Origin of the sequence: Pseudomonas sp. NPDC089428, from assembly GCF_044749325.1 — a bacterium.
Taxonomy (GTDB): Bacteria; Pseudomonadota; Gammaproteobacteria; order Pseudomonadales; family Pseudomonadaceae; genus Aquipseudomonas.
Window position 1 is genome coordinate 1 of record NZ_JBIVHT010000023.1, and the last position, 57,102, is coordinate 57,102.

The window sequence follows — 57,102 nt, forward strand, 5'->3', positions numbered from 1 at the left end:
CAACCATGGCGTAACAGGTTCGGCACGTTGCAACAAATGTAGGAGCGGATTTATCCGCGATGCGCCGCGCGGGCGGCGCTCGATCTCACAGGCGCTGCAAATCCCAAGACATGCCAACCTCACAGGCGCCGCCTATCCAAAGGCAGGCCCATCAAGCGTAGTAATCGACAGCGCTGTCACCAATGACCACCTGCTGCTCGACAGCCCGGGCGCCTTCGCCCAGCCCACCCTGCTCCCCCTCACCACCCTGGGCCCTGCGCGCAGCCACCCCGGACAGCTGCGAGCCGTCCTGCTGCGCCTGCTGCTGTTGCTGGCGCGACTGGTCTGCGACGTTGACGTCCGGCTGCGCCAGCCCCTGCTGGGCAAACAGTTCGCGCAGACGATACACCTGGCTGTCCAGCGCATCACGCACGCCAGCATGGCCACTGACGAAGGTGATCTGGGTGGATTGGTCAGTCGCGACATTGACGCGGATATCGAGGCGCCCGAGCTCAGCCGGCTCCAGCTGGATATCCGCCGACTTCAGGTTCTGACTGGACAGATACATGACCCGGTTTACCAGGCCCTCGGCCCAGGCGCCTTGGTTCATCTGCAAAGGCTGATGCAACGGGTTGGCGTTTACCGGCAGCGCATTGGCAGTCTTGGCGGTAACCGCCTGGGTCAGGCTGGCCAGGCGGTTGGCAAAGTCGTCGACGCGGGTATCGCTGCTGGCGCTCTTGGTGTCCTTGAGGCCATCTTCGAGCAAGGCGCCGAAGGCCTTGTCGCCGGTCTCGGACTTACCTGCTTCACCCTCGACCTTGTCGATCAGGGTCGCCAACGGATTGACGGCCGCTTGCCCATCACCGGATTGAGCCTTGGTTGTGTCAGTTGCATGGGCCGATGTCGTGCCCTTGGCCTGGGCAGTCTGCTCCAATGCCAGGCGCAAGGTCGGCAGGTTGGCCAAGGGGTCGGCATCCGGGTCGAAGGCATCGGCCTCGGACGCTACTGGCAATGGCTCGGTTGGCTCGGTAACCTCGGCCACCGGCGCCTGTTGGATAGCGGCCTGCAAGACGGGCGCCACGGCTTCGGCCTGGGCCTGCAACAATTGCGCGCCGGGCTGCGCATCAGTCACCTGGCCCGCGACCAGGCTGGCATCGAGCGAACCCGAGTCGCTGGCGGTGGCAGCATCGGCAGCAGGCTGCGAGGCATCGTCTGCTGGCAATTTGTTGCCGTCATCGGCAACCGCCGGCTTGTCGGCGACCTGCTGCTTGCCGCCCTGGGCAACATCGGGCTTGTCCTTGGGGCTGGGCTGAGCCACCTTGTCATTACGCGCGGGCGCCTTGTCACGCCCCTGCCCGGCCATGACCTGATCGAAGCCACCACCCTGCCCGCCCGCCGCCTGCAGCGGCTTGTCCACCCGCGAGGAACCCGCGTTCGACGGCTTGCTCAGGGTGTTGGCTTGCAACAAAGGATTGGGTGCGACAGGCATTGAACGGTCTCCGCGCCAGAAACTGAAATATCATCTGGCTACAGATACGCAAGAGTCGCGCCAACTTGCCATCAGCTAGTCGAAACGCGCTCATGTTCGCCGCGATAGAAGCACTTCACTTCCAGGTATTCCTGGTCGATCTTGTTGATCAGGTCTTCGATGCCATACAACTGCCGCACCTTTACCCGCTCTTCAAGCTGCTGGCACAACTGGGCAAGGCCAACAGCACCCATGTTGCTGCTGCTGCCCTTGAAGCTGTGCGCAGCCATGCCGAGTTCATCGACGCTCTTGGCCTCATGCAGCTGGCTCAAGCGCCGCTCTGAATCTTCCAGAAAGGTTTCCAGCAACTGCAGGTAGCCATCTTCCATGACCTCCTGCAAGTCGCTGAGTACCTTATGGTCAATATGCTTGTCAGTCACTTGTTCACTCCTTGATCAAGCTGGATTATGCCCGAGCCACGCCGCGGCGCTCCAGACGCATCACCAATCGAACTGAACGCGGGCGCAGCGGCCGCCTTCGCTCCACTCTGCACGGCTGCCAAGCCGCTTTACCAGGTTCAGCCCGCGCCCGCTCAAGTCCTGTTCCAGGGACGGGCGCGACAATACACCGCACACATCGAACCCCGCGCCACTGTCGCGAACCTCGATGGTAAGACGCCCACCCGCCCCTGACGGTTCCACCTTCAGGTCGATGCGCACGAAACCTTCGGCCAACGCGACCAAGCGCCGGGCCCGCTCCTGATAATAGTCGGCAAACCCCTGCACATCACGCTTGAGCTGTGAATCCAGGCCCAGCACCCCATGCTCCAGGGCATTGGAATAAAGCTCGCTGAGCACACTGTGCAAGGCACCGGTGCGCGGCCGCAGCCCATGGATTTCCTGCAACAACTGCACCAGATAGGGCACGGGATTGAAACGCTTGAGGCTTTCGCCCCGCAACTCGAAGCCCAGCGACCAGTCCAGCGGGCTGGAGCGGCCACTGTCGGAATACAAGGTTGGCGCAGGCACCCGCTCTTCGCCACTGAACATGCGAATATCACACAGGCTGATGTCATCCCGGGGGCGCCCACCGAAACGCTCCAGGGCCTGCATCACTTCGTCGAACAGCTGCGCCGGGTCGCGATTGGCCCCCAGCACCTCGCGCAAGCGCTCGACGCCGAACAGGCGCTCCTGTTCGTCTGCGGTATCGACCACGCCATCGGACAGCAGCAGCAGCCGCTCACCCGCCGCCAGCGGCAATACCTCGGTACTGTCGTCGAAGCGCTCCGGCGCCAGGATACCCAGTGGCAAGTGCCGCGAACCCAGGCAGCCGAGCACTGCGCCATCGGCGGAAAGCCGATAGCCATCCGGCATGCCGCCATTCCACACCTCCACGGCACCGCGCTGCACACTGATCTTGAGCAGCAGCGCGCAGCAGAACATGTCCACTGGCAGGATGCGCTTGAGCTTGGCGTTCATCTCGCGCAGCATCTGTGCCAAGCCGTAACCCTTGGCAGTCATGCCATAGAACACTTCCGCCAGCGGCATCGCGCCGACTGCGGCGGGCAGACCATGGCCGGTGAAGTCGCCGAGCAACACATGCATGTCACCCGCCGGGGTGAACGCCGCCAGCAACAGGTCGCCATTGAACAGGGCGTAAGGCGACTGCAGGTAACGAATGTTCGGTGCGGTGATGCAGCCGGAGTGGGCGACCTTGTCGAACACCGCCTTGGCCACCCGTTGCTCGTTGAGCAGGTGGTGATGGTGGCGGGTGATCTGGTCACGCTGCTCGAGCACGGTCGCCTGCAAGCGGCGCAGGCGGTCCATGGCGCGGATCTTGGCACCAAGGATCACCGCACTGTAGGGCTTGGCCATGAAGTCGTCGCCCCCGGCCTCCAGGCAACGCACCAAGGCATCCTCCTCATTCAGCGAGGTCAGAAAGATGATCGGCACCAGCGCCTCGCCGGCCAGCGCCTTGATCTGCCGCGCGGCCTCGAAACCATCCATCACCGGCATCAAGGCGTCGAGCAACACCAGCTGCGGGCGCTTCTCGACAAACAACGCAACGGCTTGTTCGCCATTTTCCGCGGTGAACACGTGGTGACCCTGGCGACGGACGATCTGCGCCAGCAGCAGGCGGTCGACCGCCCCGTCCTCAGCCACCAGCACGGTCAACGCCTGTTCGGCCGGCATCTGGGCGCTCAACTGATATCGAACAGTTTTTCGAAATTGGAAATCGCCAGGATCTTGCGCACGTCGGAGCTGGCATGCACCACGCGCACGTCCGAGTCGTCACCGCCGGCATGGTCACGTAGCAACAGCAGCATGCCCAGCGCGGAGCTGTCCAGATAGGTGGCGTCCTTCAGGTCGACCACCACCGAGTCGGGTCTTTTAGGCTGGCGTTCGTAGGCATCACGAAATTCCTGATGCTTGCCAAAATCGAAGCGCCCCTTGACCTTGATCGTGAGCTTTTTGCCGTCCTGCGAAAAGTCTGTCTCGACTGCCATGCTAGCGATTCCTTCGATGATGGCGAATGCAACTGTTCAAGGTTTAGCAGCCAGTGGCCGGACTATCAAGGCAAGCCTGTGCCGGCCTCTTCGCGGGTCAAGCCCGCTCCCACAGTGATCACCACAATCTCAAGCATTGCGTGGTCCCTGTGGGAGCGGGCTTGCCCCGCGAAGAGGCCGGCACAGGTTACAAATGGCCTTGCCGCGGCAAGCGCTGCGACAGCTCGTCCAGCAAACGCTGCTCGCGCTTGTCTTCGGCCCGCCGCGCCTCCTCCATGTACCGCTGCACCAGCTTGCGCAGCCCTTCCACCCGGGCATAGGCCTGCTGCCAGGTGCCACGGGCATTCTTCAGGTTGTTCTCATGCCAGGCCAGGCTCTGGCGCTGCTGGGTCATGGCCGTTTCCAGCTGGGCCAAAAAGCGCTGGTAGTTGAGCAGCCAGCTGCCGTTCACGCCCTGCCCGCCGCGGTTGATCCACTGCGCCTGATACCCTTCGCGGAACGACTCCAGCTCTGCCAGCTTGGCCTGGGCCTGAACCACTTGCTGCTGGAAGTGCCCCACGCGCTGGGCGGCCTTGCGCTCAGCCTCTTCGGCCATGTCGACCACAGGGGCCAGGCGGGCAGCGCGACCGGGCAGGCTCATGACCTATCAGCCTTTCGCCGGCGGCGTGAAGATCGCCCCAAGCTCGGTGCGGCTCTGGCCCATGCCGACATTTTCGTCCAGCCCCTGGCGCAGGAAGTCCACCAGCCGCGGCTGCAAGGCAATCGCCAGGTCGGTTTCCGGGTCGCCACCGGCCACATAGGCGCCCACGCTGATCAGGTCACGGCTCTGCGACAGCCTTGACCACAGTTGCTTGAATTTCTGTGCCTGGCGCAAGTGGTCGGCATCCACCACCTGCGGCATGACCCGGCTGATCGAAGCTTCGATGTCGATCGCCGGATAATGCCCCTCCTCGGCCAGGCGCCGGGACAGCACGAAGTGGCCGTCGAGCACACCCCGCGCCGAGTCGGCGATCGGGTCCTGCTGGTCGTCACCCTCGGACAGCACGGTGTAAAAGGCTGTAATCGAACCACCACCGGGCTCGCCGTTACCAGCGCGCTCCACCAGCTTGGGCAGCTTGGCGAACACCGATGGCGGGTAGCCGCGGGTGGCCGGTGGCTCACCGATGGCCAGGGCGATTTCGCGCTGGGCCTGGGCAAAACGGGTCAGCGAATCCATCAGCAGCAGGACGTTCTTGCCCTTGTCGCGGAAGTATTCGGCAATGCGCGTGCAGTACATGGCCGCGCGCAAACGCATCAGCGGCGCATCGTCAGCGGGCGATGCCACGACCACCGAGCGCTTGAGCCCCTCCTCGCCGAGGATGTGCTCGATGAATTCCTTGACCTCGCGGCCCCGCTCGCCAATCAGGCCGACGACGATGATGTCCGCTTCGGTGAAGCGGGTCATCATGCCCAGCAACACCGATTTACCGACGCCAGTGCCGGCGAACAGGCCCAGGCGCTGGCCGCGGCCGACGGTGAGCAGACCATTGATGCTGCGAATACCGACGTCCAGCGGCTTGCTGATCGGATCACGGTTGAGCGGGTTGATGATCGGCCCGTCCATCGGCACCCAGTCTTCTGCGCGCATGCCGCCCTTGCCGTCGAGGGCGCGCCCGGCACCGTCGAGCACCCGGCCAAGCATGCTCATGCCCATGGGCAGGCGCCCACTGTCGTCCAGCGGCACCACGCGCGCGCCCGGCGCGATGCCGGCGATGCTGCCCACCGGCATCAGGAACACCTTGTTGCCGGCAAAGCCCATCACCTCGGCCTCGACCTGCACCGGGTGGTAGCTGTCGTCGTTGATCACCAGGCAACGCCCGCCTACCGCGGCGCGCAGGCCTTCGGCTTCGAGGGTAAGGCCGACCATGCGCAGCAGGCGGCCTTCGACCACCGGCTGCACCGGCAGCGCGATTGCCTCGGCGTAACCGCCCAGGCGCTTGCCGAAGCTGGTGCGGTCAAGGCGCATCGCTGGTGTCCAGTTCCACCGACATGTCCGCAGCCGCCGGGTGCAGGGCTTGGTCATGCAACTGGTCGAACAATTGCGCCACGGCTTTTTCGATGCGAGTTTCCATGGTCGCATCGATGCGGCTGTGGAGAGTCTCGATCCGGCAGCCACCTGGCAGCAGGGCTTCGTCTTCGAGCAGTTTCCAGCTCTCCTCATGGCGTTCGCGCAGGGCCTTGGCCAGCTCGAAATCCTGCGGGTTGAGGTGGATGCGGATGTTGTCGGCGCCCATCGGCAGCAGCTTCAGCGCCTCGCGCAGCACCTGGGTGATCTGGCTGGAATCACTGCGCAGTTCGCGGCCGATGACCTGGCGCGCCATGTGCGCAACCAGATGCACCACACTGCGTTCGATCTGCGTGTCCTGCTCGGCGATCGGCTCGAGCAGGTGGCCCATCAGTTGCTCCAGGCTGGCCAGCTTGATGGCCAGTGCCTCCTCGGCCTCCTGGCGCACCTTCAGCTGGGTACTGTGGAAGCCCTCGCGCTCGCCAGTGGCGAAGCCTTCGTTGTAGGCCTCCTGGCGGATCGCCTCGAGTTCTTCGAGGGTCAACGGCTGGACTTCCTCCAGCGGCACTTCCTCGACCTCTTCCTCGACGACTTCCGGTTCCGGCTCGGGTTCCGGCTCTGGCTCCGGGTCGAAGCTGGGCAGCGCCCAGACGTCGACGCCCTCGAGGTCGCGGGCGCGGATCAGGTCACTGGGATGGGATTCTTTGGTGGGCATGTTCTCAGCTACTCAACAACGACCGATGCAGTCCCGTGGGAGCGGGCTTGCCCGCGAAGCAGGCACCGCGGTGAATGGCACCGGCTTCGCCGGTGTTCGCGGGCAAGCCCGCTCCCACAGTGGGTTCGTGTCGCCTGTGGATCAGATCATTTCCTCGGCACCCTTGCCGCCGAGCACGATCTCGCCGGCCTCTGCCATGCGGCGGGCGATGGTGAGGATTTCCTTCTGCGCCGTTTCCACGTCGCTGACGCGCACCGGGCCCTTGGCCTCGAGGTCGTCGCGCAGCAACTCGGAGGCACGCTTGGACATGTTCTTGAAGATCTTGTCCTTGACCCGCTCGTCGGCGCCCTTGAGCGACACCACCAGCACGTCGGACGACACTTCGCGCAGCAGCGCCTGGATACCGCGATCGTCGACGTCGGCCAGGTTGTTGAAGACGAACATCAGGTCTTCGATCTGCTCCGACAGGTCGCTGTCGATCTCGCGGATCGCGTCCATCAGCGCACCCTCCACGGAACTGTCGAGGAAGTTCATGATGTCGGCAGCGCGCTTGATGCCGCCCAGGGTGGTGCGCGCAGCATTGGAGTTGCCCGAGAACTGCTTCTCGAGGATCTGGTTCAGCTCCTTGAGCGCCGCCGGTTGCACGGTGTTGAGCGACGACACGCGCAGGACGATGTCCAGGCGCACCTTGTGGTCGAAGTTGCTCAGTACCTCACCCGCCTGGTCGGGGTCGAGGTAGGCCACCACGATGGCCTGGATCTGCGGGTGCTCGTAGCGGATCACATCGGCCACGGCGCGCGGCTCCATCCACTTGAGGCTGTCCAGGCCGCTGGTGTTGCCACCCAGCAGGATGCGGTCGACCAGGCCGTTGGCCTTGTCCTCGCCCAGGGCCTGGTTGAGCATCTTGCGGATGTAGGCATCAGAGCCCACGCCCAGGCTGGTCTGGTCGCCGACGATCTCGACGAACTCGCTCATCACCTGCTCGACCTGCTCGCGGTGCACGGTCCCCATCTGCGCCATGGCCACACCGACCCGCTGCACCTCTTTCGGGCCCATGTGCCGCAGTACTTGCGCAGCATCGGTCTCACCGAGCGACAGCAGCAGGATCGCGGCCTTGTCGACACGGCTCAGCTTGGCGGTAATGGCTCGATTGTCACTCATCGGCGTTGATCCACTCTTTGACGACCTGGGCTACGCGGCCCGGGTCTTCGGCCACCAGGCCTTTGATTGCGTTGAGCTGTGCTTCGTAACCCTCGGTAGGGCTCGGCAACAGAATGCTTGACGGGCCACCGAGGCTGACACGGTCGTTGGCCAGCTCGCCATCCAGACCGATCATCCCGCCCAGTTCCATGTCGCTGTCCGCAGCAGCCTGCTTGCCACCACCGGTGATGTTGTTGAGCACTGGACGCAGCACGCCGAACACCAGCACCAGGATGAACAGCACGCCCAGCACCTGCTTGACGATGTCCCAGAACCACGGCTGCTGGTAGAACGCGATATCGGCGATCTCTTCACCACGGTCGGCGGCGAACGGCACGTTGATCACCGTCACGCTGTCGCCACGGCTGGCATCGAAGCCCACCGCGTCCTGCACCAGGCGCGTGAAGCGGGCCAGGTCTTCAGCCCCCCAAGGGGCACGGGTGGTTTCGCCATTGGCATCGACCTTGACCTGGTCGTCGACCACCACCGCCACCGACAGGCGGGTCAGGCGACCCTGCTGCTGGCGGGTATGGCTGATCGAACGGTCCAGCTCGAAGTTCTTGGTGGTCTGCTCACGCTTGTCCGATGGATACGGCGCAAGCATTGGCTGGCCGGTGGCCGGGTCCATGATCTGCTGGCCGTTGGCATCCACCAGCGGCTGGCCTGGCTGGATCGCAGCGGCCGACCCGGCAGCACCACCGGTGGTTTGCGGCGCCGACGCCGGGCCAGGCGGCTGGTTGCTCAGCGCACCCGGAACGCCCTGCGGGCCCTGGCTGCTGGCACGTTGTTCATTGACCGCCTGCTCGCTGCGCAGCGCCGGTTGGTCCGGGTTGAACTGTTCGGAGGTCGACTCGACCGCACTGAAGTCCAGGTCGGCGGACACCTCTGCCTTGTAGCGGTCATTACCCAGCACCGGCTGCAGGATGTTGTGCACACGCTGGGTGAGCATGCCTTCCATGCGGCGGCTGTAGTCGAACTGCTTGCCGGCCATGGTCAGCGCAGTGTCCTGCACCTGCTCGGAGAGCAGGTTGCCGCGCTGGTCGACCACGGTGACTTGCGACTTGTCCAGCTCGGGCACACTGGTCGCCACCAGGTTGACGATGGCCATTACCTGACCGGCTTCCAGCGAACGGCCCGGGTACAGCTCGACCAGCACCGAAGCGCTTGGCTTGCGCTCATCACGCACGAACACCGAGCTTTTCGGGATCGCCAGGTGCACGCGGGCAGCCTTGACGTTGTTCAGGCTGGAAACGGTACGCGCCAGCTCACCTTCCAGGCCACGACGATAGCGGGTGGCCTCCATGAACTGGCTGGTGCCCAGCCCTTGCTCTTTATCGAGCAGCTCGAAGCCGACATTGCCATCGCTCGGCGCCACGCCAGCGGCCGCCAGCTTCAGGCGCGCACGGGAGAGGTCGTCGGCCTTGACCAGCAGAGCACCGGAGTTGGGCTCGACATGATAGGGAATGTCTGCGGAGGCCAGGGTATCCATGACCTGCTTGGTGTCCATGCCGGCCAGGCTGCCGTACAGCGGCCGGTAATCGGGCTGCTGCGACCACAGCACCACGGCGAAGCCAATCGCCACGCTCGCTGCCAGCCCGACCAGCAGGCCGACCTGACGCAGCATGGGCATCTGCGAGATGTTTTCCAGGAACGCCATGTTCAACAGCGGCGGCTTGGAAGCTGGCGCTCCGCTCTTGGCGGGGGCGTTATCGACGACTGCATCAGCCATGACTTACTTCCGTCCTCAAACCGGCATCTGCATGATGTCCTGATACGCCTGGACCAGCTTGTTGCGCACCTGGGTCAACGCCTGCATGGACACGCTGGCTTTCTGCGAGGCGATCATCACGTCAGTCAGGTCGACGCCGCTCTTGCCGATCTCGAAGGCATTGGCCAGCTGGGTCGACGCCTGCTGGGTCTCGTTGACCTTGCCGATGGCCTGGCCGAGCATGTCGGCAAAGGTGCTTTGGCCAGGCGCCAGCTCGGGGGCGACAGTGGCTTTGGGCAGCGACATGGCATCGGCCTGCATGGCCCGCATGTCCAACATCAGACGATTGAATTCAACACCTTGGCTCATGACCTTCTCTCTCCGGCGGCCGCATTTTTTTGACACTCATGCGGCGGATAGCCCTGAACTAGCAACACGTGTGCCAGCCCGCACCGCAAACATATAAATGAGTGCTTCAGCCGAACAGGCTGGCTTCCACGTCGAGCCCGGCATCACGCATCTGCGCCAGTTTGTAGCGCAATGTACGCGGGCTGATGCCCAGCTTTTCGGCAGCTTCCTTGCGCCGCCCACGCTCGGCACGCAAGGTGTCGATGATCATCTGGAATTCATGACGACGCATATCGTCGCCCAGGCCACCCGAATCAACTACCACTCCCGCAGATGATGGCGATATAGTGGCAATCGCCCCGGCCGACAATGGAATGGCGCCAGCCAGACAAAAATCCGCCGCCTCGATCACCCCGCCCTGCTGCAAGATCAACGCCCGCTGCAAGGCATTGTCCAGCTCGCGCACATTGCCCGGCCAGGCATGCGCCTGCAGGCACGCGCGCGCGTCGGCAGACAAGCGCACCGGCGCATGCTTCATCTTCGCCACGTGGCGCGCCAGCAGGCGCTCGGCCAGCGGCAGGATATCGCCACTGCGCTCGCGCAGCGGTTGCCAGGCCAGCGGGAAAACCGAAAGGCGGTAGTACAGGTCTTCACGAAAGCGCCCCGCCGCCACTTCACCTGCCATGTCGCGGTTGCTGGTGGCCAGCACCCGGATATCCAGGGCGATCGGCTTGCGCCCGCCGACCCGTTCCACCTCGCGCTCCTGCAACACGCGCAGCAGCTTGGCCTGCAGGCCAAGGGGCATCTCGGAAATCTCGTCGAGCAGCAAGGTGCCACCCTCGGCCTGCTCGAACTTGCCGGCCTGGGCGGCAATGGCGCCAGTGAAGGCCCCCTTCTCATGGCCGAACAGCGTGGCTTCGAGCATGTTGTCCGGGATCGCCGCGCAGTTGATCGCAACGAAAGGCTGCGCCGCCCGCGGCGACTGCTGGTGGATGTAGCGCGCCAGCACTTCCTTGCCAGTACCCGACTCACCGGAAATGAGCACGGTCGAGTCGCTGCGCGCCACCCGTGCAGCCAGCTCCAGCAACTGTCGACTGGCGGGCTCGCAGGCCACCGGCCCCTCATTGTCGGTCGCCGTCAGGCGCCCGGCGGCATGGCGTTCGACCAGGCTCAGCAAGGCCTTGGGCTCGAATGGCTTGACCAGATAATCCGCAGCCCCCTGGCGCATGGCCTCCACGGCACGCTCGACGGCCGCGTGGGCAGTCATCAGCAACACCGGCAACTGGGGCTGAAGACGGCGCAATTGCGCCAGCAACTGGTGCCCATCCATACCCGGCATGTTCACGTCGCTGACCACCAGGCTGTAAGACTCGCCCTCCACTGCCTGCAGCGCCTCCTCGGCGCTACCGACCGCATCAAAGGCAAAGCCACCGATCTCCAGGGTATCGCCCAGCGCCTGGCGCAATACGCGGTCATCCTCGACCAGCAGCACCTTGATTGCCATCACACGACCTCCGTTGCCTGCCCGTCGATCAACGGCAGCTCAACCTTTACACAGGTGCCACGCCCGACCTTCGAGCGCAGCTGCAGCTTGCCCTGGTGCGCACGCACCACGGCCTTGACCACCGCCAGCCCAAGCCCGGTGCCGGTGGCCTTGGTGGTCAGGAACGGTTCACCCAGGCGCCCCAGCAGCTCGGCATCGATGCCACTGCCGGCATCGCTGATGTTCAGGTACAAGGTGCGCTCACGGCGGAACAGGTGCACCTTGAGCCGGGCCGGGCTGTCACTGGCCTGCAAGGCGTTCTCGATCAGGTTGAGCAAGGCGCCGACCAGGGTGTCGCGGTTGCACAGCAACTCGCCCAGGTGGCTGTCGAGCTGCCAGCGCACGGCATGCCCTTGCACATGGGGCTGAGCCGCTTGCTGCAAGGCCTGGAACAAGGCCTTCGGGGTCAGTCGATCACCCAGTGGCAGCTCGCCTCGGGCAAACACCAGCATGTCACGTACCTGGTGCTCCAGCTCGTGCAGGCGCTCCTTGAGGCTGCCAGCGAAGCGCTGGCGGGTTTCTGGCGCGAGCTCGCGCTCGCCATCGGCCAGGTGGCTGGCATAGAGCATGGCCGCCGACAGCGGCGTCCGAATCTGGTGCGCCAGCGAGGCAACCATGCGCCCCAGTGAAGACAGGCGCTCATGCCGGGCCAACTGGTCCTGCAGGCGGCGGGTTTCAGTCAGGTCGTTGAGCAGCACCAGCTGGCCGGGCTCGGCATCCAGCGAGCGGGTGGCGATGGACAGACGGCGGCCATCACGCAGCGAGACCTCATGGCCATCGTCCTTGCGCGGGGCGAAGCTGCGCGCGATCACCTGGCGCCACAGCTGGCCGACCACAGGCTCGCCGAGCATTTCGCAGGCCGCCGGATTGGCCTCGCGCACCAGGCCTTGGTCATCGATCACGATCACCCCGCCCGGCAGCAGGTCGAGCAGGTTCTGCAGGCGATTGGCCAGGCGTTCCTTTTCGTTCAGTTCGGCCATGCGCTGCGCGCCGACCACCGCCAGCTCGCCCTTGAGCTCGCTGACGCGGGCTTCGAGCATGCTGTAGGACTGGTTGAGCTGGCTGGAAACCTGATTGAACAGGGCGAACGCCTGCTCCAGCCCCTGTCGACTCTCCTGTTCGACCGGGGTACGCCCCTGCAGATCAGGGACTCGGGAAAAGTGGGCGGCCTGGGGCATCGTGCTCTCTCGCGTGGCTGACCGTCATAAAAACGGTGTGGTGCCAGCGGTGTAGCAATAGCCGTGCCGGGGATGGGGGTTTGCTGGAGAGTGAACCGTTTGGGGGCTGTAGATAGGCAGAAATCGAGCGCCGCGCGGGCGGCGCTCGATCTACGCCCTAACATCAAACCCAAGACATGCCCCCAAAAGCGGAATCAGTCTTCTGCCTGGTCCTCGCCGCCCTGGCGACTCATGCCGTACTTGCGCATCTTCTCGACCAGGGTGGTACGGCGAATACGCAAACGTTCAGCCGCCCGCGCAACGATACCGTTGGCATCATCCAGCGCCTGCTGGATCAGGCCCTGCTCAAGGCTACCGAGGTAGTCCTTCAGGTCCAGGCCTTCCGGCGGCAACATCGCATGGTTGCTGAAGTTCGGCGTGTGACCATTGATCGCCACGCGCTCTTCGAGGTCGCTGCGCAAGCTGTCGACCAGCTGCTCATCCTCGTCATCGATATAACGGAACTTCTTCGGCAGCTCCGACACCCCGATCACCCCATACGGGTGCATGATCGCCATGCGCTCGACCAGGTTGGCCAGCTCGCGGACGTTGCCCGGCCAGCCGTGGCGGCAGAGCGACATGATCGCCGCCGAATTGAAGCGGATCGAGCCGCGCTTCTCGTGCTCCATGCGCGAGATCAGCTCGTTCATCAACAGCGGGATGTCCTCCACGCGCTCGCGCAGTGGCGCCATCTCGATCGGGAACACATTGAGCCGGTAATACAGGTCTTCGCGGAACGTCCCATCCTCGATCATGGTTTCGAGGTTCTTGTGGGTCGCAGCAATGATGCGTACGTCGATGCTCTGGGTCTTGTTGCTGCCCACGCGCTCGAAGGTGCGCTCCTGCAGCACGCGCAGCAGCTTGACCTGCATCGGCAGCGGCATGTCGCCGATTTCGTCGAGGAACAGGGTTCCGCCGTTGGCCAGCTCGAAGCGCCCGGCACGGCTGGTGATGGCACCCGTGAACGCGCCTTTCTCGTGGCCGAACAGCTCGCTTTCGAGCAACTCGGCCGGGATCGCCCCGCAGTTGACCGGCACGAACGGCGCTTCGCGGCGCTTGGAATGGTAGTGCAGGTTGCGCGCCACCACTTCCTTGCCGGTGCCGGACTCACCGAGGATCAGCACGCTGGCGTCGGTATCGGCCACCTGCTGCATCATCTGCCGCACATGCTGGATGGCACGGCTGGTGCCGACCAGGCTGCGGAACAGGTTCGGCTCGCGTTGACGACCGCGCTCGCGGGCCTGGTCGTACATCTCGCGGTAGACCTGGGCACGGTGCAGCGAATCGAGCAGCTGGCTGTAGCTCGGCGGCATCTCGAGGTTGGACAGCACCCGACGACGCAACTCTTCCGGGAAGTCCGCCGAAGAAATTTCACCAATCAGCAGAACCGGAAGGAACTCATCCCACGCAGCCACTGTCTTAAGCAACCCAAGCACACTGCCTGGAGCATTGACAGTACCGATCAGCACGCATAGCACTTCGCGACTCGAAGACAGGCCCCCTACGACTTGCTGCCAGTCCTGGCTGGAGCATGGGAGGTTTTCTTCGCCGAGAAAGTTCAGGACCACCGCCAGATCGCGGCGGCGGGCGCTGTCGTCATCGATCAGGAGAATCTTGGTTTCACGCCACATGCAATAGCAACTTCCCTAGTCATATCGGCGCCCCTCTCAGGGCATGCTCGACATCTCCGACTGAATGGTCAGTGTTCGGACGTCTGAAATTCGAAAACAGCCACTAGTAAAGTCAAAAAAACCCATGCAGTCAAATTAATGGCGCACGGCTTTTTGCGAATCTGTGGTCAAGTGAACAGATGGTATACCTTGGCAGCGTTTTTCGCCTGACGGATTTGCGTCATCTCGTCGACTATTGATTGACGCTCGCCACTTGCAACGTCAATCAACTGCCCGTAAACCACCAGCAACTCCTCAAGACTGCTACGCACAGCAGCCTCATTGCTGAGCGCTTCAGCCAGCACATCCTCGACACAGACACGGCACGCAAGATCAAGCTCACCGACCGCCTGCCAGTCGCGGCTGGCCAACGCCGCCAGCAACTCGTCACGGGTCTGCTCGATACGCTCGATCACCTTGCTCATATCCCCTCCTACTGTGCGCCGATTGCGTCCCAGCCTTCCTTGACAGTGATCAACAGATCCCTGACTTCATCGAGGATTGCCGGATCGTTCTTCATGTTGGCCTCGCTCAGGCGACGGGTCATGTACAAGTACAGGCTGTCGAGACGATTGAGCTCTTCGGTCATGTTGTCGCGGTCCAGGCCGTCACGCAGCCCGCCGATGATGCCGATGGCCTTGCCGATGGCGATACCCTTGCCAGCAATATCCTTGCGCTGCATCGCACCGCTCGCCTGGGCAATGCGGTCCAGGCCACCCTCCATCAGCAGTTGCACCAGACGATGCGGGCTCGCCTCGGAGGTCTGCGCCTGGGCGCCAATCTTCTGGTACTGCCGAAGGGCTAACATTGGATTCATGGGTACCTCGTCACCACGGGGGTTGCTGTATGACCGGGCTATCGGCGCGGCGTCAAAAAACTTTAGCGAGCATACAAAAAGCCCGACGGAGCGTCACGCTTCGTCGGGCTTTTGGCGTTGGCCTTTCAACCTCGAGCAGCACTCGGGCGATGCCGGGCCGATCAGGCCCTATGCCGGTCAGGAGTTCTTCTGCTGGGCCGCCATTGCCTCGAAAATGGACGTCACGGTGTCGCGCTGGGAGTTCAGCTGGCCGACCAGGGTGTCCATGTTGTTGTACTTCTTGGTCAACGAAGCCTCGAGGTCCTTGATGCGCGCATCGAGGGAGGACTGCTCCAACTCCAGCGACTTCTTCGCCGACTCCAGCGACTTGCTGCGGGTATCCAGAACACCGCCACTCGCCGAATACGGCTCCATGGCCTTGGTCAGGCGATCCAGCATGCCGCCATCACCATTGAACAGGTTCTGCACCTCGCCACCGAGCTTCTGGTCGGTAATGGCCTTGGTGAACTTGGTGGCGTCGAACTCCAGCATACCGCTGGCCTGGGAGGTATTGATACCCAGCTGCGACATCACGGTCAGCTGCCCGGAACCTGACGTCGACGGCACCACCAGCTCATTGCGCAGCGCAGTCAACATGCCGCTCACTGCAGAGTCACCCGCCAGCGCCGGGGTGGACCAGGTACCATCGGTGTTCTGCACGGCCTTGCTGACGCTGTTGATGTTCAGGACCAGCGCGTTGTAGGCATCGACGAAAGACTGCACGGAGGTCTTCAGGCCATCGGTGTTGGCGGTCACGCCAATCGATACCGACGAGTTGGTGTCTGTCTTGGCCAGCAGTTCGAAGGTCATGCCGCTGATCGCGTTGTCGACCTTGTTCGACTTGCTGGTAAGCGCCATGCCATCGATGTTGAACTCGGCGTCCTTGGCCAGCTCGCCAATGCGACCGGCGCCACCGGCAGCGGTCATTTCGGCAGCCGGACTGATGGTCATCACGCCAGACACGGAGATGTCCGAATCCTTGCCCATGGTGTCGGAGCTCAACACCAGGCGCGAGCCCTGCCCATCGTTGACGATGTTGGCAGTGAAGCCCTTGGCAGTGGCCTGGGCGTTGATGGCATCACGGGTCTGCTGCAGCGTGGCACCGGCCGGAATGGTGACATCGACGCTGGCGCCGTTCTGGGTCAGGGTCAGGGTACCGCCACTGGCGGATACCACCGAACTGCTGTCGGTGTAACGATCACTGGCCACCCGCGAGGCGGTAGCCAGTTGCGATACCTGCACCGAATAGCTGCCATTGACCGCCGAGCTGCCAGCCGTGGCCTTGACCGTCTTGTCGTTGGAGCTGGTAGCCACCGACCCCAGGAAAGCCGGGTTGTCGCTGCTGTTGAGCTTGTCCAGCGCAGACTTGAAAGCCGCCAATGCGCTCTTGATACCACCCACCGCCGAAATCGACGCCGTGTTGGCCGAGGTACGACGGTCAAGCTGACTCTGCTTGGGGGTTTTCTCGGCATCAACCAGGGCCTTCACAATGGCCGTAGTATCGAGACCGGAACCCAGCCCCAAACTCGGTAGAATTGGACTTGCCATTACAAACTCCTTATCTGGTAAACACCAACAAGCTCAACCGCCCCTGCACCAGAGAGGGCGAATCGGTCGGCCAGCCGTCAGGCCTTGATATCGAAAAGCACGCTGTTGGCATCCTGCAGGCTGCGGGCCAGCTCCAGCGCGGTTTCCGAGGGGATCTGGCGAATCACTTCACCGCTGTCGCGGGCGACCACCTTGACGACCCAAGTGCCGGTGGAATCATCCACCGAAAATTCCAGGTTGCGCTGCAACGACTGGACGAAATCCTGTATTTCCTTCACGGCCGAATGTAGCTCGGCCTCGTTACCGGGGACTGTAGCGTCTTGTAGCTGCGATGCATCGCGGACCTGCCCGAATGCCTTAAGTGCCGCATCATCCTTGTGCACGTTGCCGGCTACCGACGACAACGGATACGACGGGCTCGACTTTACGCTTATGTCCATCGTGCATCACCTCTGAAAGTAAAAAGCGAGAGAGTGCGCAGGCACCCTCTCGCTGATTGCATCACGCTATTACTGAAGCAGTTTCAGTACGGCGGATGGCAGTTGGTTGGCCTGGGCCAGAACTGCGGTCGAAGCTTGCTGCAGGGTTTGCTGCTTGGTCAGCTGAGCGGTTTCTGCGGCGAAGTCGGTGTCTTGAACACGGCCCATGGCGGCAGCCGAGTTCTCGTTCATGCTTTGCAGGTTGTTGATGGTCGACTGGAAGCGGTTCTGGATGGCACCCAGGTCCGACTTGGTGTCGTTCACGGTCTGCAGAGCGGTGTCGATTGCGTCGATAGCAGCGTCAGCCGAGGTGTGGACGGCGGCATCGGTAGTACCCGAGATCGCCAGGGTACCGGTGCCAACACCCAGGGTCGAAGCTGCGAACGAGGTGCTCAGGGAAACGGTCAGGGTCTGGCTGGAGCCAGTCATCGCGCCAACCTGGAACTCCATGTCGCCAGCCGAACCGTCCAGCAGTTGCTTGCTGGTGCCGTAGGTGGTGGACGAAGCGATACGGGTGATTTCGTCGGACTTGGCAGCGAACTCTTTGTTCAGAGCAGCACGTTCAGTGGTGCCGTTCGAGTCGTTTCGAGCTTGCAGAGCCAGCTCACGCATACGCTGCAGGATGTTGGTGATTTCCGACAGAGCGCCTTCAGCGGTCTGGGTGATCGAGTTACCGTCGTTGGCGTTCTTGATGGCAACGGTGGTACCGGTGACCATGGTCTGCAGCTTGGTGGCGATCTGCTGGCCGGCGGCGTCGTCCTTGGCGCTGTTGATGCGCAGGCCCGAGGACAGACGGGTCATCGAAGTGCCCAGAGCGTCGGAAGCTTTGTTCAGGTTCTTCTGCACGCCCAGCGAAGTGGTGTTGGTGTTTACGGTTAATGCCATGACGAATTCCTCGTTGGATGGATACTACGGCTTCCGGCCCTGGCATCCGCCGGGTGTGGCCTAGAGAACCTTCGTAATGGTTATCGTCGGGTTTGCAAGTTGCTTTAGGGGTTTTCCAAAAAAAAATGCCATCACGGCGCCACCCCTTGCAATCCGGGCCTTGCAGCCCAGCCCTGCGGTGGGGCGACCGCAGGAAGAATGTGACGCAGGTCACATTTCAGTGCGAGGGGGCCTGCTCGATCAGGTGGCGCAGTTCGTATTCGAGGTAGTCGGCCAGCGCCAGCCAGTCCTGGCGTTGCTGCGCATCGAACATGGCCTGCACAACCACCGCACCCGCCCGGGAATCGAACAAAGGCAGTACCTGATCGAACAGATCAACCATACGCAGCGCCCCCTCCACATCCCGTCCAAGTCGGAACAGCGCGGCGCATTCACGGGCAGCGGTACAGTAACTGGCGGCATTCATGGGCAGAAATCCGGGTCGTAGGCGGTACCGGCTATCAGTGCGCCGGCCCGACTGGTGTTGTAGAACCTCACCTGGGGATGCTGCGCGATGAACCGCTCCAGCTCGACCAGGTAGCCGCGGAAGTTCAGCTGGGTACGCACCCGCTGGCCATGGCCATCCAGCACCCAGTGACGGGACGCCGAAATGGCCGGGCCGAGCACACCATCGCCCCAGCCGGTATGGGTGCGGTCGCCAGGGAAGGCGAAATCTGCGCCGAACAAGGTAATGCTGCTCGCCCCCATCTTCACCGCCAGGTCCGTGGCCGGGTGAATCACACTGCCGCCCACGAACAGTTCGGCGCGCGGTATCGCTTCACGCACCCGGGCATACAGCGCACTGCTGGAGTAGGCGCTGTAGCGCGGTCCGCGCCAGTTGCCGAGCAGCTCGACATCCAGCATCGGCATGTACACCAGGGTGGTTGCCGCCGAGTCGTCCGGCGGCAAGTGATGGATGCGGATCTTGTGGTCGACGCTGACCACGATGTCCGGCTGGATGCCGGCGCGCAGCAGTGGCAGGTATGCGGTATCGACGCAGATGAACAGCGGCCGCTCGGCCTGCGCACGCACCCTTGCCAGGGCCGGCAGGTGCGCGGCCAGGCTCGGCCCTGTGGCGATCACGTAGCAGTCACGCCCCGCCTGGGTCGCGAACAGCGCTGCCACATCAGGGTCCTGACGCAGCAGCGGCAAGCTGTCTTCAAGCAGTTGCTGAAGGCGCGGATCAGCCACATCGAAGGCGCGGTTGTTGTCTGCCAGGTGCGCCTCGCTGATCAGCCGATCGCGAATCTTCGCATTGTAGTCATCGGCCAGCACCAACTCGGAGGGCAAGGCGAAGAACGGCAGGGCAATTTCCAGGCTGTCACCCGCGTAGGTCAACTCGACCCGGGGGTCGGCCAGCCAGTCGGACTGATCGAGCAATTGCAGCACCAGGTGAAACAAGGCGCCATTTAGCAGGTGCAGCTGCAGCCGGTCGAGCTCTGGCCGCTCCAGCAGTACGCGCTGCAGATCACCCAGGCCAGCGCCATAGAGATGCACGGTGGAACTGCCTGCCGGCAGGCTTTGCGCCTGCAGGCGCGCTTCTGCCAACCGGTCGTGACGGCTGGTGAGCTGGATGCCGGATACGCTCAGGGTAGACCCCAGGCCCTCCACCAGCTCGACCTCGAGGGCCTCGCCTGCCTCAACCAGCAGGCGCTCCAGCAGCGCCGGCCAGCGGCGCTGCAGTACTTCAGCGTTACGCTGGAAAAACTCGCTCATGGGTTGAGCTTCCCTTACCTGCGAAACACCGAAGGGTAACCTAATGGCGGCGGTTATTCAGCCTTGTACAGAATCGCCGAACCCCACGACAGGCCGACCCCGAAGCCGCTGATGGCCACACGCTTCCAGTTACCGTCGAACATATGCTTCTGCAACAGCAGCGGAACGCTGGAGGATACGGTGTTACCAGTCTCCAGCATGTCCTTGACGAATTTGTCGGCCTGGGACTTTTCCGGGTCTTCCTCGAAGCGCCGGGCCACGGCATCGACGATCGCCGCACTACCCTGGTGGATGCAGAAAGCGTCGATATCCTTGTTCTCCAGGCCCGACTCGCCCAGCAGCTCGTGCAGGTGAGCCGGCACCTTGATCAGGGCGAAGTTGAACACCTGACGACCGTTCATGTAGAACTCGCCATCGGTCACTTTCAGGTGCGGTGCACCGGCGCCGTCGGTGCCGAACTTCGACTTGCCCAGCTGCCAGGTGGCATCCTCACCCATCCAGGTGGCGGTAGCGGCGTCGCCGAACAGCATGGTGGTATTGCGGTCTTCCGGGTTGACGATCTTCGAATACGGGTCGGCGGTCACCAGCAGGCCGTTCTTCAGGCCCGTGGCCTCCATGAAGCCCTTGAGCGCATAGATGCCATAGACGTAGCCGGAGCAACCCAGGGAAATGTCGAAGGCCGCAACATGGGTCGGCAGGCCGAGCTTGTGCTGGACGATGGCAGCGGTGTGCGGCAAGCCTTCCTCGTCGCCATTCTGGGTAACGACGATCAGCGCATCGATCGACTCACGCTTGAGTTGCGGGTTGGCGGCGAACAAGTTGTTGACCGCCTCCACGCACAGATCGGAAGTTTCCTGCTCGTCGTCCTTGCGTGGCAGGAAGCTCGCGCCGATCTTGCCGAACATGAACTCTTCGTCCTTGCCGAATTTCGCGCCTTGCACATAGTTGTCCAGGCCGGAAGCGGGCACATAGCTCGCGATGCTTTTAATGCCGATCATCATGGCTTCCCAAAAAATAACAGCTCAATACCGCCGCCCGGATGACTCGAGCAGCGCCAGAATAACGGGGCCTGCCGCCGGGTGGATCGGGCAGCAGGCGGGGCAGGCAAGCGACGATTGGCACGCCGGCCCCATTTACGGTTACAGAGGGAGATGCCCGCTCTGACCGATAGGTCACGAATATTTCCAGACAATCGCACATTTTGCCCAGGTGCGTCACCTCGACATTGTGCTAGCGGGCTCACCTGCCCTGGGGAACATGCCCCGATCGGGGCGCGCTTCAGTCGAGCAGCGACCAGTCCAGTGCCGTGCCACGCTTGAGCGCCTGCCGGGCCTTGCGCCCAAGCACCGCGTCCAGATGCCCTGGCGCCAGCCCCAGGCCTGGGCGGATGGCGCGCACATTGCTGCGGTCGAAGACCTCGCCTGCGGCCATGTCCCGCACCACATACAGCGAGCGCCGGAAGCGCCGCGAAGCCTGCTCGGCCTGGGTCGCGCCATAGTACACCCGCCCCAGCGCCTGCCAGCCGCGCTCGGTTTCCTGCACCAGCGCGGCCATTTCCGTGGGCTCCAGGGAGAACGCCGCATCCACGCCACCCTCGCTGCGGTCGAGTGTGAAGTGCTTTTCCACCACCGTGGCGCCCAAGGCCACCGCCGCCACGGCCACGCCGACACCCAGCGAGTGATCCGACAGCCCGACCTGGCAGCCGAACAGCTCGCGCATGTGCGGAATGGTCAGCACGTTGCTGTTGTGCGGGCTCGCCGGGTAGGTGCTGGTGCACTTGAGCAGCACCAGGTCGCGACACCCCGCCTCCCGCGCCACCTGAACGGTACGCTCGAGCTCCGCCAGGCTGGCCATGCCAGTGGAGATGATCAACGGCTTGCCAGTGGCCGCCACCTTGCGGATCAGCGGCAGGTCGGTGTTCTCGAAACTGGCGATCTTGTAGGCCGGAACGTCCAGGCTTTCCAGGAAGTCCACCGAGGTTTCGTCGAACGGCGTGGAAAATGCCAGCATGCCCAGCTCACGGGCACGTTCGAAGATTGGCCGATGCCATTCCCATGGGGTATGGGCCTTCTGGTAAAGCGCGTAAAGCGACGAACCCTGCCAGAGGCTGCCCGGGTCGGCGATGAAGAACTCGCCATGGGCCAGGTCCAGGGTCATGGTGTCGGCGGTGTAGGTCTGCAGCTTCAGTGCATGGGCACCAGCAGCAGCGGCCGCCTCGACGATCTCCAGGGCGCGTGCCAGCGACTGGTTGTGATTGCCGCTCATCTCCGCAATCACCAGCGGTGGCTGGTCCGCGCCGACAAGGCGGTGGCCGATGTTGAAACTGTGCATGGGCTACTCCTGGAAAACCCGCTCGAACGAGCACGGCGACTGCACGAAGCCGGCACCCGCGAATAATTGCAATGACGCCTGATTGTCTGGCAGCACCTGGGCCTCGATCGCCTCCAGGTCCGGCCATCGTTCACGTGCGCAGGCCTCGCCACGGGTGAGCAGCACCCTGCCCCAGCCCAGGCCGAAACGCCCCGCAAAGAGGTACAGCGACACCCGTGCACGCCGGCCCGGCAGGCGGTCGTAGCGCACGCTGCCGACCGGCCCGTCGGTGGTTTCGGCGATCAGCAGCAGGCGCTGCCGGTCGGCCAAGGTCGCGGCCAGCCAGGCTTGATGATCGGGCCAGTGCAACGCTTGCCCCTGCTGCGAACGGCGCCGTACCTCAGGTGCGTCGCGCCCGTCGAACAACAGCCGCGCGTCTTCACTACGGGCCGGGCGCAGCACCAGCTGCTCGCCCAGCAAGGCTACCGCCACCCGCTGCGCACCGCGGCCATCGACCAGGGTACGACTGCGTTCGGCGAAGCACTGGCGCAGCGCCTGGTTGCCCAGCAGCAAGGCAATCGCCTGGCGCAGCGCCGCCACGTCGACCTGCCCAGCCTCGCCCAGATAAAGGTGCATGCCCGCCCGCGCCATGGCCTCGGCACCGGTGCGCTGGTTGTCCGCCACGCTGACGCACAGGCTCGGCAAACCCAGCGCGGCGCGCTCCCAGGTGGTGCCGCCAGCAGCGCCGATGAACAGGTGCGCCGCAGCCATCCGTGCCGGCAGGTCATCGACAAAGTCATGCAGCTCCCAGCCTGGCTGCCCGGCGCACAATTGGCGCAACAGCTCGCCATGGGCATGATTGAGCCCGGCGACGCAGGTCACCTGCAGCCCTTCCAGCCCGGCCAGCGCTTGCAACGTCCGCGGTAGCATGTCAGCCACGTCGAAACCACCGAAGCTGACCAACACCCGTCGTGCCTGCTGTGGCGGTGAACCCACCGCCCTCTGGAACTCGGGCCGAACCAGTGCATATCGAGGCCCCAGCAAACGCCGGCATGTCGGTGCAAGCAAGGGCGCGTAGCGCGCCTCGCTGGCGCCGAAATTCTGATCCAGCAGCAGGTCGGCCGCATGATCGCGGTCGGCCAGGTCATCGATGACCGCGATTCGCCGGGCGAAGACCCGGGCAGCCTGCTCCCAGCGCGCGTCCAGGGCGTAATGATCGACGATCAACCAGTCAAACCCGGCATTTGCCGGCAACACGGCGCGCAGCGCAGCGATGTCCGCCGCCCAGCCTTCGATGCCCGGCGCATGCTCGGGCTGCGGCCAGGCAAAGACCTCGAAGCCCTCCTGCTCGATGGCAGCTCGGCGGTGGCCGTCCAGCAGGCAACAGGCAAAACTGACCTGCGCCCCCTGTGCACGCAACGCCTGGGCCAGCGTCAGGCAACGCGCCGTGTGGCCGATACCGATGGATGAAGACGCGTCAGCCCGCAACAGCACCTTCATGATTCCAGCTCTCCTCCTGCCTTGAGCGCTGCGTACAGGTACTGCGCGCGCAACCAGTCGTCCTCGCTATCGATGTCCTGCACCAGATGCCGGGGAAGGATCACTGGCAAGCTGCGCTCGGAATACAGGACCTCGTTCTGCAACCAGGCCTCCACCCGCCCCCAGTAGAACTGGCCGGCATCCTGGTAGGCCGGCGCCAGGTCCTGCGACCGGGTCTCGCGATACTGCGGATTCAGGGGCACCAGCGCGCCCTCGGCATCCAGCGTCAGCGCCCGCTGGACAGGGAAGCCGAAACCGCTGACCGAGAAGGCGAAAGCACGCTCAGGGTGCTGCCGCAGCAGTGCCAGCCCCTCGTGCAGGAAGCGCTGCTGCAGGAAAGGCGCAGTGGCATAGATGCAACAGGCATGGGTCAGCACCTGGCCCTGGCGGGTCAGCACCTCCAGGGCATGGCTGATCACCGCGTGGGTGGTCGCATGGTCGTCAGCCAGGTGCGCGGGGCGGCGAAACGGCACCTGCGCGCCATGCTCCCGCGCCACCGCCTCGATTTCCGGATCGTCGGTGCTGACCACCACCTGATCGAACAAGCCACTGGCAAGTGCCACGCGAATCGAATGGGCGATGATCGGCAGCCCCGCAAACGCCTTGAGGTTCTTGCGCGGGATCCGCTTGCTACCACCGCGGGCTGGAATGATCGCGACGTTGCGTTCCATGCGCTCAGTCATGCGTGCCGCTCCAGCAAGCCGCGCAGGGTGTCGATCACATGATCCTGCTGCGCCTCGCTCAGGTCCGGATACAAGGGCAGGCTCAGGGCTTGTGCGTAATAGCCCTCGGCCTGGGGAAAGTCCCCAGGCTTGAAACCCAGTTCGCGGTAATACGGCTGCAGGTGAATCGGGATGTAATGAAGATTGACCCCAATCCCCGCAGCCCGCATCCCATCGAAGATCTCCCGCTGCGAACGCTGTATGCGATCACCCTTCAGGCGCACTACGAACAGATGCCAGGCGGATTCGGCTTGCACTTGGGGCTGCTGGACCGTGACCGGCAAGTGCGCCAGCAAGCGCTGGTAGCGGGCTGCCAGCTCGCGACGGCGGGAGAGAAACGCATCCAGCCGGGTCAGCTGGGAAAGCCCCAGGGCTGCCTGCAGGTCGGTGATACGGTAATTGAGCCCCAGCTCGAGCTGCTGGTAGTACCAGGCGCCATGGCTCGCTTCGGTCATCTGGCCGGGGTCACGGGTGATGCCGTGGCTGCGCAGCAGACGCAAGCGCCGGTCAAGGTCGGCCCGATTGCTGAGGACCATGCCGCCTTCGCCGGTGGTAATGATCTTCACCGGGTGGAAACTGAACACTGTCATATCGGCGAATTCACCGCAGCCGACCGGGTTGCCGGCATAGCGTGCACCGACCGCGTGAGCCGCATCCTCGATCAGCGTGAAGCCATATTGCCGGGCCAGCGCCGCGATCGCCCGCATGTCGGCGCTCTGACCGGCGAATGCCACAGCGACCACCACCTTGGGCAGGCGCCCTTGGCGGGCGGCCTCGGCAAGCTTCAGTGCGAGCGCGGCGGGATCGAGGGTCCAGGAATGCGGGTCGATGTCGACGAAGTCCACGTTGGCCCCGCAATAGCGCCCGCAGTTCGCCGAAGCGACGAAACTGATCGGGCTGGTCCACAGCCAGTCCCCACTGCCCAGGCCTGCGGCAAGGCAGGCCAGGTGCAGGCCGGCGGTGGCGTTGCACACAGCCACCGCATGACCAGCGCCGCAACGCTGGGCTATGGCCTGTTCGAAGCGTTCGATCAGCGGCCCCTGGGTCAACCAGTCGGACTGCAGCACCTCGACCACTGCGGCGATGTCAGACGCATCGATGTTCTGTCGCCCGTAGGGAATCACGCCGGCAGCCCTGGGTGCAGGTCGGCCAGCTGTTGCGCAGTGAGGAAGGCAGGATTGGTGTCGGAACGGTACTCGAAGTCCTCGGCAACCCAGCGACCGGCTTCACCGATGCGATCGACCGCAAAATCGACATCCGTGTGGTTGAAACGGATCGATGGAACGATGGTGAAATGATCGCCAAACTCCAGGGTCATGCGCGCATCATCCAGCGGGATCATCAACTCGTGCAGCTTTTCCCCCGGGCGGATGCCCACCACTTTTTGCGGCAAGTGCCCGGCCATGCCACTGGCGAGGTCGACAATGCGGATGGACGGGATCTTCGGTACGAAGACTTCGCCACCGTGCATGCGGGCAAAACTGTCGAGTACAAACTGCACGCCATGCTCGAGGGTAATCCAGAACCGCGTCATGCGCGGGTCGGTGATCGGCAGCTCGCCGGCGCCCTCTTCGATAAGGCGCTTGAAGAATGGCACCACCGAGCCCCTGGAGCCTGCGACGTTGCCATAGCGCACCACGGCAAAGCGGGTTTCCTGCTGCCCGGCGAAGTTGTTCGCGGCCACGAACAGCTTGTCCGACAGCAGCTTGGTCGCGCCATACAGGTTGATCGGGCTGGCCGCCTTGTCGGTGGACAGCGCCACGACCTTCTGCACGCCGTTCTCGATCGCAGCGGCGATGATGTTCTCGGCGCCGTTGACGTTGGTGCGGATACATTCGGTGGGGTTGTACTCGGCAGCGGGCACATGCTTGAGCGCTGCGGCATGGACGACATAGTCGATACCGCGCATGGCCTGACGCACGCGCTCGGCATCACGCACATCGCCGAGGAAGTAGCGCATGCACGGCGCATTGAAGCGCTGCTGCATTTCGTACTGCTTCAACTCGTCACGGGAGAACACCACAACTCGCCGCGGCCGGTAGAGCTGGAGCAGCCGCTCGATGAAACGGCGCCCGAACGACCCGGTTCCTCCGGAGATGAAAATGGACTTGTCGTCGAACATACGTCGATCCTAGGAGCGGCGCCATCGACTGGCGATGGCGCCCGGTTGCAGGGTCAGGCGGGCGCGCAGCCTACAAATTTCTGACTCGCGCGCGCTGTATCCCACCCCGAAGCAAGATACAGGCCAGCCCCGCAACCCGTCGCGTCAGCCGATCAGCCCAACCCAGTCCAGCGCCGCCTTGCCAGGGGCCAGCTCCTGGGTAGCGCCCGACCACTGCGCCGACCATTTGGCGCGCAGGGCCGCCAGCGCCGCCGGGTCCGTAGCGACCCCACCAGCGTGAATCACCTGCACCTGCGGGGTCCAGACCGTCAACAGGCCGGCTGCGGCTGCTTTCAGGCAAAGGTCGACATCGCCAAAGGCCTGGGCGAAGGTGGTTTCGTCCAGGCCACCCAGGGCCTGAAACACTTCGCGGCGGACCATCAGGCAGCTTGCCGAGACCGCCGGGCGGTTCTGCTCGACGGCCAGGCTGTTCAGGTAACCCGGCGCATTGGCCGCCTCACCGGCGCATGCCGGCAAAACGCCGACGTCGGCATCCAGCAGCAAGCCGGCCTGGGTTAGCTTGCCGCCAGCATCCAGCAGCTTGCCACCGACCACGCCTACCTCGGGGCGCTGCGCCTGGTTCAGCAGCGCCTCGATCCAGTTGGCATTGACCACTTCGGCATCCGCCGCCAGCAACACCAGGTAGTCGCCCTTGGCCTCGCCACTGGCAGCATTGCACAGCGCCGCCGGGCTGAGGCGCTCGGCGCTTTGCAGCACACGCACCTTGCCGCCCACCTGCTGCTGTTGCGCCAGCCATTCGAGCAGCTGCGGCGACTGGCTGGCGTTGTCGGCGATCAGCACCTCGTAGCGGGCATAGCGGGTGCGCTGCAGGATGCTCTTCAGGCAGCGCTGCAGCTCGTCCAGATTGTCCTGGCTGCGCAGCAGAATGCTCACCAGCGGTCGCTCGACATGCCGATAGTCGATACGCAAGGTGCCCGCCAGGGGCGCACTGACCTGGGCTTTGTAACCGCGGGTCGCCAAGTGCCGGACCAAGGCCTGGCGAGCGTGTTGGTTGTCCGAGGCCTGGGGCGCCGGGGTAATCAGCAACGGTTCGTCAAGGTGGGCCAGGCCGTTGAGGCCGCCACGTTCGATCAGGCGCAACAGCAGGTCGAATTCCAGAGCATCGCCGTACTGCTTGTCGAAGCCGCCGGCCTCCACCAACACCTCACGGCGCAGCAACCAATGGCGCGCCATCAGCCCCGGGTTGGTCTGCAGCAAGTCCAGGTTGACGCCTGGGCGCAGCAGTTCACGCCAGGTGCCATCGGCCTGCTGCTGAATCTCGTCGACCGCGACCGCACGGCACTCCGGCGCGTTGAGCAGTTCAAGGCTGGCACGCAACAGGCCGGTGGCGGTGAACCGGTCACCGGCTTCGGCCAGCAGCAGCCACTCGCAGGCTGTCTGCCGGGCGATCTGGTTGATCCGCTCGACGTAGTCCTCACGGCTGACCTTGATGAAATGCAGGGTGTTGTGCAGCGAGGTTGCCATCGGCGGCTCGCCAGTTGTGAACACCATGATGCGGAACGCCTTGCCCAGGCCGCCCACCAGGCTGTCGAACGTATCCTGCAGCGCGACCTGGTTGTTGGCCAGGTCCAGCAGCAGGATGCCGAACTGCGGCCCGCCCTGGTGCAGCGCCAGGTGCTCGGCGATTGCGCCTTGCGCCACCGCGTCGGGCTTGCGTGCCTCCAGCCAGGCAAGCAGGCGCCCCGAACGCATGCTGCCAAGCAGTTCGCGGCCGCTCTGATGCGGTACACCTTCGAGGCGCGCCAGCCAGGCGAACATCGCCTCGCTGTCCTTGGCCTCCCCTCTGACGCGCGACTGCTCGGCGAGGCCGCGTACCACCTCACGGTTGAAGCCGTTGCACTTCAACGCATCCCACAGGCGGGACCAGACAGTCCCCGGAGTGTCGTTCGCCTGCGCCTGCAACAGTTGCTCCTGGCGCAGCAGCAACGGCTCCAGCTGCTGCAACTGCAGGCGCCCGGCCGGCATGGCATGGATCAGGAATTCGAACGAAGTCAGCAGGTCGAAGAACGCCTGGTTATAGAACGGCATTTCGACGTACTGGAACCGCTCGAAGGTGCGCACCGGTGGTTTCAGCGGATCGAGCCAGCTCGACACCCAGAGCTGCTCCAGGGTCAGCGCCCGCCCCGTGAGCAAACCCTCGGCCATCGCGGCGAAACTGTCCAGGGCCAACTGGCGCCGCTGCCCATGGTCCAGTCCCTCGATGGCGCTCGGCAGGCCGGCGAGGAAGTCGGCGAAGCGCTCGCGATCGGCCACCGACCTGGCGTCGGTGAAGGCCAGCACATTAAACACCTCGGTCTGGTGTTCGGACACGCCGTAGTTGGTCTCGCGCACCACATAGGGGATCGGCAGGATGCGCGCCTTGGCGTTACTCAGCAGGAAATACACATGGCCGACTTCCTGCCATTCGAAGCAGGTACCCTCGGGCAGCAATTCGAACCACTGGCGCAGCAACGCGGTGCGGGTGACGGCGAAGAACGGCGGGATGAACTCCTCCATGTACTCCATCAGACGCTGCTCGGCGCGCGGGGCGTTGTAGTCCTCGCGGACTTTCTTGTTGCGCCGGTAGTACCTGACCTGGGTGGCTTCAGCCAGGTAGTTCAGGCAATAGCCGTGGCACATGCCGTAATCGGGGTTGGCGTCGAGGAAGTCCAGCGACTGGTTCAGCCCGTCGAACAGCAGGAAGTCGTCATCGGCGGCGAAGGCCATGAACGGCGTGCTCACCCGGTTCACGCCATAGGTCAGCTTGGCCTGGAAGCCCAGATAGGAATACTGTGGCAAATGCAGGTACTCGACGCCCGGGTACCCGGCAGCCATCGCCTCGGCCGATTCGGTCGAGGAATCCAGCACGAGGATCGAGCACGGGTAGTCGCTGTAGTACTGCAGCGTGCGCTGCAGGAACGCTGGCCGGTTGTGCGTCGTCAGTACCAACGTGAACCGCTCACGCAACGTGGCTGCCTGGTCTGCCGAGAAATTGCCTTGCATAGTCTTCACCACCATTGGCGTTGCCGCCGAAGAAATCGAACCGTTGTTGAGTGTCTCAGCGAACCCGGCGCAGGTAGCCGTCCGGTGCCACGGTGACCAGCAGCTTGTTCTGCAACTGGTAGTCGATCTCGAAGCTGTCGTTGCCCTTGAGGTATTCCCAGACCGCGGTCTTGGGGTTGTCGCCATGGCCCCACGGGCGGTCGGGGAAGAAGTCGGCCGGCATGTCTTCGACGACGGTGTCCATCACCACGCAGTAGCTGCCCACGGCCACCAGCGGCGCGTACAGCTCCAGCTCCTTGAGCACGTGGTCGTGGGTGTGGTTGGAGTCGAGCACCAGAATGACTTTCTTGCCTTCGGCAATCGCCTTCACCTGCGCGGCAATGCCGGCGTCGATGCTCGAGCCTTCGATCATGCGCACGCGCTTGCTCATCGGGTGTGCCTCGATGGCTTCACGGTTGTGCGGGCGAATGTCGATGTCGATGCCCAGCACCTCGCCATGGCCCTGCAGCTCCAGCAAGGATGCGTAGTAGAGGATCGAACCACCGTGGGCGATGCCGCACTCGATGATCAGGTCCGGCTTGACCTGCCAGACGATCTCTTGCATCGCCATCATGTCCTGGGGCAGCTGGATGATCGGCCGGCCCATCCAGGAGAAGTGGTAGGTGTATTTGTGCGCGGCGGACTTGTTGAAGAAGTCGCGGGATACTTGCTGCAGCGCCTGGTCTTCACCCTGGGCAGCGATTTGCGCGGTGCATTCGGCTTCGAAGGCCTTGATCGGCGAGTCGGTCATAGTGCGGTCTCGGTTGGCAGGTGTGTGAAATCAGCGCTGTCGACGGCGTGGTAGGTGAAGCGGCCAGCGGTCATGCGGCGGATTTCATCGAGGTAGTTGGAATTCATCACGAACAAGTGCGCGCCCTCAGGCAAGGCGTCCAGCGCCTCCTGTGGCGAACTCACCCGGGCGCCGCTGAGCGGCAGGTAACGGCCTTGCTTGGCCGGGTTGATGTCGATCACCCAGTCCACCGCCGCGCCTGCGCGCTGCAGGAACAGCGAATAGATAACGCCTTTTGACGACGCGCCCCAGATCGCCGAACCGCGCCCGGCGTCACGCTGCACGATGCCCACGGCGTGGTCCAGGCTGGCGCTGAAGTCGGCCGGCAGGGTCAGTACGGGCACTGGCTCCAGCGTGGTACGCAGGCTGGCGAGGTCGGCGACGATGTACAGGTACTGGCCGTCGAACAGGTGCCCGGCCTCGGCGACCGAGCCGAACAGGCGGCGCAGGTCGTCCAGGCGGAAGTAGTTGACGTGCTCGTAGAACAGGTCGAACCAGGCCTTGTGTTCGATGATCCAGTCCAGGCAAGGCACTTCGATGTAGATCTGCCCGGCCCCGCCGTTGGCATCGGCGATGGCGGCCAGAAACGCCACCGGGTCCTGGATGTGCTCGAGCACATGGCGCAATACGATGCCCTCGGCACGTCGATTGAGCTCACGGGTGAACGGCGCCTTGAGCACGTCCGGGCTGTCGCCCTCGTAGGCCGGGTCGATGCCGGTGACGGCATAGCCACGCTCGCGCAGCAGCTCGAAGAACCAGCCCTTGCCGCAGCCGACCTCGATCAGGCTGCGGCCCTTGAAGTGCCGGGCAATCACGCCTTCGACGTCGTCCAGGTGGCGCTGGAAGCGCGCCGAGTGGCCCTGCTCGTTCTGGTAGTCGCTGTCGTAGCTGAGCAGGTCGGCATCGAAGGCATCGTTGTAGACCAGGCCCGTGCGGCCATCCTGCACCAGACGCATGTCGGCGCTGGCAGACGCGCGTGCCGAAGCCGCGTCGGCGAAGGTGCGGTTCTGCAGCACCGGCAAGCCGGTGGCGCGGTACAACTCATGTTTCATCACAAGCTACTCCCAACAGTGCCCGCAGCCGGCGGGCATCGCCCCAGAACGCCATGGGTTCGTGGGCCGGATAGGGGTAATGCCCCAGGTTCAGCGCGATCTGCGCGCCGCGCTTGGCGATATGCGCCTCGACCAACGTGCGTACTGCTATCGGCTGACCGCTGCAGCAATTGACCACACCGCTGAAATCAGCCCGTTCGAGCAGCTCGGCCAAGTAGCCAGCAGCCGTGCCGATGGGCAGGAAATCGCGCAGCTGCTCCCCCCCCGACATGTCGAAACGCGGCTGGCCTGCATCGATGGCCCGGTCCAGCGCGGCCAGCAGGCTGTTGGGGTTCTGGCCTGTACCGAACAGGTAGAACAGCCGCACCCATTGCAAGGTGAAAGGCTGTTGCCGGGCCAGGCTTTCGAGGAACAGGCGCAGGCTGTGCTTGGCCAGGCCATATGGGTTGCCCGGCTGGCAGACCAGCGACTCGCCCAGCGCGCCGTCCTGCAGGCCGTATTCCAGGCAGGTGCCGGTGACCTGCACCTGGGTAACCCCGGCTTGCACCACACGCTGGATGAACCGGTAGTCGGCCATCAGGTTGTGCTCGAAGTGGAACAACCCCTGGTAATTCGGCAAGCCGGGCCAGGCCAGATGCACCAGTGCATCGACACCTTCACACAACGCATCGACGTCCAGCTGCGGGTCGTGCACATCGGCGCGGACGAACTCGACCTGATCGAACCACGGCAGCGCCTGGGCAGATTCCACGCGGCGCGCAACGGCACGCACCTGATGACCGCGCGCCAGAAGCGCGCCGACCAGGTGCTGGCCAACAAAACCACTGGCGCCGGTAACCAGCACGCTCATGCTGCTCACAGGACGGTCAGCTCCGGCACGGCGATGACGAAACGACCGCCCCATTCACGCACCTGCGCCTGCTGCTCGCTGACTTCCTTGAGCAGGTTCCAGGGCAGCACCAGCACGTAGTCCGGCTGCTCGATGGCCAGCCGCTCGGGGGGCACCACCGGAATGCGGCTTCCCGGCAGAAACTTGCCCTGCTTGTGCGGGTTGGCGTCGGCCACCCAGGCCAGCAGGTCAGGCTTGACCCCGGCATAGTTGAACAAGGTATTGCCCTTGGCCGCCGCACCGTAGCCGACCACGCGCTTGCCTTCGGCCTTGGCCTGCAGCAGAAAACGCAGCAGTTGGTGCTTGATGCGTTCGGCGGCCGGGGCCAGGGTGTTGTAGAACGCCGCCGTGGTTACCCCCACCCCCGCCTCGATGGCGAGCAGGTCATCGACACCGCTGCAGCGCGCCTGCGGGCCGCCGGCGCGCTGCACGAACACCCGCAGCGAACCACCATGGGTGGGCAGTTCAGTGACATCGAAGATCTCCAGGCCGTTACGCTGGCAAAGGGTGTTCACCGCAGTCAGCGACAGGTAGGAGTAATGCTCGTGGTACAGGGTATCGAACTGATGCTCGGCCATCAGGCAGAGCAGGTGCGGGAACTCGAACGTGGCAACGCCATTGCCCTTGAGCAGGGTCGCAAAACCGCGCAGGAAATCGTTGATGTCAGGCACATGGGCCAACACATTGTTGGCCGCCATCAGGTCGGCCGACCAGCCCTCGCTCGCAAGCGCCTCGGCAGCCTGCTGGCCGAAGAACACTTCGCGGATCTCCAGCCCCTTTTCGCGCGCCGCCTGGGCCGTGCTGCGGGTGGGCTCAACGCCCAGGCAAGGGATGCCGCGCTCAGCCACGTACTGCAACAGATAACCATCATTGGCGGCAATCTCCACCACCCGGCTCTGCGCGCTCAGGCCAAAACGTTCGACCATCTGCGCCACATAGTCGCGGGCATGGGCCAGCCAGGAGCTGGAGTAGGAGCTGAAATAGGCATAGTCGGCATCGAACAGTGCATCGGCGCGGGTGTAGTCCTCGGTCTGCACCAACCAGCACTGCTCGCACACCGCGACCTTCAGCGGCACCCACGCCTCGGCCGCGGCCAGTTGCTCGACACGCAGGTAGGCGTTGGACGGCGGCGCGGTGCCAAGGTCGATCAGGGGCAGGCTCAGGCGGGTACCACAGCCACGGCAATTCATGGACACACTCCGGTGAACGATGGGGCGAGCCAGGGATGTTCGGCATCCCGGGCTGACAGATTCTTGACAGCCAGCGGCCAGCTGATGGCCAGCCTGGGATCGTGCACCGACAGCCCGCCCTCGCGACCCGGGGCATAGTCGGCGCTGTGCAGGTAGAGCAGTTCGGCCTCGTCGCTCAGCACCTGAAAGCCATGGGCGAAGCCAGCCGAGATCAGCAAGCTGCGCCCGTCGCCGGCCCGCAAGTGCTCGGCGTGCCAGTGCAGAAAAGTCGGCGAGCCTTGGCGCAGGTCCACCGCCACGTCCCACACCTCGCCACGCAGGCAAGTGATCAGCTTGGCTTCCGGGCTATCGCCGAGTTGATAGTGCAGGCCGCGCACGCTGCCCTGCCCGACGGTGTGCGAATGATTGATCTGGCGCACAAGGAATGGCGCCCCCAGTGCGCCCAGGCTGGTTTCGCAGAACAGCCGGGCGAACTGACCACGGGCATCGCCGTGGCGCTTGTGCTGGACACTGAACAGACCGTCGAGGGGCAAGGCATGCAGCAGCAGATCAGTCACGACAACTCCGCGTACAGGTTCAGCTGGTCAAGGGTGAAGGCACGCATGTTGTCGCCGCGTTGCCAGGCAAGGTGCCAGTCCAGGGTGTGCTTGAGGCAATCCTGCAGCGACCAGCGCGTGCGCCAGCCCAGCAGTTGTCGCGCACGCGAACTGTCCAGGCGCAGCAGGCCGGCTTCGTGCAGAGCGCTCGGCTCGACCCGCAAGCCCGGTGCCGCCGGCCACTGGCGGGCGAGATGCGCCACCACCTCGCCGACGCTGCACATGTCCTGCTCACCGGGCCCGAAGTTCCAGGCACCCGCATACGCCGGGCCTTGGTGATACAGGCGCTCGGCCAGCTGCAGGTAACCGGCCAGCGGCTCCAGCGCGTGCTGCCATGGGCGCACGGCCTGGGGATAGCGCAGGGTCACGGGCGTACCCGCAGACCACGCCTTGAGCACGTCCGGGATCAACCGATCGGCAGCGAAGTCGCCACCACCCAGCACATTGCCGGCGCGCGCGGTCGCCAGTGCCAGCCCGTGTTCGGCGTATTGGTCCGCCGGGAAGAACGAAGCAGCATAGGATTGCGCCAGCAGCTCGCAGCAGGCCTTGCTGCTGCTGTACGGGTCGTGCCCGCCGAGCGCCTCGTTTTCGCGATACGGCCAGGGCCATTCCTGATTGGCGTAGACCTTGTCGGTGGTCACCAGCACGCAAGCCCGCACACCACCGACCTGGCGCATGGCTTCCAGCAGGTGAAGGGTGCCCATGACATTGCTGGAGTAGGTGCCCAGCGGGTCGCGGTAGGCCTCGCGCACCAGCGGCTGCGCCGCCAGGTGCAGGACGATTTCAGGCTGCCCCTCGGCCACGGTTTCGAGCAACGCGCCGAGATCGCGCAGGTCGCCGCGCACATCGGTGATCTCACGGCCGACCTGGGCCAGCTCGAACAGGTTGGGTTCGGTTCCCGGGTCCAGGGCAAAGCCTGTGACCTGCGCCCCCAGTTCACGAAGCCAGAGGGCCAGCCAGCTCCCCTTGAAACCGGTATGGCCGGTCAGCAGGACACGCTTGCCCTGCCAGAACGCCGGGCTCAGCCCCACTGCTTCCATGGGGCCTCCCCGTTTTGCCAGAGATGCTCCAGGTGGTTCTTGTCGCGCAGCGTGTCCATCGGGTGCCAGAAACCGTCATGCTGAAAGGCGTTGAGCTGCGACGCAGCAGCCAGCCGGGCGAGCGGTTCGGACTCCCAGGACGTCTGGTCGTCGTCGATGTAGTCGATCACCTTGGGCGAGAGCACGAAGAAACCGCCATTGATCCAGCCACCATCACCGCGGGGTTTCTCCACGAAACCGCGGACCTGCTCACCGTCACGCTCCAGTGCGCCGTAGCGCCCCGGGGGCTGCACGGCGGTCACCGTGGCGAGCTTGCCATGGGCCATGTGGAAATCCACCAGAGCGCCGATGTTCAGGTCCGAGACGCCGTCGCCGTAGGTGAAGCAGAAGGCTTTTTCGCCCTCCAGGTAGCGCGCGGCCCGGCGCAGGCGGCCGCCGGTCATGGTTTCTTCGCCGGTGTCGACCAGCGTGACACGCCAGGGCTCGCTGTAGTTCTGGTGCACGTCCATGCGGTTGGCGCGCATGTCGAAGGTGACGTCCGAGGTATGCAGGAAGTAGTTGGCAAAGAAATCCTTGATCGCATAGCCCTTGTAGCCCAGGCAGATCACGAAGTCATGGATACCATGGGCAGAGTACTGCTTCATGATGTGCCAGAGAATTGGCTTACCGCCAATCTCGATCATGGGCTTGGGCTTGAGATGGGACTCTTCGCTGATACGCGTGCCCAGTCCACCGGCCAGAATTACCGCCTTCATGTTGTCCCCTCTTGTTCGTCACCGGCCATGGCTCGTGTGGCTGCACGATTTATGGCGATATCAAGGGGACTTGCAGGAAACGCGCCAGAGTGGGGTGCGGATGGCGACGTCACCGATTTTGCCGGTAGCGCGGGGCAAGCCCGCACTCATGAAGCCGCGTGCTCAGCCCGGCATCCAGCCGCTGTACCAGTGCTGCACATGCTCTTCGCGCAGCACGTAGTCGCGCAAGACTTCCTGCTTCAGTCGGTCGCCCATGCGCATGCTTTCGTCCGGGTCGGCCAGGTGCATGCGAATCGCCTGCAACCACTCCTCGGTGCTATTGGTCTTGATCCGCGTGCACGGCAGGTAGCCTTCGTAGGCTCGGGTGTCGGTGACGATCACCGGGTAGCCGCAGGCACCGTACTCCAGCAGGCGCAGGTTGCTCTTGCAATCGTTGAAGATGTGGTACTCCAGCGGCGCCAGGGCAAGGTCCAGGTTCAGGCTGGCCAGTTTGGCCGGGTAAAGCTCCAGCGCCACCGGCGGGTGGAACTCCTTGACGTAAGGGCGCAGCGCCGGCGGACACATGCCGAAGAATACCCAGTCCACCTCGCTGGCCAGGGCCTTGACCACCTCGGCGATCACCTCCAGGTCACCGGTATGACTGGTACCACCACCCCAGCCAACCCGCGGCTTGCGCGAGCTGCGCCGCTGACTGCGCAGGCCGACCCAGAGGTCCTCGGCGAGCATGTTCGGCATCACCCGGATGTCGCTGTGGGCGCCGTACAGCGCATCGGCCAGGGCCTGGGTCGAGACCACCAGCCGGTCGCAACGCTCGATACCGCGACGCAGCGACTTTTCCAGACTATCAGGCACATGCTTGAGATGGTCGTTCTTCTTCGGCACATCGATCACATAGTCATCCAGTTCGTAGATGCAGAAGCCCTTGGAGAACGTCTTGAGGCGCTCGATCTCCTTGACGAAGTTTTCCTGGTAACGCCCCTGCACAATCACCACGTCCGGCGAAGCGCGCTCCAGTTTGATATTGGTGGGTATCTCGAAGTATTGCTGCTGAGTCACCCAGCCGGCCTTCTCCAACTCCACCAGCGGCTGGATCACCCGGTAATGCCCGACTGCGCCAGTGTTCATCGGCAACGCCAGCACATGGGGCAGCGAGCGATCAATGAACGGCATCCAGCCTGCCTTCAGGCCAGGGTCCAGACAAAATCCGGAGCCGCCCATGGTCAGGTTGATATTGTAGGCCGGGTCCCGTGCCAACAGTGGCATCCAGGCCCGGGAGAATGCCTCGTGCTGCTGCGCCACAAGGGCCTGGCGCTCGGCATCACGGGCCACATCGACCGCAGCGGCCGCTGGAGGGTCCAGTACCAGCCGGGCGTCGGCCGCCCACACCACCAGATAACCTGCCTGGCCCAGCCGCAAGCCCAGATCGATACTGCTGAAGGTGAGGCTGAACAACGTGTCGTTCAGCCCACCAAGGTCCAGAAACAGCTGTTTGCGAACCAGCAGGCAGTCGCCAGCCACTGCCGAGTAGTTCTGCGTCACCTGCAGACGCTGCATGTAGCCGCCCGCCTCCACCGGCTCGCCGACAAATGGTGAAGCCACCCCGCCGCGCAGGCCCAGCACGCTGCCAGCCTGGACCACCAGGCCCCGGGCATCGCACAGCTTGGCGCCCACTGCGCCGACTTCTTGACGTTGGCCATGGCTCAGCATCGCGTCGAGCCAATCCGGTTCGGTGACCACGGCGTACGGGCTCAACATCAGCAGGTAGTCACCCCGCGCCTGCTGCGCGGCCAGGTTCTGCAGCGCCGCGAAGCTGGTTTCCTCGCCAAGGCTCAGCACCCGCAGCTTGTCACTGCCCACTTGCTGCAGGGCGGCCAGCCAGGCTTGGGTTTCGGCCCCCTGGCTGGCATTGTCCACGATCAACACTTCGTAATTCGCGTAGGCAGTCTTCTCCAGCACGCTTTCCAGGCAGCGCTCGAGCGCCGGCAGCTGGTCCCGGACATTGATCACCAGGCTCACCCGCGGCTGCGTAGCGTGCAGGTAACGCACCTGATTGATCGCCCCGTCGCTGTTACGCAGCTGGTAGGCCACCCCCAGGCGCTTGAGATGCACATCAAGCAGTTGGCGGTTCTCTTCGACCACCGCCGCCGAGGACAGCCAGGCGGCATAGCCGAAAGAGCTCTCCACCAGCACTTCGGGAATGTGCTCGATGACCTGCGGGCCATGGCCTTCCACCAGGCGCCAGAGCAGGTCGTGAGGTGCCAGCTCGCGGTAGCCGGCCGCGAAACCACCCGAGGCCTGGATGGCGCTGCGGGAGAACGCCAGCACGCGGCCGGTGTAGGGATAGCCGCGCATCAGGTCGAGGTTGAAGTCGGGCTTGAACACCGGCTCCACCGACTCGTCGTCGCGCAGGCCGCCTTCATCGCCATAGCAGCAGGTGATCTGCGGGCGCGACACGATGCGCTCGGCCAGCAGCATGAGGCTGAAACCGTTGAGGCGATCGCCGGCACGCAGCAGGTAGACCCAGTCCACCCCGTCCAGTTGCTCGACCAGCGTGTTCAGTTGCGCTGCCCAGTCAGGCTGCAACGGCTGACTGATGACGCGAGCTTCGTGCGCGGCCGCCTGAGGCGAGCAAGACAGCACCAGGGTCGCATCTGCGGCATAGGCCTGGCGGGCGATGCTATCCAGCGTCACCTGCAGCGCCTGAGGGTCGCCCTCGCTGTCGATCACCACCGGCACGATGCGCGGGCGCACTGGCCAGTGCTCGCTCAGGCGCATCAGCCGCGCCAGTACCAGTGGGTCCTGTCGGCAGGCCAGCCATTGGCCGTAAAGCTCGGCAAAACTGTTGCTGTCGCTGCCGACCTGGGAGTCATGGATCGCCTGGAGGCAGCGCAGCGTGTGTATCAGGAACAGGTTCTCCCAGGTGCGCTGGGCATCCTGTTGATCACCCCGGAGGACTTGCACCCGTATCCAGCCGCTGAACGGCTCACGCTCGCTGGTGCGAGCGGCGAACATATCGCGCAGGTGCTGCGCTTCAGCGACGGCGGCGGTCTTCATGTCGCTCTGGCTGCTCAGCTGGCCCGGGTGGACCCGTTCGATGCAGTGCACCCCGGCAGTGACGCCCAGGTGTCCGCGGCGCAACAGGCACACAAAGAGCACGAAGTCGAGCATGGCCACGAAGCCTGGCGCCAGTGCTGGCAGCAGTTCGCGCAAGTCGCCGGCACGCAGCAGCACACTGCTCAGGCCGCCGATGAAGTTCAGCTGGCGAGTCTCGAAGAAGTCCAGCAGGTCGTCGCCATTGAACAGCGTGGCGCCGCAGGTGACCGGGCTGGTTTCCAGACGCTGCGGGAGGGTGCAATCGTCGGCGTCGGCCAGCAGCCGTCGGGTCGCAACCAGGCTGAGGTCGTCATGGGCCTGGAACAGCCGCACCTGGCTGGACACGCAATCGGCCATCAGGCGGTCGTCGTCGCAGAGAAACTTGATGTAGTCGCCCTGGCTGTGCTCAAAGCCCAACTGCAGGTTGCCGACAAAGCCCAGCGGCTGTGGGTTGCGCAGATACACCAGCGGGTGACTGGCCAGCCCGCGCAGCTCCTCCACCACCGTTTCGATCTCGGCCCCGTGGCTGTCGTCGCAGACGATGACTTCGAGATTGTCGTAGTCCTGGGCCAGGGCACTGGCCAGGGCCGCCCGGAAGAACCGAGGGTTGCAGGCGGGGATGACGAGACTGACTAAGGGGGCTGGGTACACGGGGCAAATCTCTCGACAGGTGACTGCCCGCAGAGAATTCAGAACAGTCGCTACCATGGGGGAACAACGCGCCGTCACCCCTCGCCCCGGGCGGGCTAAGGGTGACGGCAACAGGCGCACTCAGAGGGCGTTGAACAGGCTCAACTGGCTGATGCGCGCGAACGCCTGCTGGGAGGCTTCGAGCGTGGTTTTCTGCTGGGTCAGGCGGATCAGCACCTCGGACGGGTCGGAGTCGCGGATCGACGACTGCGTGGTGGTGTTGGCGATGCTCAGGCTTTCGTTGGTGTTCTGCTGGATCTCCAGTGCCTTGCCCCGCGCACCGATATCGGTAACCGCCCGGCTCAGGGTGTCCTGGCCGCTCTGAATGTTGGCGATGGCCGAATCGAGGTCGGCGCGCAGCTGCTGGTAGGCGGCATTGTCGCCATCGATCGGCTGACTCAGTGCAGTGCGCAGCTTGGCCACGCTGTCCAGGACGTTCTGGGTCTGGTGGTTGTCGACTTGCACCATGTACTGGTCACCGGACTGCTGCGCGGGGGTGCTGGTGAACGTGAAATCCACACCTGCTGCCGAGGCGACGTTGCCCACCATGCTGCCACTGGCCACTGGCCGGCTGTCCGCGGTCAGCGGCTGGGCATACAGCTCGAAGTCCGTGTCGCTGGTGAACTTGATCACCGCACCGCCGCTCGGGAACATCGCCTTGTACTTGGTCGGGTCGGTGACGCTGATCGACGATACTTGCGCGTTCGACGGGTTGCCCGGGCTGCGCGTGGCAGTGATGGTGTCCGGCTTGCTCTGCAGCGTGAAGGTGTGGCCCGCCACGGCAGTGTCGGCGACATCGCCATCCTGCAGGTTGATGTTCAGGCGCAGGTCCACGCCACGGAAGCTGACCATCGAACCGCCCGCCGTATTCGGGTCGAAGCTGCCACCCTGGGTGGCTTCTGCGGTGACGTCGTTGCCCTGGCTGTCGGTAATGCTGAACTTGGTACTGCTGAGCATGGTAATGGTGTACGGCTGGCCGCTTTTGAAGCGGTCGTTGTAGGTGACGCTGCCTGACACCTGGCCGTTGGACAGTTTCACCCGGCCGTCATCCACTGGCGGAGCGGTCAGGGTGGTGGACGTGCGGCTGGTGTTCAGGGCTTGCTCGAACACGCTGTAGCCGGTGCTGTTGCCCGCCATCTTGAGCATGTCGCCGACTTGCAGCTCCAGCGGGGTCTGGTCGCCCTGATAGGAGTAGGTGCCATCGGCATTGCGCACGAACGGCGCCGTGTCGGTCTTGGAGCCGGCGAACAGGTACTGACCGTTCTCGTCGCGGCTGTTCATCAGGCTCAGCAACTGGTCTTCCAGCTGGCCCAGTTCGGCCGCCTTGGCCTTGCGCTCGGTGTCGGTGTAGCCGGCATTGCCCGACTCCAGTGCCAGTTCGTTGACCCGCGACAGGATCGTGTTGATCGAGTCCAGCGTGGTCTCTGTCTGGTTCAGCGAGTTGGTGATGTTGGTGGCGTTGGTCTTGAACTGCGCCAGCATGTCCGCCTGGTTGCCCAGTTGCAGCAGGCGCGCTGCCCCCACCGGGTCATCGGCAGCGGTGTTGACGCGTACGAAGGAACTGGCTTCCTCGTTGGTCTTGACCAGGTTGGAATAGTTGCGCTGGTAGTTTGCCGCGCTGGACGCATAGAACTGGGCCGTGGAAATACGCATGGGTCAAGACTCCTTAAAGCGCGGCGATCAGGGTGTTGAAGATTTCCTGCGCCGCCTTGATGATCTGCGACGAGGCCGTGTAGTACTGCTGGTACTTGACCAGGTTGCCGGCTTCTTCATCCAACTGCACACCGGACACCGAATCACGGGCACCGGTTGCCTGGGTCAGGATGACGCCGGTTGCCTGGGTGTCCATCTGGCCTTGCTTGGCCTGGGCCCCGACGTTTTCCACCAGCTTGCCGTAGGCGTCGGTGATGCTGATGCCCTTGGTCGAACCCACGTCCATTGTCTGCTTGGTCTGCAGTTCCTGCAGCGACAGCGCGTTGCGGTTGTCAGAAGAGCCGGCGCCGGTCAGCGATACGGTGAAGGTGTCGCCATCCTTGGGCGCACCGGCCACATCCATTTCGAAGCTGAACGACTTCTGGTTGCCACTGGCATCATTGATCGGGTTGCCCGCAGAGTCGATCATCGGCACATCAAACTTCAGGGTGTTGCTCTGCCCCGGAACGAAGGTGCCCGTGCCAATGCTGTTGCCCTTGGCATCGAAGGCTTCGTAAGTCTGCGGCGAGGTGGTTTCGTTACCGAATACCAGGCGCACCGGCGTGGAATACTTGATACCGGTCTGCAGTTCCTGACGTTGTGCCGGGTCGGCGATATCCAGCACCGAGGTCAGCACCGGCTGGGTGATCACACCGGTGCCGACATTGCCGGCACCCGAAGTAGCAGTCAGCGGCGCGGCCAGCGACAGGCGCTTGGCATCGGTGAGCACCACGCCGATCTCCGCCGAGGCATTACGGGTCGGGGTGATCTTGAAGCTATCGCCCACCGCTGCAGTACCGCTCTTGAGGTCCAGGCTGAAGCCGTCGATGACTGGCGCCGGGTCGTCATTGGTGCTGTAGGTGCCCATGTCAGTGCCGTCAGGCAGCTTCTTGACCTGGTACTTGTCCGCGCCCGGGCCGACGAAAGTCACCTGGTAATCACTGGTGCTCAGCTTGCCGGTGTCGCGGATAACCACGTTCAGCGAGGCACTGCCGCTGTTGCCGACCTTGGGCGTGCTGCGCGCGGACATGGCCTTGTCGCTGTTGATGTCGCCAAACAGCGCCGCACCGAACTCACCGTTCTTGTCGATGCCCTGGCCGAGCTGCGAGTTGATCTGCTGCGACACCACCAGCGCGATGCGGCCCAGCTCGTTCATGGCCGGTGCCAGGGTCTCGCTGCGGTAGCGCAGCAGGCCACCCATTTCACCACCGCTGATGCTGCTGGTGACATCCATGGTGGTGCTGCCACGATCGAGCTTGACCGAGAACTGGGTCGGGTCGGTGGCGCTTGGCTCGGCACTCATCTTGTTGGTGGTCTTGCCCAGCACCAGCGACTGACCGTTCTTCAGGTACACGTCGATACTGCCGTCACGCTCGACGGTCTGCACACCCACCAGTTCGTTGAGCTGGCGCACCGCCTCGTTGCGCTGGTCGAGCAGATCGTTTGGCTGGCCGGTGACCGCCGAGACCTTGGAAATCTGCTCGTTGTACTGCGCAATGCTGGAGGTCAGCTCGTTGATCCGCGAGGTCATCGAGCTGAGGTTGCCGTTGATGTTGCTGTTCTGCTCCTTGAACTGGGCAGACAAGCTGTTGAAGCGGCTGGCCAGTGCCTCGGCATTGCTCAGCAACAGCTGACGGGAAGCGTCTTCGGTCGGCTTGTTGGCAGCACTCTGCAGGGCGGAGAAGAAGTTGGTCAGCGCGCCGGTGATGCCGGTGTTGCTGTCGGACAGCAAATTGTTGAGCGGCGTGACCTGGTTCAGGTAGGCGGTGCTGTCGCTGTTGAGCGAAGTGGCGGTCTGCAACTGAGCGTCCAGGAAGGCGTTGTACACCCGACGGACATCGCCCAGGGTGGTGCCGGTGCCCATGAACACCTGGCCTTCCTGAAGCGAACCCTTGGCGCGCTGGACGTTCTGCTGGCGGGAATAGCCGGCGACATCGGCGTTGGCGATGTTGTTGCCGGTGGTATGCAGGCCCGCCTGGGAGGCCGACAGTCCCGACATGCCAATATTGATCAGACTCGCCATGGTTCCATACCCTTAAAGTTTCGTTGTGGTACCGAGCATTGCGTAGCTCTCGTACGACTTCATCTGTCTTGCGATCTGCGAGATCTTGCTGGCGTAGTTCGGGTCGGTGGCGTACCCGGCCTTTTGCAGTTCCCGCACGAATTGTTCTGGGTTATCGGCCGACTTCACCGCATCTTGATAGCGCGAATTGTTCTGCAGCAGGCTCACCAGGTCGTGGAAACTGTCCTGGTACGAATCGTAGGAACGGAACGCCGCCGTCTCCTTGACGAACTGGCCGTCGCGGAATTCGCTGGTGATCGCCCGCGCCGAATCGCCTTCCCAGTTACCGCTGGCCTTGATGCCGAACAGGTTGTGGCTGCTGCTGCCGTCACTGTTGCGCATGACCGACTTGCCCCAGCCGGTTTCCAGGGCGGCCTGGGCTACCAGGTAGCGCGGGTCGATGCCGATGCGCTTGGCGGCCTGTTCTGCCATCGGCAGCATGGTGGCGACGAATTCGTCGCCGTCGGCAAAGGCCTTCTTCGGCGCCAGCGGTGGCTGCGCCACGGCGCGGCCGGTGATGCGCAGGCCGTTGTCCGGGATGGCGATGGCCTTGGCCACCTGTTGCCCGTCACGGGCCGGCACGGCGGCGCTATTGGTGGTCGCAGCCGGGCTGGTGGCCGAGGGCACGATACCGGCCAGCAGGCGGTCGGTGAGCTTGCCTGGCAGCGCCAGGCGCCGCGAATTGAGCGCGGCGACGTCGTTGCGCGCGGCCGTGGTCGCGGTGGCCTGCACCGGCTCGACCACCTTGTTGCCCCACAGCGTCGGCGCGCTGCCTTCGATACGCGGGAACGGGCTGGTGTTGACCGGGGTGCCCTTGTTCTTCGACAGCTGGCGAACCAGCACATCCTGCAGGCCGATACCGCCACCCTCGCGGGACATGCTCACGGCCAGCTGCTGGTCGTACATGTCGCGGTACTGCTTGACCGTCTCGCTGTTCATCGGGTTGTCGTCGGCCAGCACATCGCTGGCCTTGCGCGAGGCCTTGAGCATCTCGCTGATGAACAGCGACTCGAACTCCTGGGCCACCTTGCGCACGTTGGCGTCGCTGTCGCGGTCACCGTGCTTGAGCGAACTCAGGCGATTGAGGTCGGTGTAGGCACCGCTGTCGGCGTGGCTGGAGACCAGGCTTTTCGAATTCATCCGTGGCCTCCTCAGATCACGATCAGGTCGGCCTGCAAGGCGCCGGCCTGTTTCAGTGCTTCGAGGATGGCCATCAGGTCGCCCGGTGCCGCGCCGACCTGGTTCACTGCGCGGACGATCTCATCCAGCGTGGTCCCCGGACCGAACTTGAACATCGGCTTGGCTTCCTGTTCGGCATTGACCCGCGAACGCGGTACCACCGCCGTCTGGCCATTGGAGAATGGCCCCGGCTGGCTGACGATCGGGTCTTCGGTAATGGTCACGGTCAAGCTGCCGTGGGTCACGGCCGCAGGCGAGACCTTGACGTTCTGGCCGATGACGATGGTGCCGGTCCGCGAGTTGATGATGACCTTGGCCACGGCTTGGCCTGGGTCGATCTCGAGGTTCTCGAGGATCGACAGGTAGTCGACGCGCTGGCTTGGGTCCATGGGCGCCGTGACCCGCACCGAACCGCCGTCCACGGCCTGGGCCACACCTGGGCCGAGCAGGTCGTTGACTTTGTCGACGATGCGCTTGGCCGTGGTGAAGTCCGGGCGGTTGAGGTTCAGGGTCAGGCTGTTGCCCTGGTTGAAGCCACTCGGTACTGCGCGCTCGACCGAGGCACCGCCGGGAATGCGGCCGGCCGACGGAACGTTGACGGTGATCTTCGAGCCGTCACGGCCTTCGGCATCGAAGCCGCCGACCACCAGGTTACCCTGGGCGATGGCGTACACGTTGCCGTCGATGCCCTTGAGCGGGGTCATCAGCAGGCTGCCGCCGCGCAGGCTCTTGGAGTTGCCGATCGAGGAAACGGTGATGTCAACCACCTGACCCGGCTTGGCGAATGCCGGCAGGTCGGCATGCACCGAGACTGCGGCAACGTTCTTCAGCTGCACGTTGCCGGAGCCGGCCGGCACCTTGATACCGAACTGCGACAGCATGTTGTTGAAGGTCTGCAGGGTGAACGGAGTCTGGGTGGTCTGGTCACCCGTGCCGTTGAGCCCCACCACCAGGCCATAGCCGATCAACTGGTTGGAACGCACGCCGGAGATGCTGGCAATGTCCTTCAGGCGCTCGGCGTGAGCACCGAACGCGCAGGACAGGAGCAGGGTCGCGGCAATCAGCTGCCTAACGTTGAACATGTTCATCCGTACTCAGAAGGGCCAAAGCGGGCTCATGAAGAAGCGGTCCAGCCAGCCGGGCTGACTGGCATCGGCGAACGAACCGGTGCCCGAATAGGTGATGCGCGCATCAGCCACGCGGGTGGACGGCACGGTGTTGTCGGTGGCGATATCGTCGGCGCGGACCAGGCCGGCGATACGCACCAGCTCTTCACCCGTGTTCAGGGTCATCCACTTCTCGCCGCGCACGGCGATGATGCCGTTGGGCAGCACTTCGGCCACGGTGACCGTGATCGAACCGGTCAGGGTATTGCCCTGGGTGGCCTTGCTGTCGCCCTTGGTGGTGCGGTCACCGCTGTAACCCGCCTCCAGCGACAGGTCGCCGCTGCCGAACGGGTTGTTGGTGTTCGGGGTGGAGCCGAACAGCGAGGTCAGGCCGATGTCCGCCTTGCTGTTCTTCTGGATCTGCGAACCTGCGTTCTTGCTCGCCGAAGTGCGTTCGTTGAGGGTGATGGTGATGATGTCACCCACGCGGAACGCCTTGCGGTCGGTGTACAGGCCCTGCTCGAAACCGGCTTGGTAGATCGAACCATTGTTGGCTGCTGCCGGCAGCGGGGTGCGCGGCAGAACCGGCGCGTAATACGGGTCGTTCGGCTTCGGCGTCGGCGCGACGCAACCTGCCAACACAACCGCCCCCCCCAGGGCGAATACAGACAACAGACGCTTCATGACACTTACCTCACGGTGTAACGGGAGTAGAACCTGCACTAGGGTTTAGAGCTGTTGAGTCACGAACGACAGCATCTGGTCGGCGGTGGAGATGACCTTGGAGTTCATCTCATAGGCACGCTGGGTGGTGATCATGTTCACCAGCTCTTCCACGGTGCTGACGTTGGAGTTTTCCAGAGTCTGCTGCAGGGTGGTGCCGAAGCCGTTCAGGCCCGGGGTACCGACCTGTGGCGCGCCACTGGCGGCGGTTTCCAGGAACAGGTTGTCACCGATCGCCTGCAGGCCAGCCGGGTTGATGAAGTCGGCGGTCTGCAGGTTGCCGATGACCTGCGCAGCCGGGTTGCCGGCGGTGGTGATCGACACGGTGCCGTCCTGGCCGACGGTGAAGGTCTGGGCGTCGTTCGGCACCACGATCGCCGGCTCCAGGGCAAAGCCCTGGGCGGTGACGATCTGGCCATCGGAGTTCAGGTGGAAAGTACCGTCACGGGTGTACGAGACGGTGCCGTCCGGCTGCAGCACCTGGAAGAAGCCACGGCCGTTGACCGCCATGTCCAGCGGGTTCTCGGTGGTCTGCAGGCTGCCGGTCTGGAAGTTCTTCTGGGTGCCGACAATGCGCACACCGGTACCGACCTGCAGGCCCGATGGCAGCTCGCTGTCCTGGGTCGACTGGGCGCCTGGCTGACGCTTGATCTGGTACAGCAGGTCGGCGAACTCGGCGCGATCACGCTTGAAGCCGGTGGTCGAGACGTTGGCCAGGTTGTTGGAAATGACAGTCAGGTTGGTGTCCTGGGCGGACAGGCCGGTTTTAGCGACCCAAAGAGCCGGAAGCATCAGTATTCTCCTCGTGCGCCTGTTTTACGGCACCCGTTCAAAGTTGGTTAGCCGATTTGCAAGACACGCGCCATGGCTTCATCGCCTTCCTTGGCCGCGTTCATCATTTTCACGTGCAGTTCGAACTGGCGGGACAGCGCCAGCACCGAAGTCATTTCTTCCACGGCGTTGACGTTGCTGCCTTCAAGGAACCCCGACACCACCCGCACATTGACATCGGCGGCAGCCGGTTGGCCGTTCTGGGTGTGGATCAGCCCGTCCAGGCCTTTGGTCATGCTCTTGATGTCCGGGTTGACCAGCTTGATGCGGTCGACCTCGGCCATCACCCGCGGGTCTTCACCCATCGAGCGGATGCTGATGGTGCCGTCGGCACCGACTTCGACTTTCTGCTCTGGCGGAATGGCGATCGGGCCACCGTTGCCGATCACCGGCATGCCGTTGCCAGCACGCAGCACGCCGAGGGCGTCGATGTTCAGGCTGCCGGTGCGCACATAGGCTTCGCTGCCATCGGGCGCCTGCACGGCGATGAAGCCCTGCCCCGACACAGCCACGTCCAGGTCACGCCCGGTCTCGACCATCGGCCCTTCGCTGAAGTCGGTGGCCGGGCGCTCGGTCATGGCAAACGCCCGCGACGGAAAGCTGTCACCGAACACCGGCATCGAGCGCGCCTGCTCCAGGTCACGCTGGAAACCATTGGTGGAAACGTTCGCCAGGTTGTTGGCGTGGGCCTTCTGCGCCAGCGCGTTCTGGCTGGCGCCGGTCATGGCCACGTAAAGCATCTTGTCCACAGTCATCCTCCGCTGCACTGACGTTCGTTTGCCGCTCGCCGTTGCTGTGCAGGCTCTAAAGCAAGTTCCGAACCAACTTTTCAAATTCATGAAAAAGCCCGTGAATACGGGCTTTATCGGGGTTTTGCCATGGGCGTGCCGCCGGATATCCGGCGCCGGGTTGCCGATAGCGGCAAACCGGTACCGGCCTCTTCGCGGAGCGAGCCCGCTCCCACAAGAATTGCACTGGCCCTGAGGGCTGCGCAGTTCCTGTGGGAGCGGGCTTGCCCCGCGAAGAGGCCGGCACAGGACTCATCAAGGCTCGCGACAACCGCCATTACTGAATGGGCCGGCAAACTTCTTCCAGCCATCGCCCGGCGGCCATTGCGAGCACACCAGCCGGCCATCCACCTGGCTCTCCCAGCGCCACCAGGGCGCGGTACCGGCCTGGGCCTGGTACAGACAGAAAGCGGCGATCAATGTGGCAACCAGCTTTTTCATGATCCCTCCTGCAGATACGACAGACCCCTTCACAAGAAAGGGGTCTGCCCACGCCCACTCAGCCAGCGACCATCAGGTCATCTGAATGATGGTCTGCATGATGGTGCTTTCGGTGGAGATGGTCTTGGCGTTCGCCTGGTAGTTGCTTTGCGCCTTGATCAGCTCGACCAGCTCCTGGGTCAGGTTGACGTTCGAGGCCTCCAGCGAGTTGGACTCGACACTGCCCAAGGTGCCAGTCTTCGGCGAATCGATACCCGGAATGCCCGACGAGTAGGTTTCGGTCCAGCGCGTGCCGCCGATCTGCTGCAGCCCCTGCTCGTTGGCAAAGCTGGCCAGGGCCACCTGGCCGATGGCGCGCGACTGCTGGTTGCTGAAGCTGGCGAACATCACGCCGGTGGAATCGATCGACAGGCTCGACAGAATACCGGTGGCATAACCATCCTGGGACTGCGACATGCGCGCGGTCTCGGTGTTGTAGGAGGTTGTGCTGTTCATCGACAGGCGCATGCCAGCGGAGTTTTCCGCCGAGCCATTGGAAGCCCAGTTGCCCGAGGCATCCTTGGCGGCCGGGATCCAGCCCTTGAGGGTGAAGGTGTTGTTGGTCACATCCCACTGGGCACCTGCCGGGGCACCCACCGGGATGCTCGCCGGGTCGGTGGCCATGGACGCCACGCTACCGTCGGAGTTGAAGGTCATGGACGCTTCCAGCGGTGCGGTGGAAGTCGGATCCATCGGGTTGCGACCATCGATCAGGGTGTACATGGTCCACTGGTTCGTACCGGTCTTGCGGTAGAACTGCTCCATGGTGTGCTCGTTGCCCTGGCTGTCGTACACCTTGGTCGGGAAGGACTTGGTGTAGGTAGTGTCATCGGCCGGGTCGAAGGTCGGGCCGGCAGGCGTGGCGCTAGGCAGCGGGATGATGGTGGCTTCGGAATTCAGGTTGATGCCCTGGTCGATCAGGGTGGTGGCCTTGGGTGCCAGCGACGAGGTATCGATCTTCAGGTCGGTCAGCACGCCGCGCTTGATGTTGCCGTTCTCGTCGGCGGCATAGCCCTGCAGACGCAGGCCGTCCGAGGTGACCACGTAGTTGTCCTTGCTGTTCTGGAAGGCACCGGCACGGGTGTAAACGCGCGCACCGTTGTCCGACAGCACGAAGAAGCCCTGGCCCTGGATACCCATGTCCAGCACGTTGCCGGTGTTGTTGACGTCACCCTGGCTGAACTGCTGGGAGATCGCCGCCAGGCGCACACCGTTGCCGACCTGGTTCTTGCCCACACCCAGGCGGTTGGCCCCGGCGTACACGTCGGCGAACTCGGCGCGCGAGGATTTGAAGCCGGTGGTATTGACGTTGGCAATGTTGTTGCCGGTAACGTCCAGCTGCTTGTTGGCTGCGTACAGACCGCTAAGGCCGATATTGAAAGACATGCTGTTGCTCCTTTTTGCCGTTCTGTCGGCCTTAGATACCGATGGTTTGTACGTCGGACAGGGAAACCTTGCCCACACCCGCCAGGTTCAGCACCATCTCGCCGGTGGTGTTGAAGCTGACGCTGGTGACCTTGGCTGGCAGTAGGGTGTTCATCTGTACCGCCTTGCCGTCCACCGTGGTGGTGGCCGTGAAGGTGTAGGTACCCGGGTCGACTTTCTCGCCCTTGTTGTTGGTGCCATCCCAGATGAAGTCGCCGTATCCGGCCTTCTGCTCGCCCAGCTCGATGGTCTTGACGGTGTTGCCGTCCTTGTCGGTGATGGTGACTTTCGCCTCGCTGATGGCCTGAGGCACCACGAACTGTGCATTGAAGCTGTCAGCGGTATCGACGATCGCCTTGTCGTTCTGCACGATCACCGAGCGGCCGACCAGCGAAGACGCCTGCAGCGCTTGCGACGACGCCATGGCGCTGGTGATCGAACTGACCGACTCGTTCAGCGAAGTGATGCCTTCGAGGCTGCTGAACTGCGCCAACTGGGCAACGAACTCGCTGTTGTCCTGCGGATCCAGCGGGTTCTGATTCTGCATCTGGGTGACCAGCAGCTGCAGGAACGCATCCTTGCCCAGGGTCTGACCGCCGGTCGCGGAGCTGGTCGTGGAGGTTTTCTTGGTGCTGGAGCTGACACCGGACGCCGCGATGACGTCGTTGAGGTTCACACCGTTGGTGCTATCGACTGCCATGGTCTGGATTCCTTATCACTGACCCAGGGTCAGTACTTTCTGCATCATGTTCTTGGCGGTGTTCATCAGCTCGGCGTTGGTCTGGAACGCACGGCTGGCGGAGATCATGTCAGCCATCTCCTCGACCACGTTGACGTTCGGGTAATAGACGTAGCCGTCCTTGTTCGCCGCCGGATGATTCGGCTCGTAACGCGCTTCAAGGTTGGTCTGGTCTTCGACGATACCTTTGACCTGCACACCCTGCCCCGCCTCGCCCTGGTCCTCGAACAGCGACTGGCTGACGCCGCTCTGCGCGTTCTGGAAGGTGGTGGCGAACACCGGGTGGCGCGCACGGTAGGTCTGGTCGATGCTCGACGACACGGTCTCGGCGTTGGCGATGTTCGAGGCGACGGTGTTGAGGCGGGTGTTCTGCGCGCTCATGCCGCTGCCGGCAATGTTGAAAACACTGGAAAGGGACATGAATTACTCTCCGCGCAGGGCCGAAACCAGCCCTTTGAATTTACTGTTGAGCAAGGTGAAGCTGGCCTGGAAACCGATGGCGTTTTCCGTGTAGTTCGATTGCTCGATCTGGGCGTCCACGGTGTTCTGGTCGATCGACGGCTGGGTCGGCACGCGGTACTGCAGGGTGTCGTCAGCCATCGCCAGGCCTTCGGCTTCGATGTGGCGGCTGTTGGTGCGATCCATGGCGAAGCGGCCGCTTTGCTGCTTCTGGCTCTCGGCGGCAAGCACCGAAGAGAAGTCCATGTCACGCGCCTTGTAGTTGGGCGTGTCGGCGTTGGCGATGTTGTTGGCCAGCACTTCGGCGCGCTGGGCGCGGAAGCCCAATGCCTTTTCGTGAATGCCAAGCGCCTTGTCGAAACTGATGCTCATGTCGGGGAAACCTTCGAAGGTTGGCCGGAATTTCGTTGAGCAAGGTATAGCAAGGGCTGTGCCACATTGTTGAATGCCCGGAAATACTGGGCTGTGACGGATTCACGTAATGGCGCGATGCCAGAAAAGCGGCAAAGTGCTTCCGCTTGGCGAAGGGAAAGCGGCAATTGCCGGGTGGCAAAAGCGGCAAAACAAAAAATTGACGTCAGATGTTGGAGGCGGGTGTATCGCGCTGGATGCGTACCGTTCAAGATCGAGCGTCGCCCGCGCGGCGCATCGCGAGCTACGCTCGCTCCTATGTTTGTTTCGGGCCAGTAACGCCTGTGCCGGGCGCGCACGACCGCCTTGTTGGCACGACGCGATATAGCGCCATGCGCCAAGGCGTTCGCGCGCAAATCCCCCAGGAATCATTGGCCCGAAACAAACGTAGGAGTACGTCGAAAGCCTTGCAGCGCCCTTGAGATCGAGCGCCGCCCGCGCGGCGCTCGATCTCACAGGCGCCAAATCCCTCCAGCCGTACCCCTCGCAGCATCAACCCAATCCCCAACGTCCCCACCAGCATCGAATCGACTTTTCCTACAACTGACTCAGGAACGTCCTACCCCCACCCCATGTTGTGATTCCCCTGCACAAAACTGGCAGGGAGACGCCTCATGCTGCTCTGGCACATCGTGCCCACCTGGCGCGATATCGAGTCACGCATCACCGATGAAATGGGCTATCAGGGAGGCGCCCATTTCCGTACCTACCTCAACGAAGAGGTGCCATCACTGGCCCTCCAGCTGCGCCGTGTCGACAGCGTTCGGCGCGCTTTCTACAAGGCCGAATGGGTAGCGGTCGAACTGCTGCGCCAGCGCTTCGCCGACCTCGACATCAAAAGCATCCTCAACGACCTGCTCGGCGTCGCCGAGCAGATGGCGATGATCGTCGCCGGCAGCGCCCTCACTGGCGGCCTGCTCGGTGCCGGCATCGGTGCCTTCGCCGGCGGCGTCGGTGCATTTCCCGGCGGGGTTGCAGGTACCGCCATCGGCTTCAAGGTCAGCGGCTGGATCCTCGGTGTGCTGGGCATCGCCTCCCTCGCCGAGTTCTTCGTCGACGGCTTGCCACGCATTGGCGAGTGCTACCTGGATGGCATTGGTATCGCCTGGGAAGGCCCACGCGGCGAACAAGGGCTGAGCGCGTTCAGCCAGGACAACCCGTTTGCCATCAATCAGGCCGCGCATTTCATTGCCACCGGGCATGTCGAAGTGGTGATGCTGCTGTTGGGTGCCATGGTGTCCTACCTCACCCGTGGGGGTGGCAATGCCGGTGTGCTTGCTCAGGAAATGGCCGCTAGCAAGAAAGGCGCGAGGATTGGGCAGTGGATGCTCAAACATGAGGAGGGGTTGAAGAAGCGGCCGGATTTGCAGGTGCCAGAGCGGCGCAAGGGAGCTGTAGGTGGGCGGGAACCAGAGGTGCCGAACACCCACAAGAATGACAACGGGCCGACGAAAAGCCGACCGGGCCACATGGCATTGCATCACGTTGAATGCTTTAAAACAGGCAAATTGCCGGAGTATAAAATAGGGGAATTCAAGCGCCAGTTGAATGGCCAGGAAGACGGGCTCAACTGGATGACGGTTGAGGAGTTTCTGGAGAATGTTTCGAGCCCGAGCAAGAGAAACTCTGGAACAGCAAAAAAAGCAAGGGAACGCTACCAAGGCTCCATCCAACAAAGCATTGAGAATGAGCTACAAAAAACTATGGATGCATTTGAGGCGCAGCAGGTCGCGATCGAAAAAACCTTGAATAGGATGTCGGTTTTAGCAGCACTACACAACCCAGATTTAATCGCGGGAGGCAAGGACGCGATCTCTGACTTCGGAGACCGTAAAGTTAATTCGACAATCGGGCCTCAGTGGAAATCAAAAATACCCAACTTGAAAAAAGCTGCCGAAACAGTCCCACCAGAGCTCCGAGGAACCACTCGAATGAACGTTAAACTTCACAAATGCTGAAGCGAGAAAATTAACATGGATAAGATTTTTGCAGCATTTATCGAAAAATTCGGCACCCCTATTGATCGCATAGAGGTACCACCCTCCACGATAGAACGGTACAAAGACAAACTTCCTGCAAAACTCTTGGAATATTGGTCCGAACACGGCTGGGGGGGCTACGGCGAGGGAATTTTCTGGCTGGTTAACCCACAGGAATATGAGGCAGTGGTCTCATCCTGGATCGATGGCACCAAGCTAGCGGAACACGACAATTATCACCTAATTGCACGCAGCGCGTTTGGCGACTTGTATCTATGGGGGGAAAATAGCGGCTTTTCACTTGAAATCACAAGCGTCAGCTCCAATTACATTTTCTATAGAACAGACTTTTCAAAAGAACAGTTAAACAATCACCTTCAAGGTTTCATTCTCTCAAGAAAAGTTGAATCGAACGACTTCAACGACTTGTTCAAACCCGCGCTAAGCACACTTGGCCCGCTTAAACATGATGAAATGTATGGTTTTTTCCCTGCACTCGCACTTGGCGGATCCGACTCTCTCAAGTTCTTGAAAAAAATCAGTGCCGTTGAGCATTTGATTTTCCTTGCTCAACTGACTGACCTAGAGCCGTATTTTTTCTCAGAAGTACCGAGTTGAGAATGTTGTCCAAATTTTTCAATTAGATCTGCTGCGCGCCTGTGGGGCGCACATCTGGGCTTGGTGAATAAAGCGAAATCAAGCGCCGCGCGGGCGGCGCTCGTTCGGACGGCCACTACAGAAGCACCGGAGTGTGCCTGGCGCGCCTCCTTCTCACTTCGCCTGGTAAATGATCCCCGGACTGCACTGGACCATCTGGTAGTGGTCCGGCAACCCGTTCAGCGCTTCCGAGGCGCCAAGGAACAGGTAGCCCCCAGGTTTCAGGGTGCCGTGGATGCGCATCAGGATGTCCTTCTTCACCTGCGCCGAGAAGTAGATCAGCACATTGCGACAGAACACGATGTCGAACTTGCCCAGGCTCGCATAGCTGTCGAGCAGGTTGAACGAGCGGAACTCGACGCGGCTGCGGATCGCCGGCTTGACCGCCCAACGCCCCGGCCCCTTGGTGTCGAAGTAGCGCTGCAGGCGCTCCTGGGACAGGCCACGGGCAATCGCCAGGCTGTCGTACTCACCGGTCTTGCAGTTGGTCAGCATCGAGCCGGACAGGTCGGTGGCAACGATCTGCGCGCCCATCTTCAACTGGCCCAGGTTACTGCGCTCGAATTCGTCGATGGCCATCGAGATCGAATACGGCTCCTGCCCCGACGAGCAGGCCGCCGACCACATGCGCAGGCGCTGGCCGGGGTTGTTCCTGATGAACTCGGGGATGACCTTGTTCTTCAACACTTCGAACGGGTAGGTATCACGAAACCACAGGGTCTCGTTGGTGGTCATGGCATCCACCACCTGCTCGCGCAGGCCGCCCCGCGGCTGGGTCTGGATGCGCTGCACCAGCTCGCCCAGGCTCTTGATGCCCTGCTGCTCCATCAGCTTGTTGAGACGGCTGGAAACCAGGTACTGCTTATTCTCGCCCAGCAGGATGCCACAGGCTTTTTCCAGGAATACCCTGAACTGTTCGAACTCCAAATTACCCGTAGACACTACTGCCGCCTCTTTTCAATCACTGGTGCCGGGAGCATGCCCCCGGGCTGCTTCAATGCGTTGCCTTGATCCGGTCGACCACGCGCTGGGCCAGGTCGTCCGGCTTGAACTTGGCCAGGAAATCATCGGCCCCGACCTTCTTGACCATCGCCTGGTTGAATACCCCGGACAACGAAGTATGCAGGCAGATGTGCAATTTTTGCATGCGCGGGTCGCTGCGGATCTCCGCGGTAAGCGTATATCCGTCCATTTCCGGCATTTCAATGTCGGAAATCATCATCAGGAACTCTTCTTCCGGCTTCTTGCCCTCGTCCACCAGCTTGCGCAGGTAGTCCAGTGCCTGACGGCCATCGTTGAGCGCCACCACGTCCACACCCACCGTCTGCAGGCAGCGGCTGACCTGCTTGCGTGCCACCGACGAGTCATCGACGGTCAGCACCCGCAGCAGCGTAGCCTTGTCCTGCACCTCGGCATCGACCACGCCGTCTGACACCGACTCGGACGACGGCGCCACTTCGGCCAGCACCTTCTCCACGTCGATGATCTCGACCATGCGGTTGTCGACCCGGGTGACCGCGGTCAGGTAGTGGTCGCGGCCAGTGCCCTTGGGTGGCGGATGAATCTCTTCCCAGTTCATGTTGACGATGCGCTCGACCGAGTGCACCAGGAAACCCTGGGTCTTGGTGTTGTACTCGGTGATAATCACGAAACTGTTGCGCGTTTCTTCCTGCAACCCTGGCAGGCCGGTCGCCATCGACAGGTCGAGGATCGGGATGGTCGCCCCGCGAATGTTGGCCACGCCGCGCACCACCGGGTGCGACTTGGGCAGCACGGTCAGCTCCGGGCACTGCAGCACCTCGCGGACCTTGAACACGTTGATGCCGTAAAGCTGCGCCCCGTTGAGACGGAACAGCAGCAATTCCAGGCGATTCTGCCCAACCAGCTGCGTGCGCTGGTTGACTGAATCCATTACCCCCGCCATGCCTGACTCCTTATGCTTTCTGCCTTTTTGGTGCTATGTGGTCACCAAGTCGGCACGGGCTTTGCTTTTTTGAGCGCCATGTACACGAAAACGACAAATTTCCGACGACTGACACACCTGCTGAGCGGCACGCTCGCCGTGCTGTGCCTGCTGGCACCCGGCGTTCGCACGCTGGCGGACGCGGTTACCTTGCCTGAACAGCTTATCGGTGTCACCCAAGGGTTTCTTGAATTCAGCGTCGAGGACTACCTGGCGACCACCCAGACCCCTGGACGCTACGAAATCCAGGTCAACCCGCTCGACCCGCGCCTGCGCATGCCGCTGTGCAGCCAACAGCTGGACGCCTCGCTGGAAAGTCCGGCGCAACCGCTGGGCCGGGTTACCGTGCGGGTGCGCTGCGACGGCAGCGCGCCGTGGACCATTTTCGTGCCGGCAACGGTCAGGCTGTTCCGTGACGTGGTGGTGGTGACCCGCCCGCTCAAGCGTGACAATGTCGTTGGCGAAAACGACGTAGCCCTGCGCGAGCGCGATGTCGGCACGCTGCCCCAAGGCTTTCTCACCGACCTCGACCAGGCGGTTGGCATGAAGATGCTGCGCCCGACAGTGCTCGACCAGGTCCTCACGCCGCAGCACCTGGAGCAAGCCGAGGTGGTGCGCAAGGGCGACCACGTGGTGATCACCGCACGCAGCGGCCCGTTGAGCGTGCGCATGCCGGGCGAAGCCTTGGCCAAGGGTGGCCAGGGCGAACAGATCCGGGTGCGCAACCTCAATTCGCAGCGGGTGGTGAAGGCCCGGGTCACCGGCCCAGGCCAGGTCGAGGTCGCCATGTAGATTACGCTGGCGGTGTGCAACTGCTT

General features: G+C 63.3%; 52 protein-coding genes. 3 read left to right on the plus strand and 49 right to left on the minus strand.

Annotation, left to right across the window (positions count from 1 at the left end; all coding sequences use genetic code 11):
* Positions 1-151: 151 nt before the first annotated feature.
* From ACIPZ5_RS25735 to flgB, 47 genes are all read right to left on the minus strand, one after another.
* On the minus strand, positions 152-1,468 hold the full coding sequence (locus ACIPZ5_RS25735) for a flagellar hook-length control protein FliK (protein WP_400811331.1): 1,317 nt from the start codon (positions 1,466-1,468) through the stop codon (positions 152-154).
* Positions 1,469-1,539: 71 nt separating this feature from the next.
* On the minus strand, positions 1,540-1,887 hold the full coding sequence (locus ACIPZ5_RS25740) for an Hpt domain-containing protein (RefSeq protein WP_343596081.1): 348 nt from the start codon (positions 1,885-1,887) through the stop codon (positions 1,540-1,542).
* A 60-nt stretch (positions 1,888-1,947) separates the two neighbouring features.
* Entirely contained in the window at positions 1,948-3,639 is a 1,692-nt protein-coding gene (locus tag ACIPZ5_RS25745; RefSeq protein WP_343596307.1) for a fused response regulator/phosphatase, read from the minus strand.
* 8 nt (positions 3,640-3,647) lie between these two features.
* Positions 3,648-3,953 (minus strand): STAS domain-containing protein, encoded by a 306-nt coding sequence (locus ACIPZ5_RS25750; RefSeq protein ID WP_110636523.1) that lies wholly within the window; start codon positions 3,951-3,953, stop codon positions 3,648-3,650.
* Between the two features lie 187 nt (positions 3,954-4,140).
* The gene (gene fliJ / locus ACIPZ5_RS25755; RefSeq protein WP_085677778.1) at positions 4,141-4,593 is read right to left on the minus strand and encodes a flagellar export protein FliJ; all 453 of its coding nucleotides are present in this window, start codon (positions 4,591-4,593) and stop codon (positions 4,141-4,143) included.
* A 6-nt stretch (positions 4,594-4,599) separates the two neighbouring features.
* Complete coding sequence (gene fliI / locus ACIPZ5_RS25760; protein WP_261943210.1) at positions 4,600-5,958, minus strand: flagellar protein export ATPase FliI; 1,359 nt, start codon at positions 5,956-5,958, stop codon at positions 4,600-4,602.
* Positions 5,948-6,712: a flagellar assembly protein FliH gene (gene fliH, locus ACIPZ5_RS25765; RefSeq protein WP_400811332.1), complete on the minus strand. Its 765-nt coding sequence runs from the start codon at positions 6,710-6,712 to the stop codon at positions 5,948-5,950. The genes fliI and fliH overlap by 11 nt, the downstream gene beginning before the upstream one ends.
* Positions 6,713-6,853: 141 nt before the next feature.
* On the minus strand, positions 6,854-7,873 hold the full coding sequence (gene fliG / locus ACIPZ5_RS25770) for a flagellar motor switch protein FliG (protein WP_054887156.1): 1,020 nt from the start codon (positions 7,871-7,873) through the stop codon (positions 6,854-6,856).
* Positions 7,866-9,641, minus strand: coding sequence for a flagellar basal-body MS-ring/collar protein FliF (gene fliF / locus ACIPZ5_RS25775; protein ID WP_343596089.1), 1,776 nt, complete (start codon positions 9,639-9,641; stop codon positions 7,866-7,868). Before fliF ends, fliG begins: the two co-directional genes overlap by 8 nt.
* Before the next feature lie 15 nt (positions 9,642-9,656).
* On the minus strand, positions 9,657-9,989 hold the full coding sequence (gene fliE / locus ACIPZ5_RS25780) for a flagellar hook-basal body complex protein FliE (RefSeq protein ID WP_060508304.1): 333 nt from the start codon (positions 9,987-9,989) through the stop codon (positions 9,657-9,659).
* Positions 9,990-10,095: 106 nt separating this feature from the next.
* The gene (locus tag ACIPZ5_RS25785) at positions 10,096-11,472 is read right to left on the minus strand and encodes a sigma-54-dependent transcriptional regulator (RefSeq protein ID WP_400811334.1); all 1,377 of its coding nucleotides are present in this window, start codon (positions 11,470-11,472) and stop codon (positions 10,096-10,098) included.
* Positions 11,472-12,689 (minus strand): ATP-binding protein, encoded by a 1,218-nt coding sequence (locus ACIPZ5_RS25790; protein WP_343596096.1) that lies wholly within the window; start codon positions 12,687-12,689, stop codon positions 11,472-11,474. Before ACIPZ5_RS25790 ends, ACIPZ5_RS25785 begins: the two co-directional genes overlap by 1 nt.
* 194 nt (positions 12,690-12,883) lie before the next feature.
* Positions 12,884-14,359: a transcriptional regulator FleQ gene (fleQ, locus tag ACIPZ5_RS25795; RefSeq protein WP_261943205.1), complete on the minus strand. Its 1,476-nt coding sequence runs from the start codon at positions 14,357-14,359 to the stop codon at positions 12,884-12,886.
* Between the two features lie 167 nt (positions 14,360-14,526).
* Positions 14,527-14,823, minus strand: coding sequence for a flagellar protein FliT (locus ACIPZ5_RS25800; RefSeq protein WP_343596098.1), 297 nt, complete (start codon positions 14,821-14,823; stop codon positions 14,527-14,529).
* Between the two features lie 8 nt (positions 14,824-14,831).
* Entirely contained in the window at positions 14,832-15,215 is a 384-nt protein-coding gene (gene fliS, locus ACIPZ5_RS25805; RefSeq protein WP_343596100.1) for a flagellar export chaperone FliS, read from the minus strand.
* 177 nt (positions 15,216-15,392) lie between these two features.
* Positions 15,393-16,802: a flagellar filament capping protein FliD gene (gene fliD, locus ACIPZ5_RS25810; protein ID WP_343596102.1), complete on the minus strand. Its 1,410-nt coding sequence runs from the start codon at positions 16,800-16,802 to the stop codon at positions 15,393-15,395.
* 77 nt (positions 16,803-16,879) lie between these two features.
* On the minus strand, positions 16,880-17,242 hold the full coding sequence (locus ACIPZ5_RS25815; protein ID WP_343596104.1) for a flagellar protein FlaG: 363 nt from the start codon (positions 17,240-17,242) through the stop codon (positions 16,880-16,882).
* 69 nt (positions 17,243-17,311) lie between these two features.
* A complete protein-coding gene (locus tag ACIPZ5_RS25820; protein WP_343596106.1) occupies positions 17,312-18,166 on the minus strand; it encodes a flagellin domain-containing protein in 855 nt (284 codons plus the stop codon).
* Between the two features lie 217 nt (positions 18,167-18,383).
* Positions 18,384-18,632, minus strand: a complete 249-nt coding sequence (locus ACIPZ5_RS25825; RefSeq protein WP_400811337.1) for a hypothetical protein — start codon at positions 18,630-18,632, stop codon at positions 18,384-18,386.
* Entirely contained in the window at positions 18,629-19,921 is a 1,293-nt protein-coding gene (locus ACIPZ5_RS25830) for a motility associated factor glycosyltransferase family protein (RefSeq protein WP_400811339.1), read from the minus strand. The genes ACIPZ5_RS25825 and ACIPZ5_RS25830 overlap by 4 nt, the downstream gene beginning before the upstream one ends.
* A gap of 53 nt (positions 19,922-19,974) precedes the next feature.
* The gene (locus tag ACIPZ5_RS25835; RefSeq protein ID WP_400811341.1) at positions 19,975-20,919 is read right to left on the minus strand and encodes a ketoacyl-ACP synthase III; all 945 of its coding nucleotides are present in this window, start codon (positions 20,917-20,919) and stop codon (positions 19,975-19,977) included.
* A 280-nt stretch (positions 20,920-21,199) separates the two neighbouring features.
* On the minus strand, positions 21,200-22,252 hold the full coding sequence (pseI, locus tag ACIPZ5_RS25840) for a pseudaminic acid synthase (RefSeq protein WP_343596112.1): 1,053 nt from the start codon (positions 22,250-22,252) through the stop codon (positions 21,200-21,202).
* A 3-nt stretch (positions 22,253-22,255) separates the two neighbouring features.
* Positions 22,256-23,731 carry a UDP-2,4-diacetamido-2,4,6-trideoxy-beta-L-altropyranose hydrolase gene (gene pseG / locus ACIPZ5_RS25845; protein ID WP_400811342.1) on the minus strand — a complete coding sequence of 492 codons (1,476 nt, stop codon included), beginning with the start codon at positions 23,729-23,731 and terminating at the stop codon, positions 22,256-22,258.
* The gene (pseF, locus tag ACIPZ5_RS25850; RefSeq protein WP_400811343.1) at positions 23,728-24,453 is read right to left on the minus strand and encodes a pseudaminic acid cytidylyltransferase; all 726 of its coding nucleotides are present in this window, start codon (positions 24,451-24,453) and stop codon (positions 23,728-23,730) included. Before pseF ends, pseG begins: the two co-directional genes overlap by 4 nt.
* A complete protein-coding gene (gene pseC, locus ACIPZ5_RS25855) occupies positions 24,450-25,616 on the minus strand; it encodes a UDP-4-amino-4,6-dideoxy-N-acetyl-beta-L-altrosamine transaminase (RefSeq protein ID WP_343596118.1) in 1,167 nt (388 codons plus the stop codon). The genes pseF and pseC overlap by 4 nt, the downstream gene beginning before the upstream one ends.
* Positions 25,613-26,614, minus strand: a complete 1,002-nt coding sequence (pseB, locus tag ACIPZ5_RS25860) for a UDP-N-acetylglucosamine 4,6-dehydratase (inverting) (RefSeq protein ID WP_254484273.1) — start codon at positions 26,612-26,614, stop codon at positions 25,613-25,615. Before pseB ends, pseC begins: the two co-directional genes overlap by 4 nt.
* A gap of 144 nt (positions 26,615-26,758) precedes the next feature.
* Complete coding sequence (locus ACIPZ5_RS25865) at positions 26,759-29,656, minus strand: TIGR00180 family glycosyltransferase (protein ID WP_400811345.1); 2,898 nt, start codon at positions 29,654-29,656, stop codon at positions 26,759-26,761.
* A gap of 55 nt (positions 29,657-29,711) precedes the next feature.
* Positions 29,712-30,446, minus strand: coding sequence for a cephalosporin hydroxylase family protein (locus ACIPZ5_RS25870; RefSeq protein WP_343596126.1), 735 nt, complete (start codon positions 30,444-30,446; stop codon positions 29,712-29,714).
* Positions 30,443-31,537, minus strand: coding sequence for a class I SAM-dependent methyltransferase (locus ACIPZ5_RS25875; protein ID WP_343596128.1), 1,095 nt, complete (start codon positions 31,535-31,537; stop codon positions 30,443-30,445). The genes ACIPZ5_RS25870 and ACIPZ5_RS25875 overlap by 4 nt, the downstream gene beginning before the upstream one ends.
* On the minus strand, positions 31,527-32,387 hold the full coding sequence (locus ACIPZ5_RS25880) for an NAD(P)-dependent oxidoreductase (protein WP_343596130.1): 861 nt from the start codon (positions 32,385-32,387) through the stop codon (positions 31,527-31,529). Before ACIPZ5_RS25880 ends, ACIPZ5_RS25875 begins: the two co-directional genes overlap by 11 nt.
* Positions 32,388-32,392: 5 nt before the next feature.
* The gene (locus tag ACIPZ5_RS25885) at positions 32,393-33,616 is read right to left on the minus strand and encodes a class I SAM-dependent methyltransferase (protein ID WP_343596132.1); all 1,224 of its coding nucleotides are present in this window, start codon (positions 33,614-33,616) and stop codon (positions 32,393-32,395) included.
* Positions 33,613-34,173 carry a dTDP-4-dehydrorhamnose 3,5-epimerase family protein gene (locus ACIPZ5_RS25890; RefSeq protein ID WP_400811347.1) on the minus strand — a complete coding sequence of 187 codons (561 nt, stop codon included), beginning with the start codon at positions 34,171-34,173 and terminating at the stop codon, positions 33,613-33,615. The genes ACIPZ5_RS25885 and ACIPZ5_RS25890 overlap by 4 nt, the downstream gene beginning before the upstream one ends.
* Positions 34,170-35,252 (minus strand): CDP-glucose 4,6-dehydratase, encoded by a 1,083-nt coding sequence (rfbG, locus tag ACIPZ5_RS25895; protein ID WP_343596136.1) that lies wholly within the window; start codon positions 35,250-35,252, stop codon positions 34,170-34,172. The genes ACIPZ5_RS25890 and rfbG overlap by 4 nt, the downstream gene beginning before the upstream one ends.
* Positions 35,234-36,007, minus strand: a complete 774-nt coding sequence (gene rfbF, locus ACIPZ5_RS25900; protein ID WP_343596138.1) for a glucose-1-phosphate cytidylyltransferase — start codon at positions 36,005-36,007, stop codon at positions 35,234-35,236. The genes rfbG and rfbF overlap by 19 nt, the downstream gene beginning before the upstream one ends.
* Positions 36,008-36,169: 162 nt before the next feature.
* The gene (locus ACIPZ5_RS25905) at positions 36,170-39,751 is read right to left on the minus strand and encodes a glycosyltransferase (protein ID WP_400811349.1); all 3,582 of its coding nucleotides are present in this window, start codon (positions 39,749-39,751) and stop codon (positions 36,170-36,172) included.
* A gap of 120 nt (positions 39,752-39,871) precedes the next feature.
* The gene (locus ACIPZ5_RS25910) at positions 39,872-41,443 is read right to left on the minus strand and encodes a flagellar hook-associated protein 3 (RefSeq protein WP_343596142.1); all 1,572 of its coding nucleotides are present in this window, start codon (positions 41,441-41,443) and stop codon (positions 39,872-39,874) included.
* A gap of 13 nt (positions 41,444-41,456) precedes the next feature.
* Positions 41,457-43,505, minus strand: coding sequence for a flagellar hook-associated protein FlgK (gene flgK, locus ACIPZ5_RS25915; RefSeq protein ID WP_400811351.1), 2,049 nt, complete (start codon positions 43,503-43,505; stop codon positions 41,457-41,459).
* A 12-nt stretch (positions 43,506-43,517) separates the two neighbouring features.
* Positions 43,518-44,684, minus strand: a complete 1,167-nt coding sequence (gene flgJ, locus ACIPZ5_RS25920) for a flagellar assembly peptidoglycan hydrolase FlgJ (protein WP_343596146.1) — start codon at positions 44,682-44,684, stop codon at positions 43,518-43,520.
* Between the two features lie 11 nt (positions 44,685-44,695).
* Positions 44,696-45,805 carry a flagellar basal body P-ring protein FlgI gene (locus ACIPZ5_RS25925; RefSeq protein ID WP_176508759.1) on the minus strand — a complete coding sequence of 370 codons (1,110 nt, stop codon included), beginning with the start codon at positions 45,803-45,805 and terminating at the stop codon, positions 44,696-44,698.
* A 12-nt stretch (positions 45,806-45,817) separates the two neighbouring features.
* Positions 45,818-46,513, minus strand: a complete 696-nt coding sequence (gene flgH, locus ACIPZ5_RS25930) for a flagellar basal body L-ring protein FlgH (RefSeq protein WP_343596150.1) — start codon at positions 46,511-46,513, stop codon at positions 45,818-45,820.
* 45 nt (positions 46,514-46,558) lie between these two features.
* Entirely contained in the window at positions 46,559-47,344 is a 786-nt protein-coding gene (gene flgG, locus ACIPZ5_RS25935) for a flagellar basal-body rod protein FlgG (RefSeq protein WP_027921148.1), read from the minus strand.
* 47 nt (positions 47,345-47,391) lie between these two features.
* A complete protein-coding gene (flgF, locus tag ACIPZ5_RS25940) occupies positions 47,392-48,132 on the minus strand; it encodes a flagellar basal-body rod protein FlgF (RefSeq protein WP_085677753.1) in 741 nt (246 codons plus the stop codon).
* Between the two features lie 294 nt (positions 48,133-48,426).
* Entirely contained in the window at positions 48,427-48,612 is a 186-nt protein-coding gene (locus ACIPZ5_RS25945; RefSeq protein ID WP_313710759.1) for a hypothetical protein, read from the minus strand.
* A gap of 72 nt (positions 48,613-48,684) precedes the next feature.
* The gene (gene flgE, locus ACIPZ5_RS25950) at positions 48,685-50,037 is read right to left on the minus strand and encodes a flagellar hook protein FlgE (RefSeq protein ID WP_343596155.1); all 1,353 of its coding nucleotides are present in this window, start codon (positions 50,035-50,037) and stop codon (positions 48,685-48,687) included.
* A 31-nt stretch (positions 50,038-50,068) separates the two neighbouring features.
* A complete protein-coding gene (gene flgD / locus ACIPZ5_RS25955) occupies positions 50,069-50,776 on the minus strand; it encodes a flagellar hook assembly protein FlgD (RefSeq protein ID WP_343596157.1) in 708 nt (235 codons plus the stop codon).
* 15 nt (positions 50,777-50,791) lie between these two features.
* Positions 50,792-51,235 (minus strand): flagellar basal body rod protein FlgC, encoded by a 444-nt coding sequence (flgC, locus tag ACIPZ5_RS25960; RefSeq protein WP_343596159.1) that lies wholly within the window; start codon positions 51,233-51,235, stop codon positions 50,792-50,794.
* Positions 51,236-51,238: 3 nt separating this feature from the next.
* The gene (gene flgB, locus ACIPZ5_RS25965) at positions 51,239-51,646 is read right to left on the minus strand and encodes a flagellar basal body rod protein FlgB (protein WP_054886324.1); all 408 of its coding nucleotides are present in this window, start codon (positions 51,644-51,646) and stop codon (positions 51,239-51,241) included.
* Between the two features lie 653 nt (positions 51,647-52,299).
* Between flgB and ACIPZ5_RS25970 the strand changes: the two genes are divergently transcribed.
* Together ACIPZ5_RS25970 and ACIPZ5_RS25975 are read left to right on the plus strand one after the other, a co-directional pair.
* On the plus strand, positions 52,300-53,643 hold the full coding sequence (locus ACIPZ5_RS25970; protein ID WP_400811354.1) for a DUF6861 domain-containing protein: 1,344 nt from the start codon (positions 52,300-52,302) through the stop codon (positions 53,641-53,643).
* 15 nt (positions 53,644-53,658) lie between these two features.
* Positions 53,659-54,282 carry a GAD-like domain-containing protein gene (locus tag ACIPZ5_RS25975; RefSeq protein WP_400811355.1) on the plus strand — a complete coding sequence of 208 codons (624 nt, stop codon included), beginning with the start codon at positions 53,659-53,661 and terminating at the stop codon, positions 54,280-54,282.
* A gap of 153 nt (positions 54,283-54,435) precedes the next feature.
* On the opposite strand, the gene cheR is transcribed toward ACIPZ5_RS25975, so the two are convergent.
* Complete coding sequence (gene cheR, locus ACIPZ5_RS25980; RefSeq protein WP_343596165.1) at positions 54,436-55,263, minus strand: protein-glutamate O-methyltransferase CheR; 828 nt, start codon at positions 55,261-55,263, stop codon at positions 54,436-54,438.
* Positions 55,264-55,315: 52 nt separating this feature from the next.
* Complete coding sequence (locus ACIPZ5_RS25985) at positions 55,316-56,245, minus strand: chemotaxis protein CheV (RefSeq protein ID WP_400811356.1); 930 nt, start codon at positions 56,243-56,245, stop codon at positions 55,316-55,318.
* Between the two features lie 78 nt (positions 56,246-56,323).
* Between ACIPZ5_RS25985 and flgA the strand changes: the two genes are divergently transcribed.
* A complete protein-coding gene (gene flgA, locus ACIPZ5_RS25990; RefSeq protein WP_400811358.1) occupies positions 56,324-57,076 on the plus strand; it encodes a flagellar basal body P-ring formation chaperone FlgA in 753 nt (250 codons plus the stop codon).
* Positions 57,077-57,102 lie beyond the last annotated feature (26 nt).

Excerpts from the sequence above, each read along its gene's own strand:
- ACIPZ5_RS25820 (WP_343596106.1), bottom strand. The coding sequence starts at position 18,166 with ATGGCATTAACCGTAAACACCAACACCACTTCGCTGGGCGTGCAGAAG.
- fliD (WP_343596102.1), bottom strand. The coding sequence starts at position 16,802 with ATGGCAAGTCCAATTCTACCGAGTTTGGGGCTGGGTTCCGGTCTCGAT.
- ACIPZ5_RS25975 (WP_400811355.1), top strand. The coding sequence starts at position 53,659 with ATGGATAAGATTTTTGCAGCATTTATCGAAAAATTCGGCACCCCTATT.
- ACIPZ5_RS25875 (WP_343596128.1), bottom strand. The coding sequence starts at position 31,537 with ATGAAACATGAGTTGTACCGCGCCACCGGCTTGCCGGTGCTGCAGAAC.
- ACIPZ5_RS25785 (WP_400811334.1), bottom strand. The coding sequence starts at position 11,472 with ATGGCAATCAAGGTGCTGCTGGTCGAGGATGACCGCGTATTGCGCCAG.
- fleQ (WP_261943205.1), bottom strand. The coding sequence starts at position 14,359 with ATGTGGCGTGAAACCAAGATTCTCCTGATCGATGACGACAGCGCCCGC.
- pseG (WP_400811342.1), bottom strand. The coding sequence starts at position 23,731 with ATGAAGGTGCTGTTGCGGGCTGACGCGTCTTCATCCATCGGTATCGGC.
- ACIPZ5_RS25745 (WP_343596307.1), bottom strand. The coding sequence starts at position 3,639 with ATGCCGGCCGAACAGGCGTTGACCGTGCTGGTGGCTGAGGACGGGGCG.
- ACIPZ5_RS25825 (WP_400811337.1), bottom strand. The coding sequence starts at position 18,632 with ATGAATGCCGCCAGTTACTGTACCGCTGCCCGTGAATGCGCCGCGCTG.
- flgE (WP_343596155.1), bottom strand. The coding sequence starts at position 50,037 with ATGTCTTTCAATATCGGCCTTAGCGGTCTGTACGCAGCCAACAAGCAG.
- ACIPZ5_RS25830 (WP_400811339.1), bottom strand. The coding sequence starts at position 19,921 with ATGAGCGAGTTTTTCCAGCGTAACGCTGAAGTACTGCAGCGCCGCTGG.
- ACIPZ5_RS25985 (WP_400811356.1), bottom strand. The coding sequence starts at position 56,245 with ATGGCGGGGGTAATGGATTCAGTCAACCAGCGCACGCAGCTGGTTGGG.
- flgH (WP_343596150.1), bottom strand. The coding sequence starts at position 46,513 with ATGAAGCGTCTGTTGTCTGTATTCGCCCTGGGGGGGGCGGTTGTGTTG.
- fliI (WP_261943210.1), bottom strand. The coding sequence starts at position 5,958 with ATGCGCCTTGACCGCACCAGCTTCGGCAAGCGCCTGGGCGGTTACGCC.
- fliJ (WP_085677778.1), bottom strand. The coding sequence starts at position 4,593 with ATGAGCCTGCCCGGTCGCGCTGCCCGCCTGGCCCCTGTGGTCGACATG.
- fliS (WP_343596100.1), bottom strand. The coding sequence starts at position 15,215 with ATGAATCCAATGTTAGCCCTTCGGCAGTACCAGAAGATTGGCGCCCAG.
- ACIPZ5_RS25970 (WP_400811354.1), top strand. The coding sequence starts at position 52,300 with ATGCTGCTCTGGCACATCGTGCCCACCTGGCGCGATATCGAGTCACGC.
- flgG (WP_027921148.1), bottom strand. The coding sequence starts at position 47,344 with ATGCTTCCGGCTCTTTGGGTCGCTAAAACCGGCCTGTCCGCCCAGGAC.
- ACIPZ5_RS25735 (WP_400811331.1), bottom strand. The coding sequence starts at position 1,468 with ATGCCTGTCGCACCCAATCCTTTGTTGCAAGCCAACACCCTGAGCAAG.
- ACIPZ5_RS25880 (WP_343596130.1), bottom strand. The coding sequence starts at position 32,387 with ATGAGCGTGCTGGTTACCGGCGCCAGTGGTTTTGTTGGCCAGCACCTG.
- pseI (WP_343596112.1), bottom strand. The coding sequence starts at position 22,252 with ATGCACAGTTTCAACATCGGCCACCGCCTTGTCGGCGCGGACCAGCCA.
- ACIPZ5_RS25815 (WP_343596104.1), bottom strand. The coding sequence starts at position 17,242 with ATGGACATAAGCGTAAAGTCGAGCCCGTCGTATCCGTTGTCGTCGGTA.
- flgK (WP_400811351.1), bottom strand. The coding sequence starts at position 43,505 with ATGGCGAGTCTGATCAATATTGGCATGTCGGGACTGTCGGCCTCCCAG.
- flgD (WP_343596157.1), bottom strand. The coding sequence starts at position 50,776 with ATGGCAGTCGATAGCACCAACGGTGTGAACCTCAACGACGTCATCGCG.
- pseF (WP_400811343.1), bottom strand. The coding sequence starts at position 24,453 with ATGACTGAGCGCATGGAACGCAACGTCGCGATCATTCCAGCCCGCGGT.
- fliF (WP_343596089.1), bottom strand. The coding sequence starts at position 9,641 with ATGGCTGATGCAGTCGTCGATAACGCCCCCGCCAAGAGCGGAGCGCCA.
- ACIPZ5_RS25865 (WP_400811345.1), bottom strand. The coding sequence starts at position 29,656 with ATGCAAGGCAATTTCTCGGCAGACCAGGCAGCCACGTTGCGTGAGCGG.
- rfbG (WP_343596136.1), bottom strand. The coding sequence starts at position 35,252 with ATGGAAGCAGTGGGGCTGAGCCCGGCGTTCTGGCAGGGCAAGCGTGTC.
- fliG (WP_054887156.1), bottom strand. The coding sequence starts at position 7,873 with ATGAGTGACAATCGAGCCATTACCGCCAAGCTGAGCCGTGTCGACAAG.
- flgJ (WP_343596146.1), bottom strand. The coding sequence starts at position 44,684 with ATGAATTCGAAAAGCCTGGTCTCCAGCCACGCCGACAGCGGTGCCTAC.
- fliH (WP_400811332.1), bottom strand. The coding sequence starts at position 6,712 with ATGCCCACCAAAGAATCCCATCCCAGTGACCTGATCCGCGCCCGCGAC.
- ACIPZ5_RS25835 (WP_400811341.1), bottom strand. The coding sequence starts at position 20,919 with ATGATCGGCATTAAAAGCATCGCGAGCTATGTGCCCGCTTCCGGCCTG.
- ACIPZ5_RS25925 (WP_176508759.1), bottom strand. The coding sequence starts at position 45,805 with ATGTTCAACGTTAGGCAGCTGATTGCCGCGACCCTGCTCCTGTCCTGC.
- ACIPZ5_RS25800 (WP_343596098.1), bottom strand. The coding sequence starts at position 14,823 with ATGAGCAAGGTGATCGAGCGTATCGAGCAGACCCGTGACGAGTTGCTG.
- flgC (WP_343596159.1), bottom strand. The coding sequence starts at position 51,235 with ATGTCCCTTTCCAGTGTTTTCAACATTGCCGGCAGCGGCATGAGCGCG.
- ACIPZ5_RS25750 (WP_110636523.1), bottom strand. The coding sequence starts at position 3,953 with ATGGCAGTCGAGACAGACTTTTCGCAGGACGGCAAAAAGCTCACGATC.
- ACIPZ5_RS25870 (WP_343596126.1), bottom strand. The coding sequence starts at position 30,446 with ATGACCGACTCGCCGATCAAGGCCTTCGAAGCCGAATGCACCGCGCAA.
- flgA (WP_400811358.1), top strand. The coding sequence starts at position 56,324 with ATGTACACGAAAACGACAAATTTCCGACGACTGACACACCTGCTGAGC.
- pseB (WP_254484273.1), bottom strand. The coding sequence starts at position 26,614 with ATGTTCGACGACAAGTCCATTTTCATCTCCGGAGGAACCGGGTCGTTC.
- fliE (WP_060508304.1), bottom strand. The coding sequence starts at position 9,989 with ATGAGCCAAGGTGTTGAATTCAATCGTCTGATGTTGGACATGCGGGCC.
- ACIPZ5_RS25885 (WP_343596132.1), bottom strand. The coding sequence starts at position 33,616 with ATGAATTGCCGTGGCTGTGGTACCCGCCTGAGCCTGCCCCTGATCGAC.
- rfbF (WP_343596138.1), bottom strand. The coding sequence starts at position 36,007 with ATGAAGGCGGTAATTCTGGCCGGTGGACTGGGCACGCGTATCAGCGAA.
- ACIPZ5_RS25910 (WP_343596142.1), bottom strand. The coding sequence starts at position 41,443 with ATGCGTATTTCCACGGCCCAGTTCTATGCGTCCAGCGCGGCAAACTAC.
- flgB (WP_054886324.1), bottom strand. The coding sequence starts at position 51,646 with ATGAGCATCAGTTTCGACAAGGCGCTTGGCATTCACGAAAAGGCATTG.
- ACIPZ5_RS25790 (WP_343596096.1), bottom strand. The coding sequence starts at position 12,689 with ATGCCCCAGGCCGCCCACTTTTCCCGAGTCCCTGATCTGCAGGGGCGT.
- ACIPZ5_RS25945 (WP_313710759.1), bottom strand. The coding sequence starts at position 48,612 with ATGAAAAAGCTGGTTGCCACATTGATCGCCGCTTTCTGTCTGTACCAG.